Origin of the sequence: Schaalia sp. lx-100 (assembly GCF_021083625.1) — a bacterium.
In the GTDB taxonomy this organism is placed as follows: Bacteria; Actinomycetota; Actinomycetes; order Actinomycetales; family Actinomycetaceae; genus Pauljensenia.
Genome location: NZ_JAJNRP010000007.1, coordinates 1 through 57,671 on the forward strand (window position 1 = coordinate 1; position 57,671 = coordinate 57,671).

Genomic DNA, 57,671 nt, shown 5'->3' on the forward strand with positions numbered 1-57,671 from the left:
CCACCGAATACCGATAAAAAACAGAACCACCCAAATCCTGAGCAGGAGCAGACAAACTCCACCCATGCCCATCCAAAGACACCGACTTCTTCGGAACCAACTCCGCCGGAGGAGTAAAGCGGATGTTCATAGTTGATGCCATAAATCGTTCGGTAGTGTTACCGTCTTCATCTATGTCATTAGTATCTGTAATAGGCCAAGCATTCCAAGTATTGCCCTCTGGCTTCACCAAATCATTGTTATCCCACAACGTGTAATAGGTGATGATATTGGGTCGCGGGTTCATTTCCGCGTACAGTGTCGTATCCAAATCAAAACTAGATTGCACACCTAGAGAACGCCAGTCACCGTTTCCGTAACGTGACTCAACATCACCATAGTTATACACCAGCGCGGTACGACCCGTATTCTTAAAGTTCGGTACAATAGTTGGTTCAATCGGCTTCGGTAAAGGGCGACCATACATCGACGAACCTGTCGTGCGCAGATAATTCACACCCGGAGGCAACACCACAATCTGACGCAGATTTTTGACGGGTTCTTCTAAAGTGCCCCATATACCAGAGACACTCGAATTCACATGAAAATTACGCACACGCCCACAATTTTGCGGCGTAATAGTCGCAACCGTCAGATTCTCGCCACTCGAATCCCTCTTATTCTCACAATTCTCATACACAATCCACGCATTGGAATCTGTGTTGCTATCTGGTGGTCGAGAAATTCTGTTCCGGTTTGATTCAAAACCACTGAACATGGCCACTCTAGGAGTAATCCCGTCGATGTAAACATAGTTATTAGCGCGATCCTGTGGCTTTTCTGCCACCCTAACAACATCGCTATTCACACTACCCAGTGAGGCTTGAGCATCAGCATCATTAATATAGGACTGGCGCCCTTGATAGCCTTCTGCCTTCCATTTTTCCATTTCAGTCGCTACAGGATAGGCAGTCACAACGAAGCCATACGCCTGATTATCCATTTCCAACGGTGTGGCGAAAGCTAAACGCAGGGCTTTATACTGACGCTGCTTGTCATCAATATTGACAGACTGACCTATTTTTAGGTCACGGGCAAGCTCAACCTCAATATTATCATCCTTCACACCATACAAAACATTGCCCATCGCATTAAATTGTGCGATCGCTTGATCTCTGGTGAGGGAATTACCGTTGAAAACAAAACCAGTCTGGTCGTTAATCTTAAAGGTGTTGTAGTACAGCCTAGAGTCAAGCCCGTAATCACGGACCTCACGGAAGTAGCTCTTGATACCTGTACCCGAAATGGGTGTCGCATTGGTATCCGCTCTTTTGTTATTGGTGTTGGAAATATTGAAGACCCAACGAATTATATCTTTTTCTGGATCTGAAGGATCAACAGTAACCTGCTCACCCCTACGATAAAGTTTTTCAGCGTAGTAGATGAAATCTGGCGTGTGCACCCATTTAGCGAGATTCGACTGGCCTTCTGCTAAGACCGGTGGTGGTGGTGGTGGCGGCGTGTACAGAACGGGACGGAATACAACTGAATCGCTGACTTCCGGTAACTCGTGTTCGGTAGCTAAACCAGGATCGACGGTTGCAACCATCTTATTGACATGTTTTAGCTGTTCAGTCTTAGTGGCATCCGTGTACACGGTGGCGTTATTGAACCTCAAATAAATGGTCGCCATGTAACCACCACAGAGCGCGTGATAGTTCACCGGGCCTTCAAACGTGGCACTATGAGTCTCCGGATCATACTTCCACCAAGGGGAGTTAGGAGACAGTGTTGCTTCTGCAGGTAATTTATCGACAAATTTCACTTTTGTCGGCTTAAGGAGTCCCAATCCGGGAGGCGCTCCTGTACCCGTCGGCTTCACGCACATGTCATATCGAAGATCCCTGTTCCAATCCGCAGGTGTGTGCGTATCATCCTGATCGCGAGTGTATCTAAAATCTGCTTGACTAAAAAACACTCCCCTTGGGTTCTCGCGTCGTATATCCCAGCTATATGTGCTAGTTGTTGACGCGATTTTACGCGGCTCGTATTGATCCAATGCTTTCGCGGTGAAAGTGACTGAATCTTCCTTGATGACCTCACCGTCTTCGCCAATCAGCTTCCACGTAGGAGTAACCGTGAAACCAGTGCGGGTGACCTCATTTTTGAAACGGAAAGAAAATGGAACCGCTGTTTTCAAGCCACCCGTGATTTTGTCGAAAGTATAGTCAATACACCATGCATCATCTGTGGTCCGACGGGCTGAACCTTGCGCCTGCGAAGAATCCACATAACCTGGCTCCTCCAAGTAAGATGCGCGCGGTACACACAGTTCAAGTTTGGCATTCGGAATATTCACGCCCGTACCCGAAGCATGAAAGTTCGGGTACACGGAAATTGTTTCGCCCGACCAGTATTCCAGTTTTTTCTCGCGCCCCTGCGCGGAATCAACCGTGTCAAGAACCAGTTTCAGGTTCTGAGTATCTTCGGCATAGGCGACATTCACGCCAGGTAAATTCTGCAGTAAAGGCGGAACCAATACTGCAAAAGTTATAGCAATAGCTACCAAAGATATACGGATACGACGGGCTACTTTATACATAAAAATAAAGGGTACGACTACCCCCCCCCCGCCCTCAACAGTTATAAAAATTTCAAATAATGCTATCCTACAAAAACAGGCGAAACCACAAAGCAAAAAACGGCTGATTTCCAAGCAAAAGAAAAAGTCATCCCCCCCCCCGCCTCAATTTATTTATTGAAAATCACAGCTTATGTCAGGGCATAAACAGCGTATATGAGACACTAAAGAACCCTTTTGAATACCCCGCTCTTACCCGCTCGCACAAAAATAACGCCCCTCATCAGAAAAATTCAGTCCACAAACAGCACGACAGGAAACGGCGCAGGCTACCGTGGCACAGAAGTTTCCCACAGACACCTTGTTTCCCCTCACAACTATGCATATAGTGAATTAACGAACTACGTTCACAATCAAGTACCCAGATAAACACCCTCGCTAGCCGGAAGAAAAACCCAATGCCCATCACACGCAACCTACGCGCGCACGGATGGATCCCCGACCAGCACGGCGCATGGCCTATGGCCTTAATACCCCTGTTCCTTGGAATATACGCAAGCGAAGCACAAAGTATCCACCTGCTACTGAGCGCAGCATGGCTGACAGCTTTCGCTCTCTTTCACGTCACCGAATTATGGGCAAAATCAGCGCCACGACGAAAAAAACGTATCACCCCTGCCCTCATATTCTGGCTCATTGCCACTGGCACACTTGGCACACCGTTACTGTTCCTTGCTCCCACGCTGCTACTGTGGGCGCCACTGTTCCTCCCGCTTGTGTTCACCGCCGCATGGGGGATCTTCAAGAAAAACTCGCGCTCACTCCTTGTGCGCACCACAACTATCATCGCCTCATGCCTTATGAGCCCTGTCGCATACACACTGGGCGGCACATGGCAGCGAACCGAGGACCTCACACACAGCAGCACGCATCTTGCTGCGCAATGGTTCAGCGAACTAGCCGGCACAAAACAAGGAACGTACTCTTGGCTCATCGCTTGTATATGCGCCGGGTATTTCCTGGGAACTGTCCCCTATGTGCGTTCGTTGATACGCGGGCGCGGTAACATCCGCTGGATTATCACTACCGGCCTATGGCACATACTTGTCCTTTGTACGTGGCTATTCCTATGGATGCGACACTATGCGCATTGGAGCCTCGTTATCTTAGGGTGTGCGCTCCTTGCGCGCGGCTGCGTTATTCCTTTGAAAACACAAGGTGGCAAGCCCCTGCGCCCAGCAGTTATTGGCATCAGTGAAATCGTGTTCTCGGCGCTACTGATTGCTGCCCTCATGCTGAGCCACAGCTTGACCTAAGTCGGCCGCCACTCAGCCCAGATCAGACCATAGCTTGCCATTGTTTTTGCAGGCTACCCATCGTCTAAAATCAAGCGAAATATTCGGAGGCCACAGCTAAAAGACGATTGTTTTGCTCGCGCGTCCCCACCGTCACACGCACTCCCTCAGGAAAAGGACGCACAACTAAACCAGCACGTTCACATGCTTCAACAAAGGAAACATCACAGCCCGGCAACCAGTAGAAATTTGCTTGAGTGTCAGGAACCGGCACCCCTAGTCCACGTAAAGTCGTGACGATACGTTCACGTTCAGCCACAACCTCATCAACACGCTCACGCATATCCTGCTGGTGTTCTAAAGCAGCACGCGCCGCAGCTTGAGCGACCGCTGACACCCCGAAAGGCACTGACAGCGCACGCATTGCAGCAATTAAATCCGCGTGGGCAACCGCATAGCCCACACGTAATCCCGCCAAAGCATACGCCTTAGAGAAAGTACGCATCACCAACACGTTCGGATACTGTTCAATCAGCGGGATTGCCGTTCGCACCTGCGGGTCAGTTGCAAAGTCAATGTACGCTTCATCAACGATGACTAGGACATGCGCGGGAACGTGGCGCACAATATTTTCAACCTCAGAGCATGACAGTGCCGGACCTGTGGGGTTATTCGGTGTACACACAATAAGTGCCACTGTGTGAGGTGTGACAGCAGCGATCATTGCTTCTATATCGTGTTCCCCTGTTTCTGTCAGGGGAACGGGAACGGCTTTCCCACCTGAGGCGGGCACAGCAATCGGATACGATTCAAAACTACGCCACGGGAAAATTACTTCCGCATTCGGAATACACACTGCGGATAGTGCTGCTAGAAGCACAGCGGATGAACCTGTTCCCACGCATATGTGCTCAACCCCTACCTTGTGGTGTTCAGCGAGCGCCGCGGTCAGGTCCGTTGCCGCCATATCCGGGTATCGGTTCGGGGAGGCGAGGGCAGCAATCGCCGCGTCAATTACATGAACTGAAGGTGGGTACGGCATTTCGTTGGAAGATATTTTATCTGCGCCTACGATGGAGCGGCCTGGGATGTAGCGGGGAAGCGAAGCAACTTCTGCGCGTAAAGGAACGGTGAAAGGATTATGCATATATCAGTCCTACCGTACTTATTAAGCACTTTCCTGATGTAGACGCACTGTGATATGCATAGGTGCAACGGGCCGGCTTTCCTTTTTCATCGTGGGATGCTCGCCCTAGGTTAAGCGATGCTATGCGACGAATACGAGCCTTTATTCATCACGGCGAGACTAGAAGTAGAGGCAAGAAAGGGTGCGACACACCTAACGCACTCAGCATCCGTAGAACTCTCAAGACACCAAAACGGTCAGCACGCACAGCAGCTCACAGAGCACACCACCGCAGGAAGTGACACACTAGCGTTATGAGACTTATCGTTCGACTTATCGGCACCATGTGCGGTATCTGGGCTTCAGCTTCTTTAATATCAGGTATCCATGTTGGGGATAGTGCAACATTGTCGGGGCATCTTTTACTGCTTGCCTGCATTGCGGTAGTTATGACCTTGGTGAATAGTATTGTGCGGCCTTTAGTAAAAATTCTGGCTTTCCCGTTGTACATCCTCACTTTCGGTTTATTTGCTTTGGTGACAAATGCGGTTGTATTTATTGCTGCCAGCAAAGCCGCAACCTTACTTGGTTTACCTTTCGTTGTGGATACTTTCGGAGCTGCTTTATTAGGCGGTACATTAACTGCGGCGATCACTGCTATCGCAGTTGCGATTCTTGGGAAAGAAAAAGACTGATATACAGGACACGTTCGTTATAGCCCAGCACATGTTATAGGTACATGTTATATTCGACGCTTTCTGTGACCTGGCAGGTTTTAGGACCTGCTATGTTGAGGGTCTGATACGTTGCGTGTCGAATATGTGGGAAATCGTTACCGTGTCATCAGTAAAGTTCAAGTTCTTTTGCCTGGCATCTAACCATTCCTGCACTTCCACAGGAGCGCGTGAGCCATGTGATTCACGTTCACAATGCTCAAGAGCTTCCACGTACACAGATAAGTCATGTGCAAATACTGGTTTCCCGTCCAGCGTTCGCCCATCCAAAGCCTGACCATCAAAATGTAGGGTCGCGGAGCCTTCATTCCAATGATTAGCGGTTCCATCTAAGGATGGGACGATATCGCGCGTGTTTTCTAAAGCAAGCATCCTTACCCCCTCGCCAGGAATAACACCTCCTGTTGGGGAGCCTACCGCCAAAGCAGAAACCACGTGATACCGACGTAAAACATCTGGTTCACTGGCTAACTGTCCCACAATGATTCCGGCTTGTGAATGACCAACAAATTCAACAGGGTCACCGGAGCGAATCCCCGCCATATCCATTGCTGTCAGGACAGCTTGACGTTGATCTGAATTTTGCCCTGCAACTGCTTGTAAATTCGACAGCATATCCTGTGGGTTACTTTCACCGGGCAACCATTTTTGCGTTCCACGAACAATAACACTCCACGACTTTTTACCGGAAAGTCCCCGATGCTCCAGCACTTCAATTTGCCCTGTATCGCTGCCTTCTTTCAATGTGGCTATTCTGCGTAGAGCATCCGTTGCTTGACGAGGCGTTTTCACAGTCACGGGGTCACGTCCAACAGGTCCGGGCTTCCTTAGCTCCACGCTGGCAGGCAGTCCCGCTCCTGAATCAGATGCCCCCGCGATCACCGAAAGCAATGGGAACATTGCGCCCGTTCCCGGAACATAGGTCAAAGCCACAGGGACAGACCCATCCCCCGAACCAACCCATCGTGTCTGACTTGCCTTATTATGCGCGCCTCGTCCTGTACTCACGCGAACACCGTAACTCGGCCCTGAAAATAACGCCCCTAAACCGGCATACCATGAGGCCGCTAGAGCTGCTGCTGAAGCAATCTCACGGTTACCCACATAACTACCCTCATGACGTCCCGGTGGAACAAAATACGCAGTGTCGTAATCAATACGCCGCCCAATGGCTGCCATATCTAATTCTGCTCGTAAACCCACAGACCCATCCCCCACACCGGTAGCAAATTCACTGGCATGGTGAATGAGAGAATTTATTGTGCCCGTACCCCACAGTAATCCGCCAGCCAGCCACATCCTCACGTGGTCAGTACATAGAAAAGGGGAAAAGGGCGAATTTCCCCGCATAGATTGCGCCTGATCTGAACCTATAGGCGCACCTGTGGGAATGTTGTTCTGTCCCGTATGAGGGCTGAAAGTTCCCACATTCCACGTACTCGGCTGCTGGGGGCCAAATTTTTTCCATACACATTCAAAACGGGCTGCATCCCCTTCAGCAGCAATAAAAATTAAAAGAGCACGCAGCAGGTTTCCTTGGAAAACCTCAATATCCCTAGCGCATTGTGTGACATCAAGTATCGCGTTTTCTAAAGCTGTTTCACTGCAATACTCCTCGTAATATCCGCTGTTAAGAGCAGAGATTTTCTCACGTGCGCTTTGGATACTTCCGACGGCGCGAAGCAGTATGTCCTGAGCCTGCCGCATGTCAGAGCACCTGAAAGTTAAATCATCTGTATTGACCTGAGTATGCGCAGAGGTAACAACCACATGGTCAAGAAAAGGGTCGCCTATCGAATCGTCTATCGGGTCACTCATGGGATCACACTCATGGGATCATTCATCTGTGCCGTCATCGTATAGGAACGGTGTACAGGTTACTTAAAGACGCTGCCTCAATACGCTCATACAAAGCGCTTTGTGCATCAAGGTAGCGGTGAATATTCTGTATGCGCGTATTCGTTCGATCAATATGTGCGCACATATCCTGCATAACCATTCGCGCACGGTCGGCTGTACTTCCTTTCCACGTGGGAAAATCATCCCTCGCAATCAATTGCGCAGCCTCATGCAATAAATCAGAACCATGCTGCACATGCTGATAAACGTCCTCAAGACATCCAATAAATGAGTACATCTTTCATCCCTTTCATCCGTACCTATCAAAAGGCACGCAGAACACCCGTAGCATCCTGTATTGCCCTGAAAATCCAGACATTTCACTGATCGCACCGCCTAGGCGCTACCACAGCATCCGACAGCTTAGGCACGCTTTTACGCCGTATCATCCCCGCGCTGGTGACCTGTGGATAACTTCTCCCGCGCTTTTTGATCCTGGGGATATGCGGCATCCCATCTTGGGGATATGAGATATTCGCAGATAGAGGATCCTCACACATCTTGTGGATGGCCCTTCTGTCACATGGTTTTGTCTGGAATGATGGAGTTATGAGCGCAGCGTTAATTTTTTCCCCAGTAGACGGTTACACAGATCTATCAACCATTGGTGAAGCATTATCACCTCTGGATGGGCGTTACCGTCCCGTTGTTCACGCACTATCAAACTATCTGAGCGAAGCGGCTCTGAACCGTGCTCGCATCCACGTGGAAATCGAATGGCTCATCCACCTGCTTGATACACAGGCACTACCGGGCGCTCCCACACTCACTGACGCTGAACGCGACTACCTGCGCGCACTTCCACGTGCTTTTGGGGCAACACATATTCAACGCCTCGCAGAAATCGAAGCCGAAACACGTCATGACGTGAAAGCAGTTGAATACCTCATCGGTGAATACATGCGTGAAGCTACCAAAGTTTTAGGTGACAGCACTCATTTACCGGAATTAACTGAGGTCGTTCATATTTTCTGCACCTCAGAAGACATCAACAACCTTGCATACGCGCTGACCATCCGTTCCGCCGTCACAAATGAATGGTTACCTGCCGCTGCACGACTCACTGACCGTTTAGTTGAACTTGTAGACGCTGGCGCACACACCCCCATGCTGGCGCGCACGCACGGCCAACCCGCTACCCCCGTCACTATTGGTAAAGAAATCGCTGTTATCCACCACAGGCTTACTCGTCAAATTCATCGTATCGAACAGACGGAATACCTGGGCAAAATCAACGGTGCTACAGGCACATGGGCTGCTCATGTGATCTCTGTTCCTGAGGCTAACTGGCCTGCAATCACCCGTAATTTCGTTGAAAAACTTGGTTTAACGTGGAATCCTTTCACCACGCAGATCGAATCCCACGATTGGCAGGCGGAACTGTACTCAGATATTGCCCGTTTTAACCGTATTGCGCATAACCTTGCCACTGATTGCTGGTCGTATATTTCCTTGGGATACTTCCACCAGAATCTTTCAGCGCAAGGCTCCACAGGTTCTTCAACGATGCCTCATAAAGTCAATCCCATTCGTTTTGAAAATGCGGAAGCAAATTTTGAGATCTCGTGTGCGCTCTGTGATTCCCTTGCCGCCACTTTGGTAACCTCACGTTTACAGCGTGACCTGACCGATTCAACCACTCAACGTAACATTGGTGTCGCACTGGGTCATTCCGCCTTGGCAATCGATAATTTAGTTCGCGGTTTACGTGGAATCGACATTGATGCGCAGCGCATGTCAGATGATTTAGATACCCAATGGGCTGTCCTTGGTGAAGCCGTGCAGCAAGCAATGCGGGCGGCAGCGATTGCCGGAGCAACCGGTATGGCTAATCCGTACGAGCGTTTGAAAGAACTCACTCGCGGCCATGAGGTGAGCGCAGAAAGTATGCGTGACTTCATTTCTGGCCTTGGTTTACCTGACGCAGTAGAGGCACGTTTACTGGCCTTGTCACCTCATACATACATTGGTTTATCGGAAACGATTGCTCAGTGGGTGCATGAGGATACGCTCTCGTAAGCCCGTACAGGGACACTAGTGCTTGTGTGGACTTAGCGCGTAACGACTTATCTACTTTCGTAAGCTCGTGCAGGGGCACTTGTTTTATGTCCTCCACACATCGGTTTGAGCTGCCCGCCTGAGGCATCACTGCTTCACTGCACCACTACGTCACTGGTTTGTAACTACCCTACAAATGCTTTGCGGGCACTTAACCCGTACCTAGCGGGATGCCTGACACCTACCTTGGGTGACTTAACGGCTGTTTTGCGAGCACCATGCGGATGCTAGCGGTTACCTTACGGGTGCCACAAACGATCTGAAGCGGGAGCACCAAAAAATTCATACAACTGCGTAGGCTGCACAATACCCGTTTCACACCCTAAATCCGTGCAACTGGCACGTAGCTTGCCGTCGCACTGTTCACGTACACGTAAGCATATGGATACGGGGGCAATTTCTGGATTGTCCCATAAGCTACGTAAAACAACATGAGCGGCGTGGATTTCCTCCTCTGTCAATTCCTCATGCCGGGTCATCCGTTCCTCTGATTGAGGGGTAAGTAATTGAGAGGTAAGGCTGGATCCTCCTGCGCACTCATCCTGTGACACCTGTCCAGTATCAGCGCCAATAGGCACGTTATCAGCATCAATAGGCGCAAGAAGTGAAGGAATACTCCCTGTCTGTTGCTCCTGCGTAGATTTTTCCATTGCAAAGGAATCAGTGGAATCATTCATGCGGCCTTGCCTGTGAATCACAATATCAACACTGATGAGATCGGGTTTACCGAAACCTTCACGCACTTGGAGTGCCAGCACCTCCACAGAAATGCCTTCACCTAATTGCGCTGAGGCAATACTGTTTTCCAAATACGTGCCGATACGTTCTGACCTGCCTGTACGCCGCGAGGAACGTAAAGAAGCAAAGGCGGCTCCTGCGCCTAGGGCAAGTACACTCAGCGTGCCAAGTGTCAGCGGATGAGCAATATGCGGGACACGTTTATGTATATTCATACCGGTGTGCTGGCTCACTCGTGGATACGCCTGACCAGAGGCATGATGCTGTGTGCCGCTAAACCTGAGCGAATGAGCATCACCGGGCACATTAGAGCGAGCGCTACCTGTTTCAAGCGACGGTAAACGTGAGAGGAGTTCTTCTGTGCTTTTCTTCAAAGCACCCCATATGTAGGAATGAGGCTCAGGTGTGGTCATGACGACCTCCTTGTCGTTGCGGGACCAGTGTTTCTTCATAGTCCACAGGGGTAAGTGTGCTGCGTTCAAGACGCAAAAACGTATCCCACCTGCTGTTATGCGCAGGTTCGCGGACCTCTTGCCAAATCTCATGAATTGTTACACGAGTGTATTCGCCCGGTTGCGGTAAGAATTGGCGTAATTTTTCTACAGTTCGCGCGACTTTCCCCCACGGCGCAATATCTACTTTACGTTCCAGTAAACGCACAGTTTGAGCGTAGGTTGTAGATGAGTGCGCGTAATACAAAGGGTTATGACGTGGACGCACCAGTTTACGTCCCACAACGACTCTGTGATCTGGGGCGCGCGCCGGTGTTCCATCCATACTGGGAACAACGTCTTGATCGTGTTCCACCGCAACCATAACGACATCGGGCCGTATACGGAATCGTCGCCCTGGGGTGCCTAATGACAGGATCCCTGTGACATTGACTCCCATTTCTACGGGTTCACGTGAAGCTAAAGCGACCGCAACCATTCCGCCTTGGGAATGTCCGCAAATCAGCACTTTTTCTTTGTGGTATTCGTGTTCTGGGATTCCTGCTTTTTTCATTGCTTCATGCAGGGCGCGCAAGACTCCTGTACGCATTGCGGAAGGTAAGCCAAGGATTTCACGGATATTTGATTCCGTGTCGGCTGGGTTAGGCGTGCTTTCCCAGTCCACGTGGTCTGTTCCCGGCAGCGACATAATCCATCGGCGTGACATTTCGTCGCCTACTTGAGTAATTTTTATGGTTGTGCCCTGAGTGTCAGACCAGTACAGGTCGCTGATGTCATGCGCCAGGTCTGTCAGCGTGTGGGGGGTAAGGTAACGTCCAACGTCAGATCGCACATGTTCTGCGGATGGGTCGTCGTTGTCGGGTTGGGTTGAATCGTAAGTGGTCGCGGTGTGTACGTGCCCGCCGCGTAAAAGTCCGACTGCAGTTCCTGTAGTCAGCATGAATGTCATGAATGAGTCATATCCGCGTCGTGGTAAAAGCGGCAGTGTACGGGCTGCCCGGCCGTCGCGGTCTGTTCCTAAAGTTTTTGTTGTCATCAGCCATGTTCGTATAAGCGTTGTGACGATAGCTGAAGTGCGGCTGATTCCACGGATTAAAAGGGTATCCAGTCCCGGGTCGTCAAAGAAAATACGTTGGGAGTGCTCGCTAATATCGTCGCCTAGCTGTGAAGCCCATGTGCGCAGGGTGGCTCGCAGATTTTCAGGAACAATCGCGTAGTCAGCGATCAGTGTGGTGGCTCCTGCGAGAGCCAGTTGTGGGACCAGTGGCGCTAATTTAAGTCCGGCTGTGCGTGCTGCGACGGCGTGGGGGATACGTCGAGGCGTGTAGAAAGGTGATCGTCGTCTGCGTGTAGCCATACTTGTTCTTCCACAAAGGATAAGGCCGGGCACAGGTAGTGCCTTTGTCTGCTCTTATTTCTGATTATCCGTGAAAGAGTCACGTTTTTCAGGAGCTATATCAGTGGGTGGTGTTTTGCTGGGGTCTGGAATATAGGGGTGTGGATTGTCGAGGAGGATATCTGCGAGGTGCGGGCGGAATCATTACTGTGTGTTTCATAGGTTAAATCTATGAGTCTTTGTGTAAGCACAAGAAGCGTAAACATTGACACATATACCCCCTAGGGGTATTCTACATGGTGAGCACCAACTAAAGGGAACAGCATGAGCGGCTACACGCAATCAACAGACCAATACCTCACCCGTTTACGACGTATTGAAGGTCAAGTGCGCGGACTCCAACGCATGATTTCTGAGGACACCTACTGTATAAATATCCTCACACAAATCTCCGCCGCACAGTCCGCACTCGACTCAGTTGCTATTGCCCTCCTCCAAGACCACCTTGCCCACTGCGTTGTACAAGCAGCAAAAGAATCCGAAGAAGCTGGGCGTGAAAAAGTAGAAGAAGCTACCCAAGCTATTGCCCGCCTCATCAAATCCTGACACAGAAAAGGAAAACACCATGCCTATTGATCGAACCGTCGTCCTCCACGTCACCGGTATGACATGCAGCCACTGCGTTGCTTCTATTACCGAAGAACTTGAAGACGTGACCGGGGTCCTCAACATCGAAGTTATCCTGAACTCCGGTGGCACATCACAGGTCACCGTCGTCACCGATCACGGTGTTGATGACCAAGCCCTGCAAGAAGCAGTCACAGAAGCAGGTTTTGAACTCGTCAGCATCCACAGGGACTTCTAAGGAACTCTCGCGCAGATACTCGCTCGCACGAACCTCCACCGACAGTACGTAAATCTAGGGCACACGGCCCACGAAAGCGCGTCTTTACCTATGCCTTCACCCTCATCGCCGCAAACCCATTCACTCCATACACGCCTATGGGTCACTATCCCCCTTACCCTCATCATTGTCACACTGTCAATGATTCCGGCTTTTCAATTCGACTATTACGAGTGGACCGTGGCATTCCTGTCACTCCCAATCGTGACATGGGCGGCCTGGCCTTTTCACCGCGCGGCATGGCGAGCAGGGCGGCATGGATCAACAACAATGGACACCCTTGTTTCGCTTGGAGTGATCGTTACAACCGTGTGGAGCTGGACCGTACTGCTCCTTGGCACCTCGCATGCACACAGTATGCACATGGGGTGGGCTTCTTTCCTGTCAGCCCCTTCAGACTCCCACTACATTTACATTGAAGCGGCTGCAACCATTGTGTGTTTCCTCCTCATTGGGCGCACATTGGAATCACGTGCAAAACACGAGGCCGGGGATGCTTTACGGGCGCTACTTGATATGGGAGCACACAGCGCCACACGTATCACCATTGATCCCGACAACGGGCAACGCTCTGAAGAAAGTATTCCAATAGCTCAACTGCGTGTCGCAGATACCTTCCTGACACGGCCCGGCGAAAAAATTGCCGCCGACGGTATTGTTATTGACGGATTCTCAGCCATTGATGCCTCCATGCTCACCGGAGAATCATTACCCGTCGATGTTCACCCCGGCAGCAGCGTTACCGGAGCAACAATTAACACGTGGGGGACCCTCCTTGTACGAGCAACTCGGGTAGGTAATGACACTGATGTTGCACGCATGGGGAAAATATTAGCTCAAGCTCAAACAGAAAAAGCCCCCGCACAACGACTTGCTGATCGCGTATCCAGTATTTTTGTTCCCGTGGTCCTACTGATTGCGGCCCTAACGTTCTGCGGCCACCTCCTTGTCGGCCATTCACTGTCATTTTCGCTTGTCACAGCGGTTTCTGTCATCGTTGTCGCCTGCCCGTGCGCCTTGGGACTTGCCACACCTATGGCTTTACTTGTTGGATCTGGACGAGCCTCACATATGGGTATTTTGATTCGCCATCCTGAAGTTCTTGAGCGCACACAGCACGCCGATACCGTCATCCTCGATAAAACTGGGACACTCACAACCGCGCACATGACGGTAGAAAATATTTACCTCAATACGGCAAAGACCACTTCTGAGGGAAACAATCTTCCTGAAGGGAAGCTCCTTTCTGAGGACAACATCCTCGCATTAGCTGCTGGTTTAGAGTCTTTTTCCGAACACCCCATCGCACGCGCTATCGTGGCAGCAGCGAAAGAAAAAAACATCACTCCCACGCCGCTGACAGCTTTCAGTAACCATCCTGGTTTTGGCGTATGCGCTATTCATATTGCCGCCGACAACACTCACACAAGGGCATTTCTTGGTCAGCCTTCATGGTTCACTGAACGTGGCCTACAAATCCCAGAGGAACTTGCTGCGCACGCACAACGCGCACAAGAATCAGGAGCTTCCGCTGTTTTCCTTGCCCATATTGACGGGCAGGCAAACCCCGCCCTCAGGCAGGAAGCCTCCCCTACACACGACGAAAACACAACCACCAGCAGAGCAACGCATACCACCGTTGATATGAGTATTCACGGAATGACCTGTGCTTCTTGTGTTCGACGTGTCGAACGTAAACTCGGAAAACTTGACGGCGTTCACGCACTCGTCAACCTTGCCACAGAATCAGCAACCCTTACTCTGACCCGCCCCTACAGTGATGCCGAACTGGAAAAGGTCGTTGAAAACGCTGGATACCAAGGAAAAGTACAGGCGCGGCACACAAACGAAAACATTGATACCTCCGCTGGGCACACAATAAGCGACCTTACACAAACCCCTTCCCTTTTTTTCCCTGAGGACCTCAGTAATGGGAGTATTCAGGCGCTTTTTATTATTCGTGACACCATCAAAGCTCATGCATATGACACGATTGTTGAACTGAAAAACCTAGGGCTACGCCCCTTACTGGTTACAGGCGATAACGAGGGAGCTGCTCATTATGTTGCTAATCAGGTCGGGATTAGTGACGTGTACGCTCATGCGTTACCTGAAGATAAACGACGTATCGTGCAGCAGCTTGAACAAGATGGGCATGTTGTTGTGATGGTCGGGGATGGTGTGAATGACGCGGCCGCCCTTGCTCAGGCACATCATTGCGGGCTAGGGATAGCGATGGGTTCCGGCACGGATGTAGCAAATAACGCTGCTGACATCACGCTTGTCACATCGGATGTGCGGCGAATACCTACAGCCTTGCGTATTGCCCGCGATACTTTGCGTATTATCCGCGCAAATCTTTTCTGGGCTTTTGCTTACAATGTCGCCATGATCCCTTTGGCTGTTGCTGGAATGTTGAATCCTATGATCGCTTCAGCGGCGATGGCTTTTTCTTCAGTATTTGTTGTTCTCAACAGCTTGCGATTAAAAAAATCACCTCGACAATAACCCTGTATCGTTCGTGTCATCGTGACTGCTCTGGAAAGGGCGCCTCACCTATATCACCTGCGCACCCGGAGCATTTGTATCATCTGCGCCACCTAAATCATGATCGACAGATACGCCAGTTTCTTTATCGCGCATGCAGGCTGGCTGAGGATAGGGCGTACCTACCGCTTGCTCACAGCTAAGTTCTGCGCGAGTTCCTGCAAATAAAGGCCGTCGAGTCAAACAGCGTTTAATAATGGACAGCATTACTTCTAACGGGTTTTTTGAACGCCGCGAATCTCTTTCTGTCCCATCAGGCTCATGATGAACAAAACCGCAAGGCATTTCCACAATAGAAAGTCCCGCGTGCAGCACATCCACATCTAAAGCAAATTCGAGTCCTGCGCCTTTTTCGAAGGGCATTGCAATATTCACAGCTTCACGAGTCAAACAGCGTTCTTGTTTAAGTGGTGAACGTGACTCCCAGCCCGTTAAATAACGAATCATTCGTCGCGCCATGTTGTGTGCGGCAGAATGTTCCGGTGGCGTATCACCGCCCAATGGTGGCGTGCCTATCGCACAATCCGCCATACCTGACATGACAGATTCCACCAGCATTGTTGCTTCGACAGCAGATTCCCCAAGATCCCCTGACAGTATTAAAAGTAAACGTTCAGGCCAGTCAGAGTGATCACGCATAGCTGCAACTTTTACGCCTGTTTCAATAGCTGAAGCGCGACCGCGTTCCACTGTGTGTGATACCACTGCTGCACCTGCATACCGCGCAGCCCGCACAGTGTCATCAGTTGAGGCATCGTCAATCACGATAATGAGGTCCACCCCAGGGATAGCTCGGCATGAACGAACAGTTGAAGCAATCACACGTCCCACATTATGCGCAGGAATAATAGCTGCGACTCGTTGCGGCGCTGCAACATTTTCTCTGTACGCCTGACCTGCTCTATTCACACTCTCATGCTAGAACTTCCACGCCAATCCGGCACATCTGTTTCACTCACCTCGCCATCAGAAATCACCGCTCGAAAGAAAGGCGATTACGATTTGCGATAAGCCCCTGCCATATCCGCAGCACAAATCCTTGTGAGGTGTGGAATATCTTTCCCAGAAACACTGACGGACGGCGACTGAGCGGCAGCACATCCAAAAAGAAAAAACATGAAAAGTAAAGTAATAAGCCGATTCTTCATCATAACTGATTTATTAGGATGGGATGTAGCATATAAGCAACTTTTCTTGCTTTATTCCCCCGAAGCGCTCACAACAAGACATTATTGTATTTATCTCAAAAATTGAACAGAATCACGAAAATAAAGATCACCTACAGACCAAAAAGCTACGGACGTGTAAACGTGTGGGTCCGCTGATAACCAGCGAACCCACAGTCATCTGACAATTATGCAAATCAGCGAATAGTGACCTGCCGTGAAATAAGACCCTGACGCACCCGTCGTTCATCATGAGTCAACGGATCCGTATTCTCCACAGTTTCCGTCAAAGCCTGAGCAAAAACTTTCGCATCTGCCGCAATATCTGCCGCAGTCACGCCATCACCCAATTCAAAAACAGGAATAGCGATACCGCACGCACGGAAAGCCCCAACGAAACGCGAACCTTCACCAAGCCTCGTGCGGCCAGCCAATTGCAAACGTGCAAGCGCAGTAAACAGGCGCGATTCATCAATATCAGTCAGGATACGTACAAAGTGACGATTCATCGCGCACCAGTACATTCCCTCCACCCCAGGAACAGCTTCAGTGGGAATAACTTCTTCACGGTTACGTTCCAAAGCACGCTGAGTATCCGCATCAAGCTGCGCTGACGGATCAAACCAGTACCCATAATCTGCGGTCAGTTCCATCGGACCAAATCCACTGTTATCAACCAATTCTTGCAACCGTGGAGCAGGTTCACGAATATCGGCAGCTACAGTTCCTTCTGCGCCTTGTTCACGTGCAGCAAGAGCAGCGACAAGGGCTGCACCCGCGTCATGCGACAAATCACCGGAGTTATTTCGCGTTTGCAGGCCAATAAGGATTCGACCATCCGCACGAATCATCGCTGGGAATCCCTCAGGCAGAAGCGTCACAATATCAAATTCGACACTGCCGTATTCTGAGGTGGTGCGGGCGGTCATAGTGGCGCACGGAATGATCTCACGCATAGCAACCAATTCTTTTTCTACGGCAAGCCCCTCATAGGGACGTTCCACGAAAGGAATAGGCGCACGAGGCGCGGGACGTTGAGCGCTTGGAATAACTTTTTTACGTCGACTGGCTTTACCCATAGCTTTAAGGGTACCTGCCTGCCGTAAAAAATACGGAATCTGTGAGAATAGCGGGTCACAAATTTACCTGACTTACACTGGCCAGTACCTTCTGCTTAGCCCACTTTCCTGCACTTGTCACTCACACCTGGTTATGCCACTCGCACTTATAAACCTCAGTTCATCGGACCTGCTCAGGAGCAGTCAGCATGACACAATGACAGGCCGCATCACAGAGCAAAGAACAGGTCGCCCTCAAGAATACTGTGCTGCGGTGCGCGTAATAGCTGTCCCACGCATGTAACGACTAAGGTAACTTTCATATGCGTCAGCATCTGCTTCATGCGGCTCAATAACTGTGACATCCTCATCAACAAAAACATCATTATCGAGGTATTCCGGCAAAGTCTGGTTTTCTGCGCGCACAGCCGCGTAACGAGCAAGAACAGCTATCCCCCACGCGCCACCTTCGCCGGCAGTTTCCCCAACGGCAATAGGTGTACGTAAAGCATCTGCGAGAATTTTTTGAGCAACCCCCGCTGTTTTGAAAATACCTCCATGCGCAAGCAGCCTATCAAGCTCCACACCCTCATCTGTTAAAATATTCATTCCCATGCGAATAGGAGCAAATACTGTCATTAATTGCGTGCGCATAAGATCAGCTAATGAAAAATCTGCATCCGGCAGGCGCATCAAGAGTGGCCGTCCCGCATCAACACCAATAACCGGTTCCCCTGATAGCAGATTGTAAGCAAGCAGCCCTCCGCCATCGGGAGCACCGCTCAACGCTCGGGTGTACAGCAGAGTATAAATATCCTCCATTGGCATGTGGATACCCGCATACTCGCTGAATTGCGCAAATACTTTCGCCCACACGTCAAGCTCAGAAGCACCGTTATTGGAATGAACCATTGCCACAGGTGAACCATCAGGTGTCGTCACCGGATCAACTTCCATATGAAGACGAGTCAGTGCCTTTTCAAGGACAATCATCGCAAAAATTGACGTTCCTGCGGATACATTTCCTGTTCGAGGAGCTACTGCGTGGGTAGCGACCATACCGGTCCCCGCGTCGCCTTCTGGCGGACACATCTGGATTCCCGCTTGCAACTGCCCTGTAGGATCCAAAAGCAGTGCGCCAGATTTCGTGAGTTTTCCTGCATCCTGCCCGGCAACAAGGACCTGCGGAAGCAGATCACGTAGTTTCCACGTGTAAGGTTGGTCGGCCATGAGCGTGTCATATGCGTCAAGGCAACGTTCGTCGTAAGTGTATGTGCGTGAATCAATGGGGAACATTCCTGAAGCATCACCGATGCCAAGGACATGCTGGCCTGTGAGGAGTTCGTGAACATATCCAGCAAGAGTGTTGATGGACGCAATACGCGCGACGTGTTCCTCATTATTAAGAACCGCTTGATGCAGGTGAGCAATTGACCAGCGCATCGGTATATTGATGCCGAAAAGCTCACTGAGCTGGGCGGCGGCTGGTCCCGTTGACACGTTACGCCATGTGCGGAATGGTACGAGCTGTTTTTTCTGGGCATCGAAAGCAAGGTATCCGTGCATCATCGCGGAAATACCTATAGACGTGTAGCACGTAGGGGTGAGCCCGTACTTTTCATTAACATCAGCGACCAGCGTGGCGTAGGCGTGTTGCACACCTTCATGCACTTCGGTGAGGGAATACGACCACAAACCATCGACGAGAGTGTTTTCCCACGTGTGTCCACCTGCGGCAAGAACACTATGATCTGGTCCGATAAGTATTGCCTTTATTCGCGTAGACCCACATTCAATACCAAGTGTGGCTTGTCCGTCACGGATCCACTCATACGCATTTTTATCGGCCACGGTGCCTCCTGTACAGGGGTGTTACATGTTATCGGTTTGATCTTACGCGGTCATAACATTCTTACGCGCCTGAAAGCTCATATGTTCCACATCTGCTTCCACATTCCAAAGCCCTCTGCTGCAATCACGCTGGTCACGACCACATGCATCGCGCTAATGTACAAGGGTGAACGTGCGACACAAAAGCGGCGACCCCGGCCATATTGCTTGGGAATGCGCTGGACTTGAATGGCTACGAGAAGCCCAAGGAGCCGCAATCGTTGCGATCCTTGAACACGGGCACGACTGGCTCACAGAACCGTCACTGCGTACCGTGTCCGCCCACCCACAGGCCGCAGAAGATTTTGGGCGCGCACTCGCCCGCACTCACGCGGCAGGGGCATCTCATTTTGGATGTCCACCTCCTCAATGGGAACAAGATAACGGGTGGATGGGGCACGCTCGACTCCCCCTGATTATTTCAGCACGTCACGCGCCAACATCGTGGGGAGAGTTTTACGCCGAATACCGGGTCCTGCCCTACATCACAGACAACGTATTTACATCCACAGAAATCCATACCCTTATGCGTTTGTGCGAACGCCTACGCAACGGTGATTTTGACCATCCACAACCCGCACTTGTCCAAACAGCGGCAGCGCGCACTCACGGTGATTTATGGAATGGGAACATCATGTGGACCGACAGTGGAATCATCCTTATTGACCCCGCTGCTCAAGGCAACCATGCTGAAGAAGACCTCGCTCAACTTACTGTTTTTGGATGCCCGCATCATGAAAAAATCTGGGCCGCCTATAACGAAATTTCACCCCTTGCTGACGGTTGGCGTGAACGAATACCCCTCCACCAACTCCATATGCTGATGGTTCATTGCGCCCTTTTTGGACGCTCATATGTCAGCGAGACACTCAGCATTGCGGGGTACTACACATAATTCAAGCAAGGGCAGGCACGTGATATCCGCTAAGAATCACGGTTCCAAGCACCATCATTTTTGGCCTCACATCAGGCAGCGTCGCACGAAGTTCCTACAGTATTCGCTTCGCATCAGCACTGCCCGCACCGGCGTGGACAATGAAACATCCGCACACAACACGCCCACAGCAAACCCAAGATGAGCTATCCCACGGGCTGTAGATACCGAGCCGCAAACAGCAGCACAAATGCGCTCCCAGCAAAAATGATTGTCTATCTCACCGCACGTATTCTCCTTTGAATAATGTTTTAAGCTGAAGGGAAAGGCACACCGCAATGCCACAATAAAGCCGCCATCACTGCTGCCGCTCCATCATTTTCCACTGCAGCAGTCACATGTTGCGCATGAGAGCGAACCTGAGAATCTGCTCCACCCATTGCCACGCCTAAAGCCGCCCACTCTAACATAGGGACATCATTCGACCCATCCCCTACGGCAATAGTTCCCTGCGGAGGCACACCATACTGCCTCGCTAAATCATCTAAAGCACGCGCTTTCGTACACCCCAAAGGCCCGATATTTGCCCACGACGTCCAGCCAACAAAAACTTCATGAGTTTGACGCACCTGAGAATCATCCAATGCGGCAGAAAACTGCTCAATCGACATCTGCGGAGCACGCACTACCAGATTTGGAGTCTTTTTCTGACGTAACTGCTCAATGGGAAGCACCCAGTGTTCTTCAATCAGCTCCCCCTCTGGGAAAAAATCACTGATAAAAAAACCACCATCTTTTTCCACACCAATAATCGCATCCGGCAGAACAGAAAGCACGCGATCCCAGACCTCATCCACACGAAACTCGCACGTCTGAACGACACGCACCCCGCCCTCACAATGAGGATCCCACTGCGCTATAACCGCACCATTTGAACACACAGACACGCCCGTATCCGTACCCAGTTGAGACACAATAGGTCGCACCGCACCCAAAGTACGCCCCGACGCAATGACCGTATGAATCCCTGCTTCAATGACGGCCCGATACAAACTACGCACACGAGGTGTCGCACCTGTAGGTGTCAGTAACGTCCCATCAATATCAAGCCCAATAAGGAGCTGCTGAGGATCCGTTGGTAAATCCTGCGGCAAACTCTCAATAACATCATCCACTACCTCACGGAAAGGGCGCGGCTTTTCACCTGAGGGAGGCGGCGTCAAGAAAGGGTTTCGTTTCGACATTTACCATCCCTCTCTTTCACACAGATGAGGCACTCACAACTGCACGCATATCATGTCCTCGATTTACCGTACCCTCGCACGTATTTTCGCGGAACAATAACCCTCACAACATTATTAACAGCGTACCTGACCCTCATGGCCACATAATCACAGTTCACGCGGCCACAAAGGAACAGCACATCAGTTCACAGGTTCAAAAACCTCAACATTACCAAGGTAGGGACGCAAAGCCTCAGGAATACGCACAGAACCATCAGCCTGCTGATGATTTTCCAGAATCGCAACAATCCAACGAGTAGTTGCCAAAGTACCATTCAACGTAGCCACCGGATACATTTGACCATCCTCACGGCGTTCACGAATACCTAAACGACGCGACTGGAAAGTTGTGCAATTGGACGTAGAAGTTACTTCCATCCAGCGTTCCTGCGTCGGTAACCATGCTTCACAGTCAAATTTACGTGCAGCGGAAGTACCTAAATCACCCGCAGCAGTATCAATAACACGGTACGGCAATTCAACTTTCGCTAACATTTCTTCTTCCCAATGAAGGAAACGCTGGTGTTCTTCCTGCGCATCTTCAGGACGGCAATAGCTGAACATTTCCACCTTGTTAAATTGATGCACGCGGATAATACCCCGCGTATCTTTACCAGCAGAACCCGCTTCACGTCGGTAGCATGTTGACCACCCAAGGTAGCGTTTCGCACCGGCAGATAAATCTAAAATTTCATCCGCATGGTAACCAGCCAAAGCAACCTCAGATGTGCCCGTCAAATACAAGTCATCTGCCGGCAGATAGTAAATTTCATCGGAATGCTCATTCAGGAATCCTGTCCCACCCATAATCGCTGGCGTCACCAGCGTCGGTGTCATCATTGGGACAAAACCCGCAGCTACCGCCTGATCCATCGCCATTGTCATCAAAGCTAATTCAAGGCGAGCGCCCACACCTGTCAGATAATAGAAACGCGAACCTGAAACTTTAGCTCCGCGTTTCACATCAATAGCACCTAAACGCTCACCGAGGGCTAAATGATCTGCTGGTTCAAAACCTTCCGCAACAAAATCACGTACTTTCGGCCCCTCATGACGCAAAACAACATAATCATCCTCGCCGCCTGTTGGGACACCATCCACAATCAAATTCGGCAGCAGTCGCGCTAAACGGTCAGCTTCAGACGCTGCTTCATTGGAACGTGCTTCGGCGGCTTTCACTTGGTCAGCAAGCTCTTTTGCTTGAGCTAACACGGCTGGACGATCTTCCGGCGACGCTTTACCCACCAGACGTGACACATCTTTTTGTTGGGAACGCAAAGACTCAAATTCTTGCAAAGCAGTGCGGCGTTCCACATCCGCTTCAATAATGCGATCAACAAGGTCAACGTCAGCGCCTCGTGCCCTTTGTGAAGCACGAGCAGGTTCAGGGTTTTCTCGCAAAGCGCGCACATCAATCATGTCTTTATCCTATGTCCTTTTCGGTAAGACCCGTTATTTGCGTTCATCATGACACGCATATCACGCATATGAGGCCACAAACCATCCCGTCACGCCGCCACAAATAATGTCAATGGGACTGTGTGCCGCCTACATGCGGCATCTGCTCGGCATATGCACGTCACTTACATGATGTTTGTGCTATTTTACCAAGAAATATTTCAGCACTTCCGCCCAAAAATCAGAACCTACCATTACCTACTGGGGCTGCAATATCAACGGCAGCGCGTTGAATACGCACATGAATACGTCGCGCACGGCCTACAGCATCACCATCGACTTGCACAATCTGAGCCTGGTCAACACTCACATCAGCTCCGCGTGCCTGACGGAAAACGATACGTCCTAGTGACATCGCAGTATTGACCGGTCGTATGCCTAAACCTTGAGCAAAAATTTTCCCAGCAAGATTAGCCCATCCAACCAGTCCTGCAACCGTATCAACTACTGCCACATCAATAAGCCCATCATCAACACTGGCAGCTGCCGCTAATGTGACAAAAGGCAGTTGGCCACAGTTCGCAAAGAATACGCACCGTGCCATCACATCGACATCTTTATCTGGGCGAATACGTGTTGCAGATTTTTCCTGAAAACCTACATTGTTGACTTGATACATTTGCCCTTGACTTGCAGCTTCCTCATGCGGATCTGCGTTTTCCCATGCTGATGCCCGCGTTTCTTTAGGGGAACAAGGTTCATGTAGTCGCAGTTTCACTTTCATACGAGGCACCGAAAGAGCACCCAAAGCAGCCACCACGTAGGCAATCCATCCGAGCCGTTTTTTCAGCTGAGGATCCGTGTCAGCCATTGTTTTCCCGTCAAAACCAAGACCCGAGATCACAAGGAAAGAAAACTCATCATCCGCGGGCATTTCCTCTGGCTGAGCAGGTGCTCGTGATGTGCCCGCCCACATATTGTAAGCGTGATGAACTAGCTTTCCTTCGGCAGGCAGTAAAGCAGGGGCGTCTTGCGCTTCCATTCGTAACCACCCGAGGTCCACACGACGATGCCCTGCTCCGACCGTAATTTTGAAAGCCTTGGCCACATCATCTAGGGGAATACCGAGGTTACGGGCCATTAAATTCCCTGTCCCCAAGGGCAGGATTCCCATACGCACATTCGTATCAGCCAGACCCGCAGCAACTGCGCGAACAGTTCCATCGCCTCCTGCAGCAATCACTATATTCGCTCCGGCTTGTGCTGCTTCAATAGCTTGCCCTGTTCCTGGGTCCTCTTGCGAGGTCATTAGCCAATGGATATGCGTGACCCCGCAGCTATGCGCAATAGATTCCACCTGCGTGCGTAAGGCTTCAACGCTACGTATTTTCGTGGGGTTGAGAATAACCCACACCGACACGTCTTGACTGTACTGATGGTTAGTTATCGCGGTGGACACACGTGAGATGCACTGATTTTTTTGCACGTTTATTCCGCGGTTTTTCCACCACGTATACGCACAAAAACCACAAAAGAATGAAGCGCTGGCGCAAGCCACGTGTATCCATTTCATGGGCGGATTCTTTCAGCGAATTGGCCAATCAGGTGCATCAGTGGGATCAATATTGAGGCCGTCACCTCCGTGGATAATATTTTTAACCCATGCGCGACCACGGTGAAAATCTTCGTCACGAGTTCCACGTAGAACATCTGCGCGCACCCCGTCAACACGCGGGTACGAACCCATAAAACGCACATCCGGTGAGAATCTATGGAGGCCAACCAATGCTGCCTGCACACGTTCTTCAGCAACATGCCCCACAATGTCGATGCTGAAAGTGTAGTTACCTAAACCGTCACCACTGGGACGTGATTCAATACGTGAAAGATCAACTCCTCGGACACTGAATTGTTCCAACAAAGTAAGAAGCGCGCCTGATTCATTCACAGGTAAGGCCACTTGGATAGTTGTTTTATCCGCACCTGTAGGCGCTGGTAAAGCACCTGGACGCGACACCATGACGAAGCGAGTGACTGCACCTAAATTATCTGCCACGTCACGGTACATTGCTTCTAAGCCGTAGCGTTGCACAGAAGGAGAGTTACACAGGGCTGCGTCGAAAGTTGTATCGTGCGTTGAGAGGAGTTCCGCAGCTGCCGCTGTTGACGTCGTCGGCACGTGGATTACTCCTGGGAAAGTTTTTTCCACCCAATTGTGGCATTGTGCCCACGCATGTGGGTGTGTACCAATACGACGAATCTGATCGGGACATGTCCCCTCACGAACAGCTAACTGGAAATTAATGGGGACCAGCATTTCAGCAACAATGACCAGGGGTGCTCCTTTAGAAAGGGAATCTAAAGTAGCGTTGACGCCTCCCTCAATAGAATTTTCAATGGGTACAACTGCACGGTCAGCTGTTCCTTGTCGTACTGCGTCCATTGCGACAGGTGCTGAAGTCATTGGTATGAGTTCAGCGTTACTGGGCGCTATTTGCCATGCTGCTTGTTCGGTGAAGGTGCCAAATGGACCAAGAAATGCAATACGAAGGTGTTCACCTGTGGATGCAGGTCCGGGCACGTGTGTTGTCAGATTTTGGTCTGTGGTCATTCCTCCACACTAGCGAGGAGGAGTCACGCTGTCTGTTCATGTCCGCACTCCAATAGGAGCGGCATTGGGGCTTGAGTATTGTTTCCGCGTCTGAGAAGCCCTGATTAATTACATGCTGTAATTTTCCACAGTTTAGCTGTGTCACCCTGATCGACCAGTTCAAAGCCATGCGAGGTATCGACATGGTAAAAGCCTGGGTGCCGTTTAGAACGTGTGAAGTTGTAGTAAATCCCGTCAGCTTCCTCATAAAAATGCGTGATTTTTTGTTCTCGAATGGCTTGACATATTTTCGGATTCGTGTGGATTTGATTAAATGATTGCGATAGCAAGTCTTGCGTGTACGTATCGAGGTTCGCCAAACTCAGGTGCGGGAAGAAAGCGTAGCGTTGCCCAATAACTTCTGAATACGCGGCACCAGCGATAGGGTCACCAAAAACACGGGCATCCGGTGGGAGGGTTTGCGGCATGGCTTGTAACATCCTCAGTTCCCCTGCGGTCACCATCCCTGGTTTACCTAAATTGTCAAGATCGTACACGTAGTCCACTGCGCGGAAACGAGCATCCGTAGCGCACAGGCATGTGACAAGTAAAAGACCGCAACCAAGAATAAGTTCCACTCGCCGTGAGCGTACCTGATGCGAGGAGTATTTCTTTCTTGCGACGTGGCGGCCCATTGAAGTGGGGGTCATATATGAACTGATGAAACGGGCTACGATCACCATTCCTGTGGCAGCTAAAGGAACCATCAGTAAGGCATGAATTGCCATAATTCGCCGTGGATCTTTATACCAGGGGCCAAGGAGGAATGTGCGCAGCTCATTGTCAGGCGCATATGACAAGAACGTGAGGAAAGAAAAAAGCAGGAAAGCTCCCAGTATCCACGGGCGCATAATATCCGTGAGTGTGGTGTCTGATCTGTGAGGGCGAGCGCGGACAAAAGGAGGTGCAGCAGCTTGTATGAGCTGCGGCTCAGGTGCGCTGCTACTATGTTCTGCACTGTCGGAACACGTCAGATCAGTGGCGAGTGCCGGAGTGCCGGTACTTACGTAATCAGTTTCGTTCGTTTCTTGAACAGGCTTACCCTGTCCCTCCACACTAAAATGAATGCCCGCATCCGTATGCATTGTGAGGGGCTGAGGAACCTCAGAATTTTCTGCCTGATTTTTTGTGCGCGCCTGAGCTCGTGCGACACTCATTTTCCCGTATAGGTAAAAAATGAGGGCTACAGCGCCGCATAGGGTGAGGATGCCAAAACACGCCACCGTTGCCATAAATCCCCATGTCGTATTAAAAGGCGGGAAAGGCGTGAACATGCGCGAAAAAGCAAAGTCCCATCCTAGACCTGAACGTGGATACGCTGCCATTGCGCGAACGGCCGCCGTGTCCAGCGCCATCAATGGGAGTAGGACAGAAAGCGCAGCAGCAATAACCCAGCAGGCTGACGATAGGAAATACCTATGATCGAAAGCACGATATGCATAGGTGAGCACGTGGTAAAGGAACGGCACTAAAAGGATGAAAACTCCCCCAAAAAGCGCACTGGGGTGCGCTAGGGTGACTCCGATAAGTGAAAAAATGAGTGCCGGAAATACAGCAGTCAGACGGCCCAGCGTTGCAGCAGAAAGGGCCGCCACCGAACCCGTTTTTCCTATCTGCGGCGAATAGTGCGAGATACTTCTGCCTGCCTCAATTCCCAGAACCAATAAGCCTAAAAGTAGCGTCGTCCCCGCAGCATGAGGCCACTGGTTATACATTGTCAATGCGTCAGCAGGCATCAACAAAAGGCCACCGGACATGATCGTGCCAACGACGATAACGGACACGTCTGTTGTTAAGGTACGTAAAAGAGCAGCGGCACCTAAAACCCACAAAAACATGAGCAGGAGCGACGACACATTTGCCGCTTCAATGACCGTTGTTTTTGTTGAAAAAATAAGAACAAACGTGTGCCACAAATTCGGGTAAAACGATGTCGCTCCCCCACGTAAAGCAGCAAGTGAAGTCCACGGCGATATTTCGTTGACATCGAGCATGAGCCACACACCGTTGAGGTGATGAACCGCATCCCATTGTTGAGCGGGATTATGCGGATTTGCTCGCACAAGCATCGGCAGGGCAGCGATAAGCCATCCGCTACACACAGCAAGCAGCAGCGGCCATTGCGATTTGTGACGGGTCAGCGCATTGCGCTCTGATACTTCTGACCTTAAGGCGGGTGCAGCGGATAGGAAATGCGCGGCTTTTTTTCGCCTGCGCCACGCCCACAATACCCACCCGAGCAACGAAATACCGCCTAAAAACGGTAAGAGCGTCAGCCGTGTGAAAGGAATACCGAATGCGCGATAGGCCATACCGACAACGAAAATCAGCCCCCATGTGACAGATGCGCTCACGCCCCAGGCTTGGATCCGGGAGCGGAAAATCATGAACATCCATCCCAGTGCCGGAACAGTCGACACGATGAACATGAGGACGTATAGCGGCAGAAGTTTCGCCCATTCACTCAACATCATGAGTCATTCATATCCATTTCATGAGGCACTCATACTTATGAGGCAACTGTGTCACTTTCGTTTGAAAGGTCAGAGTTTTTGCGGACACGTATCTTATGTAAAACCAGTTCAACGATCATTGGGACAACGGAAATAGCCACGATCAGCAAAATAATCATGGACAGGTGATCGTGAACAAATGCGATTCCTCCAAGCAAAGCACCTGCCATTGTCACACCCACACCCCACAGGGCTGCGCCAAGAGAGTTATATATGAGGAATTGTGAGTACGGGTAGCGTGCAATACCGGCAGCTAAAGGAATAAATGTGCGGACGAAAGGAATAAAACGGCCGATCACTAGGGAACGCCCACCATAAGAAGCAAAGTATTGTTCAGATTTTTCCAGATATTCCGTTTTCAGGAAACGCGCATTATCACGGAAAAGACGACGGCCACCTCGCGCACCAATCCAGTATCCAATTTGCGCTCCACAAAAAGCGGCAACAAAAGTTGAAATCAGTAATACGGGCAGGCCAAGACCTAATTGGACATGTAATAATCCCGCAGCAAAAAGAAGGGAATCCCCTGGCAGAACAGGAAAAAGTACTCCTGATTCAATAAAAACAATCAGCAAAGTCCCCCATAAAACCCATGAGCCCATGCTTATCAGCAGGTCCTCAGGGTTGTGGAACCATCCGATGAATGTGTCAAACCACGAAGGGTCTGTGGTTGTGGCCGTGGCTATGAGATTATGGATCACTCGTGTCCTTCCGCCTTGTCCGATGGACTGCTGTACATACCTCACCTTAACCGGATAAAGCCCTGGCATCACGATGCTACGCGCGAATATCACAGCGACACTGATCGTACAGTACATGCAATCAGCAAGCCTACGCAGGTCTGCAATGCTCACACAATTACTCATCTGCGTATTCTTTTATTCTTTGTCAAGATGTCTACAATTCCTATGAGAATACGCAGGTAGCCTAGTCTTTTCGCTAACACATTCGGTGAAAACATAATATTTAACGGCACTATTGGGCAAGATTTGTCATTATTGAATCAAGGCATCACAGAAAATAGGCGCAGGAGGGAATGTGCACAGTAATGACCGTGCAGAAAATGCGCAGACCTGCCCCTGTGACCATTCCGATCACGTATGCTGCACGGCAGATTCTCTGAACACTCATACGCCTCACGAATCTCACACTGTTATTCCCTGTGCTTTAGGGCCTTCTCATAGCGCTGCTGTATCACCTGAAACGTCCTCATCACGGTTCGTATCACAAGCACACGTGACAGATACAGGCGCGCACAGCGAAAACTCAGATTCGATTACTCAAAAAACTCAGCCCTCAATTATTACGCCCATTATTTTTGCCGATCAAACAGTCAAAAGGACACGTCGCCGCGCAGATCTCGTAGATTTTTTCGGCGCGCTTCTCGGAATTATCCTCGTGTGGACTTTAGGGGCCTACGCGAACTCCACCACACGCGGCGTTACCGAAGATGTCCTTCAGTTCAAAATTATTCGTGATGTTTTGCTTCTCCCTGTGACTTTCCTTGAGGGCCTTGTCATCCTTGTTGCCCCTATTGTCGTTATTACTTCGCTCGTATTACGACGCAGACTGTGGGGAACTGTTGCGACCCTCCTGACCTCTGGTGTTGCGGCGGTGTTGGGCTGGGCATTTTTAGAGGTAACCAATTTCCTTCCCGATCAACTGACTGCTCCTTTACGTGTGTCCACTGGATTGATAAATGAGGAGGGTGTGACCTCAACAACTGTTGCCATTAACATTGTTGTTGTCATTTTGGCTTCATTCTTGACGGCCGCAGGTGAAACAACCACTATGCGCAGTGTGCGCTGGTCCTGGTGGGGTTTATGGGCTATTTCATTTTTGTGGGTTGTACGCCTGTCGCTTACGCTACCCTCCGCCCTCATTTCTTTACTTCTGGGGCGGGCTGTTGGCTCTGCTTCGCGTTGGATTCTGGGATGTGAAGATAGGCGAGCCACTGGACCGCAATTAGTCCACGCTTTGCGTTCGATCGGTATTTCCCCGTTGCGCCTCATTCGTTGCGATGTGGAAACAGATGAGGTTCCCCTGTGCGCGTGGTCAATTGTTCCCGGGAGGAACGGTCAGCTTCGCCAGTTCCCTCTTGATATGCCTGACACCGAGTATGTGGTGCCACGCCAATGGCACCACGATAAGAACCGTCATTATCGTGTGTGGGATGAAAACGGGAATGTATGTGATGTTATTTCATGTGATCCTGGACGTGAATTTACTGGAACTGTGCGGCAAATCTGGGATAATCTTCGGCTGCGTGGTGTCACACGCTGGGTGGCTCCATCCTTAAAAGCTTCTGCGGAACGGTCCATGCTAGCGACCTTAGCGGCCTATCATGCCGGTGTTCGCTTGCCGGAGCCTGTTGGAATAGTGCCGGCGGGCGATTCTGTTCTTCTGATTAACCATGTGTTGCCTGCGACGCTTCCTTTGCGTGAGATGTCCGAGCAGACTATCAGCTCTCATATTCTTGATGAGGCCTGGCGGCAGCTTGCGTGCGCACATCAGGCAGGTATTGCGCACCGTAATGTCAGTGGTGACTCAATCGTTGTGGATGCTGCTGCGCGAGTATGGTTGATCGACTGGGAACAGGGTGAGGCCGGTGCCAGTGATTTAACGATGCGTATTGACGTAGCGCAGTTATTGGTGTCTTTATCGTTGGTTGCCGGGGTGGAATCTGCTTTAGCTTCAGCTCAGCGCGTTATTGGGCCGGATGAATTACGCGCATGTGCGCCTTTTCTTCAACGCGCAGTTTTACCCTCACAGCTTTCAGCTGCAGTTCGTCAGTCCACTATTTTAGAGGATCTGCGTGATGCAATCGTGGCAGATGCGTCCTCTCCTGCTGTAAATGAACTGGCAAATATTCAACGTTTTGCGCCGCGCAGTGTCATCATGGTTGCCGTTATTCTCCTTGCAACTATCGGTATTGTCAGTTCTTTGAATATTGGGGACATTATCGAGATTGTGCGTTCTGCACACCCTCTGTGGATTGGGGTGGCGTGTGCGTGTGCTGTTCTTACGTGGTTTGGAGGCGCTCTCGCTCTTGTTGCCCTTACCGCAGAAAAAGTCCGTATCCGTGATGCTTTCCTCGCGCAGATAGCAGCTTCTTTGGTTACTTTGGTGGCTCCTGCTGGTATTGGGCCTGCCGCTGTTAATATCCGTTATTTAACGAAGCAGAAAGTTCCTGCAGCAGCGGCTATGACCACTGCGACCATGCAGCAGATCGTACAGTTATTAGTTACTGTTGGAATGCTTGTGATTCTCGCGTTTTTCAGTGGGCAACGACTTTCTGTCTCTTTGCCTTATGGTGCAATTATTGCGATTTCAGGAACGATTCTCATTGCGGTGCTGATAATTGTGGCGATTCCAAAATTGCGCCGCTGGGTGTGGCAACATCTTGAACCTAAATGGGTGCAGGTATACCCCCGCTTATTGTGGGTGATGGGACGTCCTCAACGTTTGTTTACCGTTGTTGCGGGAAATCTCCTGACCGTATGCGGATTTATTACATGTTTTATTTCCTGCACACTGGCAATGGGCTGGTCTTTAGATCCTGTGACGGCTTCAATTACGTACTTAGCGTCCAATTCTTTAGGTTCAGTGATTCCTTCCCCCGGTGGTATTGGCCCAGTGGAGGCAGCACTCACCGGTGGTTTACAAGTAACGGGTGTGCCGCTTTCTGCGGCTATTTCTATCGCTTTGCTCTACCGTTTGGTGACTTTTTACGGCCGCGCCCCTATAGGGTGGGTTGCTATGAAGATCATGGAAAAGAAGAATCTTATTTAGTGTCTTTAGCCTGATGTCTTGTATTGCCTTGCTCGGGGTAGTACGTGCTGATCTCTTGCGGTAGTACTTTTTTACCGCTCATCATCAGTACTTTTGCCGTGTAACGACTCTGAATGAATGACGTTGATGCATGTTTGAAGGCAAGGTTATTCTGTGATTTTTTGAGCGACCCACACGAGTGTCATATACGGCAAAGTCACCGGATCGTGTGCGCTATAGCCTAAATGATCGTGAATATACCATCGTAGGTTTTCTTGCATACGTTGGCGGCCTTGTTCATTTTGTTTTAACCATGAAGATCGTGTGCGTCCTAAGGCCATAAGCTGATCGGGAGTTAGCGTATCTGTCCAGTTCACTACATGTAAGTGTGGTGCAGTGAAATTTTGTCCTACGTGCGGCGGCCGGTCTATTCTATGAACATCACCTGAACGCATAATGCGCGTGAGCCTGTGGACCCACGGGTGTGATACATCCATTTGATTAAAAACCACAGCCAATACACCCGATGTTTTAAGTAGACGCGCAGCTTCTTGCGTCGCTGCGCTTTCGTCAAACCAGTGCCACGCTTGAGCGGCAACTACCAGATCTGCACACTGATCGGGCAAACCCGTTTTTTCGGCGCTTCCAGAATGAATACGCACATGCGGGTGGGGGCATATTTGTTCACGCATGGCTTGCGCTGGTTCCACTGCATGTACGCTAAAGCCTCGCTCACACAATAGGTCCGTCATTTTCCCAGTGCCTGCACCTAGGTCAATAGCGACCGGCATATGTGAAGGTGCTGGTCTTAAAAGCGACGTATTCTCCTGTGTTTCCTGCGATGCTTCATGTTCTGTGACTTGTAATTGCTTCACGTTTTGACACAGGTAGTCGATTGCACTGTCAGGGTAGGCGGGACGGACTTTCGCGTACACGCTGTTCGCGCGTGTAAAAGGATTTATTACGTGAGTTTCTGGCGCACTCATACGTTTTATTGTGCAATTAAGAAACTGGCAACGCCCGTGGAAGCAAGAACAGTAATGCACCCCAGTAAAAACACAAGGCCCACAGAAAATGGGGCGGCGCGACGCAAAAGCTCAGGTTCGCATCCTTCATTTTTCACGGAGGTTGCCGCAATTGCAAGGTTTTGTGGGCTCACGATTTTGCCGATACCGCCACCAATTTCATTTACTGCTAACAGGAGCTGTGGGCTTAGACCTGTTTGTTGGGCTGCTGCGACTTGCAGATTCGCAAAGAGTGCCCCTGCTGATGTTGCTGAACCTGTGACGGCTGTCCCTAACCATCCGAGGATTGGTGAAAAGAAAGCGAAAGCAACACCTGTTGTTGCAAGGAGTGTCCCGATAGCAACCGTCTGGCCGGAAAAGTTCATGGTGTAGGCCAAAGCCATTACTGCTGTGATCGTGATAATCGCCATGCGTAAGGACCACAGGGTTGTGCCGAGTGTAGCGATACCTTGACGGAATGTGAATGGGTATTTTCCTGCAGAATCATTCAGTGAGTACACCAGTGTGACGATTAAGCCTGACAGAATCAACATGGTCCCAGGGGATGATAGGGTGCTCAGTCGCAGGACTGTATCTGTTGATATATTGCCGCCAACGGTAGCTAATTGGCCGTCTAAACCTCGCCAGGGGAAAGCAATATCTGTTGTTTTCAACATGGCAGGTACGTTAATGCCGATGCGCCATAATTTTGCCGCAGCAAAGACGAGGACCACGAAACCATAAGGGAAAAGCGCAAAGAAAATACGTGAGGCTGTCAGGTCTGAGGCGACGTCCACACGTGAACGCTGATCTTCGGGGGTGCGTGGTTTCCATACGCGCATCATCAGGGCAACGAGGACGAAAGAAAGCAGCGAAGCTACGACCGCTGTTAGTTCATATGACAGGTACTGTGCTGTCACGATGTGACCGATACTCATTCCAGCCCCCGCAACAAGTCCGAGCGGCCATAGGTCTTTCACTGCGCGTTTGCCGTCTAGCATGGCAAGCATAACCAGGGGTATCCAGATGAAAAAGAGTGGCGTAATTCGTGTTCCTGTGCCTGTCAGTAGTTCTGTTTCTACTCCGCCTAGACGAGCGGTTGTAATCATGGGGATTGCCATTGCACCAAAAGCAACATTAAGGGCATTACCAACCATTGTGACAAGTGCGGCTTTCAGTGGTGGAATACCTAAAGCGAAAAGCATGGAACAAGCAATAGCGACAGGTGCTCCAAAACCTGCTAAACCTTCCATCAGGCCACAGAAGCACACAGCGATTAAGAGTGCTTGAATACGCAAGTCCCCTTTACCTACCATAGAAAAAACTGCCCGGACATCTTCGGCTCGGCCAGATGTTTCCGTTAAGTTATACAGCCATACGGCGGCAACAACGATAAAACAGATCACGAAAATACCAAAAGCCGCGCCTTGAGTGCTTGACAGTAAAGCAAGGGTTGTCGGCATTGCGTAACCAAAGACCGCTACAAGTATGGAAGCGACTAGGGAACTTAAAGCACACCAGTGTGTCGCTACCTTGAATACACCCAGCATGACAAAAAAGACGATAAGGGGGATGAGGCCTAAAAGGGCTGTGGCAGGTAAAGAACCTGCGACCGCTGTTGTTGATGGAGTGAAAATCGTAGAAAACATCAGCGGGGCTCCTGTTCTGGATGTGGGAATGAGCAGCATGTATTGATTTATACGTGCCACTCACGTAGGGGCACGATGATGGCATTTTTATTTCGATGAGGCCATACCATTGAATCTTAATACTTTTTATGTAGCACATGCACACAAAAGAATAAAATATGAAGTTTTTGCATTTATGTGCCCCGTCAAAGACCTCGAAATACCCATGACAGATGTCATGTAAACATCCCTGTCATTGCCCACTGTATATTTGCACCAATGAAAGCAACAATAGTACCCATGACAGACATATCTTTTACACCGGACACTCTCGCTTTACGCGCTGTAGATGTGAAAAAACAATTCGGCCCAGTAAAAGCAGTCGATGGGATTTCATTAGAAATTCCTCGCGGTCACATCGTGGCGCTTCTAGGAAAAAACGGCGCAGGAAAATCTACTTTCATTGATATTGCGCTTGGTTTACAACGCGCAACCTCTGGGCATGTGGAACTTTTCGGAATGAGTCCCCGCGAAGCCATTCAACGTTCACTCGTGGGAGTTGTCCAACAAAGCGGTGCCTTAATGAATAATTACACGGTTGAACAAACTCTGCGTTTATTTAGTGCTCTGCATCCTCAAGCAATGGATTACGAGCGTGTTATGGAAGAAACAGGGCTAAGCGCCCTACGTAAACGCAATGTAGGTAAACTTTCAGGAGGTGAATGTCAGCGTCTCCGTTTAGCTCTTGCGTTAATTCCTCACCCGCATTTACTCATACTTGATGAACCCACAGCAGGTATGGATACCACTGCGCGACGTGAATTCTGGCAGCTCATGCACGCGCAAGCTCATCAAGGTCGCACAATTATTTTTGCTACACATTATTTGGCTGAGGTTGAAGATTTTTCTGAGCGCACAATTATTTTGCGCCAAGGCGTGATTGTTTCTGATACGAGTACACACGATTTACGACGTATCGGGCAAACCCGAACTTTACATGCCCGCGTACCTAAGGAATATAAGGATACTGTGGGGGATATTTTGGCTAGACTTCCTCAGTCTCAGACTTTCACAGTGAGGTGGGATTGCGCAGGCGACATGTGTGATCTCATTGTTCACGCGCCCTCAACAGATGATATTGCACGTCACATTCTCACTGTTCACGGTGTACGCGATCTCGAAATATCTACCCCTTCTTTAGATGATACTTTTGCTCGTTTAACCGCATAAATACTTCATACCTCACCTGTTACCCACCTTTTTACTGGAGCTGATTTTCATGACACCTACGTCACTTTCGACGCACAAGAGTCCTTTTCCTGCCTCTGATGATCGTATTAATGACCTGCGCACACCCCAAAGCGGGTGGTATGGCATAGGCGCCCTCACCTATTTCACGACACGTAAACTGTTACTCAATCCTTTCCTTGTGGGTTTTTCAATTATTTTGCCGCTTTTTATGTACATGCTTTTTGGTGCGGGCCGGGATTACTCTGATATATGGGTAGTTCACACAAATGCTGCGGCCTCCGTTTTAGTGAATATGGGGCTTTACGGGATCATTGTCGCTGCTTCTTCTGTAGCAAGTAATATTGCTTTAGAACGTATTTCTGGCATTTCACGCCTTTTTGCTTTAACCCCTATATCTGGTCATGCTTTCTTTTGTGCCCGTTTGTGCGCCCTCAGTATTCTCAACATCATTACGCTTGCTGTGGTTTACATTATTGGTTACTTTACTGGTGCTCGTATGCACCCTGAAACGTGGCTCTATTCATTCTCTCTTATCATCGCCCTATGTTTACTCCCTGTCACCATTGGATTGGCTTTCGCTTTTCTTCTCCGAAGTGACGGTGTTTTTGCCGTTACAAGCTGCGTTATTGTTCTTAGTTCTTTTGCCTCTGGATTGTTTATTCCACTCAACCAAATGGGTTCCTTCATGCAGTCCGTTGCCCCATGGACCCCTCTTTATGGGATTTTCCAACTCAGTCAGATTCCTGTGTATGGGTGGGATAATTTTCATTGGGGGTACGCCGTTAACTACGCCGTATGGACCGTATTTTTTGGTGTGATTGCTATATGGGCACAGCGTCACGACACCGCACGCTGATACATACTTCACCTGCGGCAATAGAACCGTAACAGGAGGCACATGTGAAAAGTCCTAGCACAGTAGTTCACTCACACTCGTCCCATGGCAATCACAGTGGTGGCGTAACTATTCAAGAAACCGTGACCACGCAGACTCCTTCTCGGACACGACCCTTAGCTTTACTGTGGGCACTACCGTTCCTTATTTTCCTTGCTGCCCCAATACATGGGCTTTTTATCGCAGATATTTCATATTCACAGCGCTTTGTCATAGGGGGTGGAATCTTTGCTCTTACTGCCATTTACGTGGCCGCATGGTTAGTAAATGACACGGCTCCACTTATAGCTACTCGTCAGAATATACAGTCATTTATTCTGACAATTTCCTTACTTTTAGCCGCGCAGATCTACCTGACAGTTACTATTCATGCAATCGGAAATTCCGGTGGACTTTACCTTATGTCATACGTTGCTTCATGCGCTGTCCTATTGGCTCCTAGACATTGGACTGTTCCCACAATATCTGCCATATTCGCTGCTACCCTTGTGGAGATCATCGTTTTTCCTCAAGAAACTTTTTTCTCTTTCTTTACTATCCTTGCCACAAGTATTGTCTCTTCAACTTCTCGCTTTGCCATTACTCACGGACGAGCAAAAGAACACCAATTCACACACGCTTTGCGCCTAGCACAAGAAAAAGAACGCCATCGTATCAGCGCTGACCTTCATGATATTTTGGGCCATACCCTCACTGGAATCACCATAAAAGCCGATCTTGCGGTTCGCCTCATTGACAATGGCTCCACTGATGCAGCACGCGCACATGTGGAGGAACTTTTGGAGCTCTCACGCACAGCACTGACCGATGTGCGCGCTGTCGTAGCATCTGAACGCACCCTCGATGCTGATACAGAAATCGACGAAGCTCGCACTTTACTGTCCACCGCAGGAGTCACCCTCACCGTTAAACGTTCAGGGACACCTCATGCCAGAATCTATTCAACAATGGCTGCTCATGTTATTCGTGAGGGATGTATCAACGCGCTACGACACAGTAAACCGCACCACATTATTGTCGAATTAACCGAACAATCTGTCACCGTTATCAACGATGGCCTACGCAGTTCACGATACGCAGGTGCATTACCTTATCGTTTGGCCGTTTCTGATTCTGATACTGCCCTATTAGGCGGAAGTGGCCTGTCAGGACTCAGTGCGCGCACAGCCCATGTGGGCACGCTATCATGGTGGCAGGAAAAAGACCGATGGTTCCTCCGTCTCGTTTTCTATTCAGAAGACGCTCACGAAAGTCATGGTGAAGCATAGATGCCCATACGAATCGTCATTGTTGACGATCAGACGATGATTCGTGAGGCTTTCGCTTCTCTTTTATCTTTAGAAACAGATATTGAGGTCGTGGGGACTGCCGCTCATGGGCGTGAAACCTTACAGTTGCTGGATTTTTTAAGCCAAAGCACCGGCTTTCCCTCTCCTGCGGACGTGGTACTCATGGATATTGAGATGCCCGTCATGGATGGTATTGCTACCTGTGAGGTATTACGTGCGCGTTTCCCGAATATTCGTGTCTTAATGTTGACAACTTTTGGCCGTCCCGGCTACGTTCAGCGTTCTTTAGATGCGGGAGCTTCCGGTTTTATGGTGAAGGATGCGCCCTCGCAGCAATTAGCTGAAGCTGTGCGTCGTATTGCTTCAGGGGTACGTGTGATAGATCCTGTGTTGGCTGTCAAAACATTGGAATCAGGTACATGTCCTTTAACAGATCGGGAAATTGAAATCCTGCGTCATGTGGCTCAAGGCGGAACGATTGCTGATATTGCCAAGGAATTATCTTTAAGTTCTGGGACTGTGCGTAATCATGTAAGTGCAGCAATGCTGAAAACTCACGCGCGCACTCGTGCAGAAGCAGTGCGTATTGCCACAGAATCTGGCTGGCTGTAGCTGGGATAGTGTTTTCTTCTGTGCTGTCAGTAGGTGACTTAGGGTTAATCCGGTCCTCATTCTTTGTCCATGTAAGCGGGCGTATAAGGCTTTTATGATGCTGTGGGACATTGACTGTGTAAAACATTCGCTATTGCGTCGCGTTCTGCGTTGGTCACAGAAAGTTTCCACGCGTATTTCACTTTGACTTGTCGTTTCACGTAGTCGCAATGAAAATCTTTATTTTTTGGAAGCCATTCGTCAGCGGTTTTCGCGCTTTTTTCTTGGTTAGCTGGCCCGTCAACAGCAAGAAGATTTTCTGGGTCGTTTGCAAATTTTTCACGGGTTGCTTCGTCCCATTCCCATGCTCCTGAGGCCCACGCATTCGCTAGGGGAACGATATGGTCGATTTGGATTTTTTTTGATGTTTCGTTGCCTCGTTCAAAATCAATGAGTTGTCCTGTGTAGGGGTCCTGTAGTTTTCCTGAGAGGACTACGCAGTTTTTTGTTCCTTTTTTGTAGGTAACCTGCGATAAATCACGACTCAAAATATCATTGCGCGTATCGCAGCCATTATGGTCAATGTCAGCCCAGCGAGCGCCGAAAGCTTCACGGTCATAGCGTGGAATTTTTTGACGTGTATTGTCCTCGCGTACAGGTAAGGACATCAGCATTGTTCCCGTATCTGTTGAAGCAATGTCACGGTAGGCGGAATCTAATGTGCGTGATACGGGTGGAGTGTCTGTCGACCACCAGCCTGCCAGGTTAAAAGCAGGTGGCGGGCCAATGAGGATCACAAAAATTACTGTGCACGCGGCCAGAATAATCAGAGGAACGGGGTTTTGCCCGTATTTTTTCCTTTTATCGGCGCGACCAGAGGAAGCCATCACGCATGTTACCTTTCGTTACTTATTGCGTTGACTATCGTAATGGCAGTGCTCATTGCAGCCACATCATGAGGAAATATTCCACAGCCGGTGGGCTTTACCTTCAGGGCATGATGTATGTCCATGAGGTGGTGAGGGCACATAGTTTTGATGGTTTCTTTACTTTTCTGTTTGATGGCTTATGATGCGTTCACGAACAAAGAAGATCATCACGATAACAATTATGAGGCCGCCCATTGATAGCAATTGCGCGCGGCCTGATTCTGTCAGGGCCATCAGCACACCCAATCCTGCAAGCGCAACCAAAACAACCCACGGAAGCCACGGCCAGCCTGGCATGTGGATTGCAAGGCGTTTTTCCTGTACAAGATGCCGGTGGAGGCGCATCTGAGAAATCACAATGAATATCCACACCACCAGCAAAATCATTCCGATAGCGTTAATGAGGATGCCTAATAACGTGTCAGGTAAATACCAGTTCAACACCACCGACGCTAATGCAAGGAGCAACGACACGGATACTGAACGGCGAGGGGTACGCCCATTCGCAATGTCACCAGTGGAGGATTCGCCCGCAACAACTGCTTCCAGTTTGTTTTCTGGATGCTCATATTCTACGTGCGTATTTGAGTTAGCAGAGGCGGCACCTAATAGCCATCGCACTCCCATACCTCGGGCTGATAAAGAATAAGCTAGGCGCGACGAGGAATACACATTCGCTGAAAAAGCGCTAATCAGTGCGATAAAAACAATCATTTCCATGATTCGTCCTACCGCTGGGATACCGGCCATGTATAAAAGTTCCGCGAAAGGATTGTCACGCACAGCCTGAGAATCCCACGGCAGTAAGCAGACAATCAAAACCACGGACCCTACGTAGAAAACAAGGATACGCCAAATAACAGAACGAATTGCGTGAGCCATAGCTGTTCGCGCATCATCAGCTTCAGCAGCAGCGATCGTCACCACTTCGATACCGCCAAATGAGGTGATGATCGCCAGAAGTCCTATCGCAACACCAGACATCCCGTTGGGAATCCACCCGCCATGCCCCAGCATGGTGTCAATGACAGATGCTTCACGACCAGGGATGATACCGGTAACTAGGCCCACTCCGATAACAAGGAAAACAAGGATAGCGGCGACTTTAATACCTGCAAGCCATGCTTCGACTTCACCGAAATGCCCCGCTGCCATGAGGTTAATCCCACCAAGAATGATGACGATAATGAGGGCAACTAGCCATTGCGGAACCGACGGGAACCATCCGATGAAAATTTTCGCGGCCCCTGTGATTTCCATGCCAAGCACCATCATGAGCATGAACCAGTACAACCACCCCACTGTGAAACCGGCAAGGCGTCCAATTCCTATCTGAGCGTATGTGGAAAAAGAGCCTGTCGACGGTAGAGCTGAAGCCAGTTCCGCAAGAGAGTACATCACCGAAACCGCGATAAAGGCCGCAAGCATGTACGAAATCAGCACTGCTGGTCCTGCTACAGCGATGGCTTGACCTGTTCCAAGGAAAAAGCCGCCGCCGATTGCACTGCCTAAAGCCATCATGGATAGGTGTCGTGTTTTGAAACGGCGGGGGGTTGGGGATCCGTTTGACGCGGCTTTCGTGCTCACGGGCTTGTCCTCTGCGGTTCTGAGGCCCACTTCGTGCCAGTGTGCCTTATTTTCGTAAACGGTGGGCAATAGCCGGGTGAGGATCATTCAGGCTCTCACCTACTATTGACAGACCACACTAACATTTCATTTGTTCGTTTATCAGAAAAGACCACAATGAAAATCTGGTTCCTACCCTATCTGGAACGCATGTTCTTTGATGTTTCCTTGCGTATTTTGACCTGTGCGAAAAGGGGTTTTTCTGATTTCACAGGTTATTTTTTCGTTCCTCACGTAGCTGCCGTAAATACGCTGGTGTCAGTTCCCAGTCTGTGTGTTGCGGTAATTGCCAGCGTCGCCAGTGAGCAACACATGTGAAACCTGAGCCAACGATAATTGCGACAAGCATTCCGAGTGTTTCCAATTCATACTGGTAAAACAGCAGCATTACTGCGGAAGATACCAGCGCGGGCGTGGCGTACAGATTATTCCCGCCAAAAACTTGAGGAACTGTGCCCGCAGAGATATCCCGAATCATGCCTCCGCCAATAGCTGTCATGATGCCTAGAAGGAGCGCGGGCATCCAGCCAAAACCTGCATTGACTGTTTTGAGTGCTCCTGTGGCGGCCCAGCATCCAAGAACAGTTCCATCAGCAATAACGAGGGCGATACGCCAGCCGCGTGAGTTCAGTTTCCACAGCATCGCAATACCCGCGCCGATAAGGGCTGTTCCCAAGTAGAACGGATCTGTCAGCGCCACCGGGGGTCCGACTTGCAGAAAAACGTCACGCAGCATCCCCCCTGCTAAGGCTGACATGATTGCTAGAACCGCAAAACCTACGGCGTCAAAACGTTTTGTACGCGCCAGGTGACCACCAAGGATTCCGTTAAGGAGCACACCAAGGAGGTCGATGGCGCGGAAAAGATCCGGAAGCATTTCGTTGAGGACATTCAATGATGAATGGAACACAGCTCATATTGTGGCATTTTTACTGGGAAAAACCGTGTAGACATCCATAATTTCGCACATAGTTCTTTACCTGTGCGGCATCATTTCGTCGTACCTGAGCACATGTGCGTGTGCCTGTCGGATAGGGGTTCCTTCAGACAAAAATTATGCATGTATGCCAGGCGTTCCTGTGCCTTTTATCAGGAGGTTTGAACACCAAAAATCGCACCGAGGACGTATGTCACCAGCGCGGCCGCGTAACCGATAACCAGTTGTCGTAACGCTCTGGGTAGCGGCGCTTGACCTGAGAGCACACCAACGACTCCCCCTGTGAAAAGGAGGGCGATGCCCACGATTGCAGCTGAAAGGATGATGGCAAGTGTTCCTGATGCTCCACAGATATACGGGATCAAAGGGATGAGCGCGCCTGTCGCAAAGAAAATAAACGAGGATGCGGCGGCATGCCACGGTGTCCCGATTTCCTCGGCTGCTCCTTGCGTGCGCTCTCCGCCATCACCTAAAGCAGCCCTGACCGCGATTACGCCGGATTCTGTTGTTGCTGGGGCGTTTGCTTGTCGAAAAACAGCGGCAGCATGGGCTTCGGCTTCTTCTGGGCTTTCACCGCGCGCACGGAAAACGAGGGCTAGTTCATTCGCATCGACATCGAGGTGTGTCACCGATTTGTGCGCCTCAGGGTCAGGTATGGAAGCGTCAAGTAATTCCCTTTGGCTTTGTACACTCACCCATTCGCCGGCGGCCATTGATAAAGCCCCTGCTAGCAGGCCTGCCACACCTGTCATCAGGATTAGTAATGTATCAATTCCAGTGGCCGCTACTCCAAGAACAAGGGCAAGATTTGATACAAGACCATCATTTGCACCAAAAACAGCGGCCCTGAATGTTCCTGCGAGGGTTTGACGTGAACGCGCAGTGAGTCCACGCACAACTTCGCCGTGTATGTGCTCATCGGCGGCCATTTGAGCGGTCGCGTCCATGTCAACGTCATATCGGCTTCGTTGTTCAGCTCGTTGCGCCATTGCGAGAATGAATATGGTACCGAATGCGCGTGCAAGTGCCGCCCCGATACGAGCATGTAATGAGGGGCGTGGTGCAGGTAGTGCGCGTTCCCCGAGGAGACGCAGCCAGTGTTCTTCGTGGCGTCGTTCGGCTTCAGCGAGCGCAAGGAGGACGTCACGTTCTTCACCAACACGTCGTTCAGCGAGCGCACGGTATGTGCGCGCTTCCATGCGTTCTTCTGCGAGGTGGCGTCGCCAGCGACGAATCTGCGCAGGTGTAGGCGTGTGATTTTGTGGTGATGTCATTATGAGGTGTGTGGCTTTGTCGCTGTGTTTTCTTGTGTCTCGTCTTGCGTAGATGAGTGTGTGGGTGGTACAGCGAAAAGGCGTTCTTTCACAGCGTCGGCTACTTTGTCGGTAATACGTTCACCTTGGACGCGCACCACATCGGAAAGCGCTTCCCCTGCTTTGTCCAGAGGTGCTGCGACGATGGGAACGGAACGTAAACGGGAGGCTGCGGCGCGTATTTTTTCGTATTTTTCGCGTCCAGCGCGTGTTCCGAGGACGTATCCGATACCGAATCCGAGAACGATTCCAAACTTCGTACCCATATGTTCCTCTCTGCGACGTGTACTTCTTTGTCTCAGCCTACCGGCTGTCTGACTTTTGTTAAAGGATTCCTTGAAAAAAGAGCGGCGAAAGATGTCACAATGTTGCGTTTAATGAAATACTCTTTTGTTTGCCTCCTTCAGACTATAGGTTGGAAGAATGAGTGACGTTCAGATTGTGACACCTCGTGGGAGTACTCTGTGTGGTACTTTTATCAATCCTGTTGATACGAAGGATGCTGCTGTCGTCTTTTCTCATTCTGTTTTTGAGAACAGAAATTCAGGGGAGTATTTTGATCGTCTGGCAGCGGCGTATCGTGCTGCTGGTTATGCGACGCTTATTTTTGATTATTCAGGTCATGGCGCTTCTGATGATGACATTATTACTCGTGAATTGCAGGTGGAGGATTTACGTGCTGCTTCCGGTTGGGTAAGCGATCAAGGTTTTTCTCGGCAAATCATTCATGGTCATGCCTATGGTGCTCTTGTTGCGTTGTCAGCGCATCCTGTTGCTGCTACGACAATGGTTTTGTTTTCGCCGGTTTTAGGTCCGCGAACGTATCAGTGGGAGTCTATTTTTTCTACTGTTCAGCTGGATGAGTTAGATAAGCATGGTGTAACGACTATACCGGATGATTTGCCTGGGAATCGGCAAAATTTCACGATATCTAAACAGACTTTAGTGGATTTATCAATGGTGGATCAAGATTCGTTGTTCCGCAGAATTGATTACCCTATTCTCATTATTCATGATGGTGAGGATGTTGAGACTGGTCTGACGCAGATCACGCATGATGTTTTCCCTCTGATGGCTGATGGTTCGCGTGTCCACATCATGCAGGACACACATTTCACGCAAGATTCTTGCCCTGATACTTTGGTTGAGCGTGTGATTTCATGGGCGCAGCAGCATGTGCCTGCTCGTCATTACCGGTAGGTGTGCGTCGTATTCCTTGAGCGTGTTGTGTGGGCGGGTCGCTAGAATATTCGAGTGTCTAGTGCAGCTGAAAATTCTTCCTCACCTTTCCCTTCTTCTGGGCGGCGGCGTAAGTCTCATGGGAAAAAATCAGCTGTTTCCTCTGGCGCGTCTCAGCCTTCATCATCTGAGCGTACCTCTGGCGATGCTGCTGGTTCTTTTGTTTCTCACCGTAAAAATTCACGTCAGCAGCGCTCATCTAAAAATTCACGTCGCCGGCAGTTACCTCACGCTCTTTCGCACGCATCTGAACGTGATACTGCACCTGCTTTTCAGCCTTTTACTGCGCAGGAATTAGCTGCACGTGTTGCTGCTTTACCTGTTATTTCTTTCCCTGATCTTCCTGTGTGCGCTCATCGTGATGAGATCGCTCAGGCGATTCGTGACCATCAGGTCGTTATCGTTGCCGGTGAAACGGGTTCAGGTAAAACCACTCAGTTGCCGAAGATTTGTTTAAGTCTTGGCAGGGGTATTACAGGAATGATCGGGCATACGCAGCCTCGCCGTATCGCTGCTCGCTCTGTTGCTGACCGGATCGCTGAGGAACTGGGACAGTCTGTTGGTTCGCTTCCGGGCCAGGTTGTCGGCTATCAGGTACGTTTCACCGATGAGGTGGGTCCGACTACCCTCGTGAAACTGATGACGGACGGTATTTTGCTCGCAGAAATACAGTCAGATCCTCTGTTGCGTCGTTACGACACTCTCATTATTGATGAGGCGCATGAGCGTTCGTTGAATATCGACTTTATTTTGGGGTACATTGCGCGCTTACTACCTGTACGGCCAGACTTAAAAGTAATCATTACTTCTGCAACGATTGATTCTGAACGCTTTGCCGCGCATTTTGGCGTGTGGGAAGGGCCTCGCACTACGGGTGTTCTGCGACAGGCTGCACCTATTATTTCCGTGTCGGGCCGTACTTTCCCTGTGGAAATTCGTTACCGCCCTCTCAGTGTGGATGCTCCTTCGTCGTGGTCAAGTTCCTCATCTTCCATCGGTGATGATTCTGTGAGTGTTTCACCTAAGCAGGGGCCGCATGTCGATCAGCTTGTCCTTGAGGACCCTGACGATGATTTACCGACTTTAGGTTATGGGTTGGGTGAGGATATTGATATTGAACAGGCGATCTGTCATGCCGTTGACGAATTATGCGCTGAAGGGCCGGGCGATATTCTGGTATTTTTGCCGGGTGAACGCGATATACGCGATGTGGAGCAGGCCTTAAAAGAGCATTTGGGTGTGCGGGTGAAATCTTCTGATGATGTCGGTTCAGGTGCTGCTACTTTTCATCCATCAGATATTGAAATTATTCCGTTATTTGCCCGGTTAAGTGCGGCGGAACAGCATCGGGTTTTTGAAGCTCATCAGATTCGTCGAATTGTTTTATCAACGAATGTCGCAGAAACGTCGCTCACTGTCCCTGATATTCGTTACGTTATTGACCCTGGGTTAGCGCGTATTTCACGTTATTCGCACCGAACCAAAGTGCAACGACTTCCCATTGAACCTGTTTCCCAAGCTAGTGCAAATCAACGGGCTGGGCGTTGTGGGCGTGTCGCTGATGGTGTAGCTATCCGCCTGTATTCACAGCATGATTACGAGTCGCGTCCAGCCTACACAGAGCCAGAAATCCTTCGTACTTCGCTTGCAAGCGTCATTTTGCATATGACGGCTTTAGGTTTGGGTTCTGTTGCAGATTTTCCTTTCCTTGATGCGCCTGATGCTCGTGCTGTACGTGATGGTATTCATTTGCTTGTTGAAATTGGTGCTCTTGCTGTTGATGATTCTGATACGTCTGGGACACATCGTTTAACACCTATTGGTCGGGATTTATCGCGCCTGCCTGTTGATCCTCGTTTAGGTCGTATGTTGCTTGAAGCTGAAGCAAACGGGTGTTCATCTGATGTTCTTGTCATTGTTGCTGCTCTTTCTATTCAGGATGTTCGTGAGCGGCCTTTGGATCATCAGCAAGCGGCTGATACTGCACATGCGCGTTTTGTGGATCCTGACTCAGATTTCATCACTTATTTGAATTTGTGGCGTTATCTGCATGTGCAGCAACGTGAATTATCTGGTTCTGCTTTCCGTCGTATGTGTCGTTCAGAGTTTTTGCACTATCTGCGTTTCCGTGAGTGGCGTGATGTGGTAACGCAGCTTCGTCAGATGGCTCGTCCTTTAGGTATTGGTGCGGAACGTCTGGCTTTGCCTTCTCTTGCTCAGGTGCGTCAGGAAGCTGAGGAACGTGGGATTGTGGATGCGGCTGCTCGTGCAAGTGTCGCATTCACTGCTTCTGCTCATAGTGTTGATGCCGACCAGATTCACCGGTCTTTACTGGTGGGCCTTTTGTCGAATATCGGAGCTTGGGATCCTGCAAAACGTGAGTATGCGGGGGCACGTGGTACTCGTTTTTCTTTGTGGCCGGGTTCTGGTCTTGCACATTCGCATCCTGAATGGGTGATGACCGCTGAGCTTGTGGAAACTTCACGTCTTTTTGCTCGCACGGTGGCTCGTATTCAGCCTGAATGGATTGAATCTGCGGCCGGGCCGCTTCTGAAACGTATGTACGGTGAACCGTACTGGTCATCTGCACGAGGGGCTGCTCTGGTTACGGAAAAAGTCTTATTGTACGGTGTTCCTTTGGCCGCTGATCGCCCTGTTTTGCTGGGTCGTTTAGGTGATATGCCTTTAGGTGTTGATACGGCTTCTCGTAGTTTTTCGCTGCCTCGTCTTGGATCTCTTCATGCGCAGGCACGTGGTTTAGTAGCGGCATCCAACGCGCAAAATACTCACTCTCAGGCAGATGAGGCCATTCGCCGACAGGAAATTCTCGCTGTCTTTGCGCAGGCTGACCCGTCTTTCCCTGTGCATATTCATGGTGCGGATTTTCTTGCTGATGCGACCTCTGCCTTACAAAATCAGGTGAATGATGGGGTATCTTCCTACCGTTCGGTGACAGGTGATGTCGTTTCTGCAGGTGAACAAAAGACAGTATTGCCTGATTGTGATGGTTCGACCACAGCCGTTCCCACAGTGAATCCGGTTTGTACAGCAGATGCTGAGGAGGTTTGTTTAACTGCGCGTCAGGTGGCACGTTCTTTACTTATTCGTCATGGGTTAGTGCGTGGCCAGTGGCGGGAACGTCACAACTTTTTGACACGGAATTCTCAGCTCATAAGTGAGGCTCGGGAGGTAGAGAAACGTTCGCGTACTCATGGGCTTGTAGCAGATGAAGATGCTTTAGTTGCTTTTTTTGATGATCTGATTCCTGAGCGTATTATCAGTGCCGCTCATTTTTCTTCGTGGTGGAAAAAGGTTCGCCGTCATAATCCTGATCTGCTTATTTATCCGCGTTCTGTATTGTTACCGCGGAATGTAAATACTGATTCTGGTGTTTTTCCCGATCATTGGATTTGCGATGATATGGATTTGCCGCTGCGTTACGAATTTTCACCAGGTTCTCAGCGTGACGGTGTCACTATGGTGATTCCTGTTGAGGTCTTGCCGCGTGTACGTGAACAAGGAACTGACTGGTTGGTATCGGGATTATTCACTGAACTGGTCATTGAATCTATTCGGGCTTTGCCGAAAGCAAAACGTCGTTTATTGACTCCTGCCCCGGATGTGGGGGCCACCTTCGCACAGTGGATGCGCGAGTATGTTCATGGGGGGCCTGGCACACAAACAGACTCACTTTCCCAGTTTTCTGGTCAAAACATTTCAGGCACTCATTCCCTTGACCGCCCCACTGTTACCGCGCACACACATAGTGCCCACGCTCATCCTTTAGCGTCTCCCCTTTCGCCTAGTAAAGATCCTTCGTCTTTATCTGCGGCAATGGATCGCCTTGCCGCGTGGGGTCAGCGCACGGGTCACACGCGGGCCTCACAACGGTCAGTCACCTCGCCGCCAGTTTCACCTGCTCCTAAAAAACATACGGCTACAGATTCACCTGTTTCTTCTGTAAAGGATTCACAATTACCTGCTGAATCACATGTGTCATCACGGGATTTTTCATCGTCAGATATTGACCATGCGAAAGCTATTCAGCCATGCGATTATCCACCTTTTAGCGAAGTTTTTGTTCGGGCTGCGCGAGTTCTTCGAGGGGTGGCTTTAGATAGTGCTGATCTTGCTCACATGTCTGAGCGCCTGCCTCAGTATCTGCGTATGACTTTTGTGGTGATTGATCGGTCTGGACGTGAATTGGATTCAGGAAAAGATCTTGTGTACCTACAAAAATCGTTAGAACAAAAATCTCATGAGGCTGTTCGTGTGGCTGTACGCACAGCAGTTTCTGATGCTTTGTATGATGCGGCTCGTCGTGTGCGCGCGCATGATTCACGTGCTCACAAGGATTCGCAGGACTCACATATTCACGCGACGTCAACGCCTGTAAGTCATACTTCTTTTCCGCTTTCAGAAAGTTCTGCCGCTACACGCATTTCAGATAGTACCGGCGAAGCTGTGTCTGGGAGTATGCCGGCGGATTTACAAATTATTGTTACTCAAGATGGTCTTACTGATTTTCCTGAGGCTGTTGTGCCAGATGTCATTGACCATGAGCATCAGGGGATGTCGCTGCGTGCTTTTCCGGCGTTAGTTGCTCAAGGAACTGCAATGGAACCGTGCGCAGGGGTGCGTCTGATGGCTTCACGATCTGTTGCTGATCGTTGTCATCGGGAGGGTCTTGCGCGATTGCTTCTTGCGCGTCTTGCTTTGGCAACGAAACGTGTGACGACCCGTTGGAGCGGGCGTGAGGCTTTGATGTTGGCGGCTACTTCTTATGGTGATACTGCGCTTTTGGTGGCTGAAGCGCAGTTGGCGAGCGCTGTGTCTTTGGTTGATGAGCTGTGTGGTGAGCGCGGTCCGTCTTGCGTTCGTGAGGCTGAGTCTTTTGAACTGCTTGTTCGTCGCGCTCGTGATCTGCATGAAGATCGGGTGTATCAGATTCTTGGTGACGTGGCGCGTGCTATGGAGGCTCACAGTGAATACCTTGATGTGCGAGCTTCATGTCTTTCTGCTTCTCTTGGTGATGTCATTCGGGATACTGATACTGTGGTTAATGGTCTTTTGGGGAAAGGTTTTGTGGTTTCGACTCCGATCACACAGTTACCTCATATTGCTCGATATGTACGTGGGTGTGCTGTGCGGCTGCGACGTGTGAGTGCTTCTGCGAATGTTTTGGCGCGGGATCTGCGCGATATGTCTGTGTTACATGATTTGGAGGCGGAGCTGACCCAGTATCAAAGTGCTGCTCGTCAGCGCCCGTATGACCCTGTTCGTCATGCTGGTCTTGTTGAGGCGTATTGGATGATTCAGGAGCTTCGGGTGTCGTTATTTGCTCAGCAGCTGGGGACTGCTGTTAAAGTGTCTGCGAAACGTATTATTCATATTCTTACTCGCGCGCATGAGGGTATGTGACCTGCATGGATCTTGATGCAGCTCGCAGGTTGGCGCGTTCTGTTATGGATGCGCATGGGTTAAGTGAGTGGGATTTTTCTTTTGATCGTGCTAGGCGCAGGGCTGGGGCGTGTCATCATCAGCGGAAAAAAATTACCTTGTCGCGTGTTTTGACCTTGTTGTATGAGCCTGCCACGGTCCGTGAGGTGGTGTTACATGAGGTTGCTCATGCTTTAGTGGGGGCGCATCATGGGCACGATCAGGTGTGGCGTGATGTTGCTCGTCGGATTGGAGCGCCACCGAAAGCGAGCTTACCTGCTTATTTGCCTGCTCCTGAGCCTTCGTGGGTGGGAACGTGTCCTCGGTGTGGGATGCAGAAGTTTTTGTATCGTAGTCCTCAGCGTGTTGCTTCGTGTGGTGCGTGTTCGCCGGGTTCTTTTTCTTCTGATGTGATTTTGGAGTGGACTTTTCGTGGCCTGCCGCGTCAACCTGGGCGTGCGTATCTGAATGAAATGCGTCGTTTGCGCAGGTGGGGGCTTATTCGTTGATGAGGTGCGTGTAGGCCCGTAGGCTGTGGTTACTGGAGGAGTCCTTGAGCGTTGGGGGACTGATTGAACGGTCGTTTTTGAGCGTTGCGAGGTTTCTTTCCTGTATGTGAAAGCTATCTGATAAAACTCTCAGGAAAATCTCAGGTTTATTCAGGGGGTTTGCTCAGGTTGGGCGCGTAACTTATGTGGTATCAAGCGGAGCCGAGATGTTCCATAGGGGACATTCTTTGAAGCTTTTGGGCTGGAAAGGTGATGGATCGGGAAAACTTGCACTGTGTTGATGGGATGCCGCGAAGGGTCAGCGTGATGCTGGCCCTTCGTGGTTTTTCCGTACATGAGGCTGGTATTAGGGTTATTGCTCAACAGAAATGAGTAAATAGTTTCTATTTTGTATTAGGCGCGGTCCCGTTAGGCTTATCTCATGTTGCGTGACACAAGATTTTTCTTCCCTGTGATCGGCGCTTTGCTTATTGGCGTGGTTTTCGTGTGTGGGTATATTGTGAATCCTACAACTGGTGTTGATACTGCTGTTATGCAGATTTTTGTGAGTATGCGTCATGAGCTCTTATCACCTTTTATTTTGGGTTTGACGTGGTTTTTTGATCCGTTACGCGCAATCATTCTTACGCTTTTTATGAGTGGAATTTTTTATGCTGTAACAAAGAAATGGCAGTATCCGCTTTTTATTGTTTTCTGCGTCGGCGTATCTGCATTGGTGATGACACTTATAAAACTCTTTCATGAACGGCCGCGCCCACCGGAGGTTTTGCGTTTAGCTGTTGAACATTCTTTTTCTTTTCCTTCCGGGCATACTGCTGCGGCGAGTGCATTTTTTGTTTCTCTTGCATGTGTTTTGAGCGTGACAGGCATGGTATCGCGCCGTTTTTCTTGTATCGTCTTGTGGATACTCACATGTGGTGCTGTTACTTGTATTGCGATGACTCGCCTGTATTTGGCTGTTCATTGGCTAACTGATGTGTGTGCGGGCGCTTGTGTGGGCTGTGCTTGTGTTTTCGTTTTCTTGCCACTTGTGCTGCGGTCACAGCAGGCTGTAAGCCCTGCAAGAAAAATCGCCTAAGAAAATCGGTGCCCTAGTTTCTGGTTTCATGAAATTCACCGGAGGAATGCGTAAGGGGCATTATCATGAGCGCGTAGTTCCACGCCCGGCCCATCGAGTTTAAAGATCTCAAAGAAGCATTGAAGTGAAAATAAAATAGGAAGTGCGAACCTACGCTCGAAAGCGAGAGTTCACACTTCCCCCTGGAGTGGAGCTAACGGGACTCGAACCCGTAACCCCCTGCTTGCAAAGCAGGTGCGCTACCAATTGCGCCATAGCCCCTTTTCTTACCTGTTAAGGCAGAGCAGGTTCGTCCGTAACGGACTTCCATAAATTAGCATTATCTGAAAGATCCTGCATGATTTGACGGATCACAAGACCAGCAACAAGAACGCCACTGACCACCGTTAAGGTTGTGATCCATTTCCTCATCGGAACCTCCGATCTGTGCTCCTTTATGGAGAGTGGGCCTAGGTGGGCTCGAACCACCGACCTCAGTCTTATCAGGACTGCGCTCTAACCTACTGAGCTATAGGCCCCTAACCTCGAAAGGTCAGATCTGCACCCTTTGAAGGGCGCCAGATAATGTTACATGCCCTTACCCCTCAGAGCAAAACCGAAGAAAGTGAACTCGGGCACCCTGCGAAGTAAATCCGCTGTAATGGTATTTATTCGTCCATTAATGAAACCCGCACACCGCCAACAAGTGAAGCAATAACGTTGTATAGCAAGGCACCTAAAGTTGCGATTGATGTAAGGAGCACCACATTAATAACTGAAATGATTGTGGCATATGACATGACTTTAGGTAGGCGCACGTAATCCAGCAGAGCTTTGAAACTTTCTGCACCCATACTTGTCAGGAAATTTTCAATTTCTGCGAATACATGCATACTGTCAACGACAAACCACAGGATGATCGAAGTGAAAACTCCCGCAATCCCTAATGCCACACTCAGCAGGAAGCTGATTTTCAGCACAGACCAAGGATCAACACGTGCAAGTGTCAGCTCGACACGTCTGGGAGCATCAAGTGCAGCGGCACTGTAATTGTCATTGTGCGTAGTCATGGCTCAGCCTTCCTGTGTTTCGTCCTGCTTAGACGTTACAGGGTTTTGGTCCTGCGTGTCCTCAGGTTCGTTAACAGTTTCGGTATTGTCCCCCATTGTGTCATCAATATCGCGTTCAGGGTTGGGCGTGATAGCGATAATTCTGTCATCCGCATCAGGTCGAGCAAAAATAACACCCATTGTGTTGCGTGATGTTGGGCGTACATCGGATGCATTGACTTGGACGAGTTTGCCGGATTCGGTAATCACCATGACATCCTCATCAGGGTTCACGATAAGCGCGCCAACTAGTCCCCCACGTTCTTCGACCAACTTACCGACGCGCACACCTAGGGTTCCACGGCCTTTCGTTGGATATTCTTCAACGGGTGTTCGCTTGGCGTATCCTGATTCGGTGACGATCAGGAGGTCAGCGCCTTCACGCGGTACTTCCATGGTAAGTAATTCGTCGTCATCACGGAAACGCATTCCGCGCACACCGGATGTGGAGCGTCCCATAGGTCGTAGTTGTTCATCTGTTGCAGAAAAACGGGCAGCTTGGCCGTCACGAGATACCAGTAACAGATCGTCTGTCGCATTCACAATCTGTGCTGATACTAGTTCATCTGGTTGGCCTTGTTCGTCCTCGCGTAAGTTAATGGCAATAATGCCGCCTGTGCGAGCGCTGCGATAGTCCTCTAGCCGGGTCTTTTTCACCAGACCAGATTTTGTTGCTAATACGAGGTATTCCGCTTGGTCGTAGTCTTGGATTGCGAGGACTTGCGCGATATGTTCTTCCGGTTGGAATGCGAGAAGGTTGGCGACGTGCTGTCCTTTAGCATCACGACCACCTTCAGGGATTTCGTAGGCTTTGGCGCGGTAGACACGGCCAAGGTTTGTGAAGAACAGTAGCCAGTGATGTGTGGTGGTGACAAAGAAGTGTTCAACTACATCATCGCCGCGTAGTTGAGTTCCGCGCACACCTTTTCCGCCGCGCTTTTGTGAACGATAGTTGTCAGTGCGTGTGCGTTTAGCGAAACCGTCACGAGTGATGGTGACAACAACGTCATCACATGGGATGAGGTCTTCCATTGACATTTCACCGTCGAAAGGAACGATGGTGGTACGTCGTTCGTCGCCGTATTTGTCAACGATTTCACCGAGTTCTTCGGAGACGATGGAGCGTTGACGTTCTGGGCGATCAAGGATGTCTTGCAAATCAATAACACGTTCACGTAACTGAGTGTGTTCGTCTAGGATTTTTTGACGTTCCAAAGCTGCGAGGCGACGTAATTGCAAAGCCAGAATCGCGTCTGCTTGTATTTCGTCGATATCCAACAGTGTTTGTAAACCTGTGCGGGCTTCGTCAACTGTGGGACTGCGACGGATAAGTGCGATTACTTCATCTAATGCGTCAAGCGCTTTGAGGTAGCCTTCGAGAATATGCAGACGTTCTTTGGCTTTGCTTAAACGGTACTGTGTGCGCCGCACAATGACACTGAGTTGGTGTTTGACCCAGTGTCGCACAAATCCATCAATAGAAAGTGTACGTGGGACACCGTCAACTAAGGCCAGCATGTTGGCCGAGAAGTTTTCTTGCAAAGAAGTGCGTTTGTATAGGTTATTGAGCACGACTTTCGCAATTGCGTCACGTTTCAAAATAATGACAAGTCGCTGACCGGTTCGCCCTGAGGTTTCGTCACGAATGTCAGCGATACCTTGGATTTGTCCGTCTCGGACAAGCTGCGCAATCTTGTCAGCTAAATTGTCTGGGTTTACCTGGTAGGGCAGTTCTGTGACGACGAGGCATTGGCGGCCCTGTATTTCTTCAACATTGACGACTGCACGCTGTGTAATGGAACCGCGCCCTGTGCGGTAGGCATCTTCAATTCCTTTTCTGCCCATAATTGTTGCTCCCGTGGGGAAATCTGGGCCGGGAATTATTTTCAGGAGGGCTTCGAGGAGTTCTTCGCGTGTGGCTTCAGGGTTTTCCAAGTACCATTGCACGCCTTTAGCTACTTCACGTAGGTTGTGCGGTGGTATTCGTGTGGCCATACCAACAGCAATACCTTCTGAGCCGTTAACGAGAAGGTTAGGGAAACGTGCCGGTAGAATGGTGGGTTCTTGGTCGCGTCCATCGTAGTTGTCTTGGAAATCGACGGTGTCCTCGTCAATGTCACGGACCATTTCCATGGCTAGGGGTGCCATTTTACATTCGGTGTATCGCGGAGCAGCTGGTCCAAGGTTACCGGGAGTACCAAAGTTTCCTTGACCTGCGACAAGGGGGGCGCGTAACGACCACCATTGGACGAGGCGAGCAAGGGCGTCATAGATAGCTGCGTCACCGTGTGGGTGGTATGTGCCCATGACGTCGCCAACGATACGTGAAGACTTTGAAAAAGATGAGGTTGGTCGGTATCCGCCATCGTACATTGCGTACAGGATTCGACGGTGGACAGGTTTAAGACCATCGCGTACATCAGGTAAGGCTCGTCCGACAATCACGCTCATTGCGTAATCGAGGTACGAACGCTGCATTTCCATTTGCAGGTCAACTTGTTGAATACGATCGTAGTCAACGTGTTCTTCGGTGCCTGTGGTTTTTTCGTCGCTCACGTGGTTCCTTTGTTGTCACTTTCCGAGGTTTATGGTGGTTGGCCTCGGTGAGGGTTTATATGTCCAGGAAGCGCACGTCTGTGGCGTTGCGCTGGATGAATGACCGGCGTCGGTCAACGTCGTCACCCATGAGGATTGTGAATATTTCGTCAGCATCTGCTGCTTCGTCTAATGTTACTTGTTTAAGTATTCGACGCGAAGGATCCATTGTGGTTTCCCATAATTCGTGGTCATTCATTTCGCCTAGACCCTTGTAGCGTTGAATACCGCCTTCTTTGGGTAGTCGGTGTCCTTTTTCAGAACCTGCTGTCAAAAGTTCATCACGTTCTTTGTCAGAGTAAGCGAATTGATGTTCCGCGTTAGACCATTTCAATCTGTATAGCGGCGGCATTGCGATAAAAACATGCCCATATTCAACTAGGGGACGCATGTATCGGAAAAGTAATGTCAAAAGCAGTGTGGCAATGTGTTGACCGTCAACGTCAGCATCAGCCATGATGACGATTTTTCCGTAGCGAAGCTTTTCTAGATTGAATTCTTCACCAATACCGGTGCCGAATGCTGTGATGAGAGATCGGATGGTATCTGAAGATAAGGCTTTATCTAAACGGGCTTTTTCAACATTGAGGATTTTTCCTCGGATAGGCAAGATCGCCTGATGTTCAGGATCACGGCCACCAACAGCGGAACCGCCAGCCGAGTCACCCTCAACAATGAAGATTTCGCAATCTTCAGCTTTACGTGAGGAGCAGTCACGTAATTTTCCGGGCATTGATGCTGATTCAAGGACGCCTTTACGTCGTGTTGCTTCGCGTGCTTTACGAGCGGCAACACGGGCCATTTGAGCTTGCTGACCTTTTGCTACAATTGCTTTTGCGTCAGCTGGGTGTGCATCTAACCAGTCTGTCAGCAGTTGGTTCACTGTTTTTTGTACAAAAGTACGTGCTTCAGTGTTCCCGAGCTTAGTTTTTGTTTGACCTTCAAATTGTGGTTCTGTAAGTTTCACAGAGATCACAGCGGTCAAGCCTTCACGTACATCTTCACCTGTTAAATTGTCGTCTTTATCTTTCAACAATCCTTTGTCGCGGGCATAACGGTTAATCACTGAGGTTAACGCTGTACGGAAGCCTTCTTCATGCATACCACCTTCAGTGGTGTTAATTGTATTTGCGTATGTATGAACGGACGACGAATATGCACTTGTCCATTGCATTGCGATTTCAAGTGACATAGTGCCTTCGTCATTTTCACATTCAAAATCAATGATTTCAGCGTTAATTACTTCTGTTTTCTTTGTTGAGTCCAGATATTCCACGTAGTCACGTAAACCGTGTTCATACATATAGGACACATGACGGTGCGCAGGTGCACTGTCAGAATCTTCAGGTGTATTACCTGTAATTTCGTCACCTTCGACTGCGGCCCATGGCCGTTCATCTGTCAGTGATATGCGTAAACCTTTATTGAGGAAAGCCATTTGCTGGAATCGTGTGCGCAATGTTTCAAAGCTGAATTCCACGGTTTCAAAGATTGCGGCATCAGGGTAAAAGGTTTGAACTGTTCCTGTTTCTTCTGTTTCTTCACCTTTTTCAAGAGGAGTGATGGGGGTACCACCATTAGCGAAAGACATTCGCCATACATGACCTTGCCGGCGAACTTCCGTATCGACACGTGTGGATAAAGCATTGACAACAGAAATGCCTACACCATGTAAGCCGCCAGAAACAGCGTATCCGCCGCCACCAAATTTGCCGCCAGCATGAAGAATTGTCATAACAACTTCAACGGTTGGCTTGTGTTCTGTTGGGTGAATATCTACAGGAATACCGCGTCCATTATCAGCAACACGAACACCGCCATCAGCCAAGATCGTTACATCAATATGATCGGCGTAACCTGCTAAGGCTTCATCAACCGAGTTATCCACCACTTCATAAACTAAGTGGTGTAATCCGCGTTCACCCGTAGAACCAATGTACATACCGGGCCGTTTGCGGACGGCTTCCAGACCCTCAAGAACGGTAATATCTGACGCGCCATAACTTTG

At 49.9% G+C, this 57,671-nt stretch carries 42 protein-coding genes and 2 tRNA genes (1 of these 44 running past the window's edge); 16 read left to right on the forward strand and 28 right to left on the reverse strand.

The features are described from left to right. The coding region (locus LRP54_RS05935; protein ID WP_231235363.1) for a hypothetical protein at positions 1-2,581 on the reverse strand (2,581 nt) is incomplete at its 3' end. Between the two features lie 437 nt (positions 2,582-3,018). Here LRP54_RS05935 and LRP54_RS05940 point away from each other — a divergent pair. Continuing rightward, positions 3,019-3,876 carry a YwiC-like family protein gene (locus LRP54_RS05940; RefSeq protein ID WP_231235364.1) on the forward strand — a complete coding sequence of 286 codons (858 nt, stop codon included), beginning with the start codon at positions 3,019-3,021 and terminating at the stop codon, positions 3,874-3,876. A 70-nt stretch (positions 3,877-3,946) separates the two neighbouring features. On the opposite strand, the gene hisC is transcribed toward LRP54_RS05940, so the two are convergent. After that, complete coding sequence (gene hisC / locus LRP54_RS05945) at positions 3,947-5,002, reverse strand: histidinol-phosphate transaminase (RefSeq protein ID WP_231235365.1); 1,056 nt, start codon at positions 5,000-5,002, stop codon at positions 3,947-3,949. A gap of 293 nt (positions 5,003-5,295) precedes the next feature. On the opposite strand from hisC, the gene LRP54_RS05950 reads away from it, so the two are divergent. Further along, entirely contained in the window at positions 5,296-5,676 is a 381-nt protein-coding gene (locus LRP54_RS05950; protein ID WP_231235366.1) for a phage holin family protein, read from the forward strand. A gap of 90 nt (positions 5,677-5,766) precedes the next feature. Here the strand turns inward: LRP54_RS05950 and LRP54_RS05955 are convergent, their stop codons facing one another. Together LRP54_RS05955 and LRP54_RS05960 are read right to left on the reverse strand one after the other, a co-directional pair. Then, a complete protein-coding gene (locus tag LRP54_RS05955; protein WP_231235367.1) occupies positions 5,767-7,533 on the reverse strand; it encodes a hypothetical protein in 1,767 nt (588 codons plus the stop codon). Positions 7,534-7,567: 34 nt separating this feature from the next. Continuing rightward, the gene (locus LRP54_RS05960; RefSeq protein WP_231235368.1) at positions 7,568-7,852 is read right to left on the reverse strand and encodes a hypothetical protein; all 285 of its coding nucleotides are present in this window, start codon (positions 7,850-7,852) and stop codon (positions 7,568-7,570) included. A 311-nt stretch (positions 7,853-8,163) separates the two neighbouring features. On the opposite strand from LRP54_RS05960, the gene purB reads away from it, so the two are divergent. Next, positions 8,164-9,633 carry an adenylosuccinate lyase gene (gene purB, locus LRP54_RS05965; protein WP_231235451.1) on the forward strand — a complete coding sequence of 490 codons (1,470 nt, stop codon included), beginning with the start codon at positions 8,164-8,166 and terminating at the stop codon, positions 9,631-9,633. Positions 9,634-9,911: 278 nt separating this feature from the next. On the opposite strand, the gene LRP54_RS05970 is transcribed toward purB, so the two are convergent. Beyond that, on the reverse strand, positions 9,912-10,823 hold the full coding sequence (locus LRP54_RS05970) for a hypothetical protein (protein WP_231235369.1): 912 nt from the start codon (positions 10,821-10,823) through the stop codon (positions 9,912-9,914). After that, on the reverse strand, positions 10,810-12,219 hold the full coding sequence (locus LRP54_RS05975; protein WP_231235370.1) for an alpha/beta hydrolase: 1,410 nt from the start codon (positions 12,217-12,219) through the stop codon (positions 10,810-10,812). Before LRP54_RS05975 ends, LRP54_RS05970 begins: the two co-directional genes overlap by 14 nt. 303 nt (positions 12,220-12,522) lie before the next feature. Between LRP54_RS05975 and LRP54_RS05980 the strand changes: the two genes are divergently transcribed. From LRP54_RS05980 to LRP54_RS05990, 3 genes are all read left to right on the forward strand, one after another. Beyond that, positions 12,523-12,804 (forward strand): metal-sensitive transcriptional regulator, encoded by a 282-nt coding sequence (locus tag LRP54_RS05980; protein ID WP_231205774.1) that lies wholly within the window; start codon positions 12,523-12,525, stop codon positions 12,802-12,804. A gap of 19 nt (positions 12,805-12,823) precedes the next feature. Continuing rightward, positions 12,824-13,063, forward strand: coding sequence for a heavy-metal-associated domain-containing protein (locus LRP54_RS05985; RefSeq protein ID WP_231205773.1), 240 nt, complete (start codon positions 12,824-12,826; stop codon positions 13,061-13,063). Positions 13,064-13,153: 90 nt separating this feature from the next. Then, a complete protein-coding gene (locus LRP54_RS05990; RefSeq protein WP_269212781.1) occupies positions 13,154-15,610 on the forward strand; it encodes an HAD-IC family P-type ATPase in 2,457 nt (818 codons plus the stop codon). A gap of 48 nt (positions 15,611-15,658) precedes the next feature. On the opposite strand, the gene LRP54_RS05995 is transcribed toward LRP54_RS05990, so the two are convergent. From LRP54_RS05995 to LRP54_RS06005, 3 genes are all read right to left on the reverse strand, one after another. Further along, positions 15,659-16,558, reverse strand: coding sequence for a glycosyltransferase family 2 protein (locus LRP54_RS05995; protein WP_231235371.1), 900 nt, complete (start codon positions 16,556-16,558; stop codon positions 15,659-15,661). Between the two features lie 454 nt (positions 16,559-17,012). Next, positions 17,013-17,894 (reverse strand): DUF5926 family protein, encoded by an 882-nt coding sequence (locus tag LRP54_RS06000; protein WP_231205771.1) that lies wholly within the window; start codon positions 17,892-17,894, stop codon positions 17,013-17,015. A gap of 234 nt (positions 17,895-18,128) precedes the next feature. Next, positions 18,129-19,724 carry a xylulokinase gene (locus LRP54_RS06005; RefSeq protein ID WP_231235372.1) on the reverse strand — a complete coding sequence of 532 codons (1,596 nt, stop codon included), beginning with the start codon at positions 19,722-19,724 and terminating at the stop codon, positions 18,129-18,131. 172 nt (positions 19,725-19,896) lie between these two features. Here LRP54_RS06005 and LRP54_RS06010 point away from each other — a divergent pair, with 172 nt between their 5' ends. Then, entirely contained in the window at positions 19,897-20,658 is a 762-nt protein-coding gene (locus LRP54_RS06010; RefSeq protein WP_231235373.1) for a fructosamine kinase family protein, read from the forward strand. Positions 20,659-20,948: 290 nt separating this feature from the next. Here the strand turns inward: LRP54_RS06010 and LRP54_RS06015 are convergent, their stop codons facing one another. The 6 genes from LRP54_RS06015 to LRP54_RS06040 form a co-directional block, all read right to left on the reverse strand. Then, positions 20,949-21,881: an HAD family hydrolase gene (locus tag LRP54_RS06015; RefSeq protein ID WP_231235374.1), complete on the reverse strand. Its 933-nt coding sequence runs from the start codon at positions 21,879-21,881 to the stop codon at positions 20,949-20,951. Positions 21,882-22,061: 180 nt separating this feature from the next. Continuing rightward, positions 22,062-23,339 (reverse strand): serine--tRNA ligase, encoded by a 1,278-nt coding sequence (gene serS / locus LRP54_RS06020; protein WP_231235375.1) that lies wholly within the window; start codon positions 23,337-23,339, stop codon positions 22,062-22,064. Between the two features lie 220 nt (positions 23,340-23,559). Beyond that, positions 23,560-24,738, reverse strand: a complete 1,179-nt coding sequence (locus LRP54_RS06025) for a diacylglycerol/lipid kinase family protein (protein ID WP_231235376.1) — start codon at positions 24,736-24,738, stop codon at positions 23,560-23,562. Between the two features lie 165 nt (positions 24,739-24,903). Then, positions 24,904-25,911, reverse strand: coding sequence for a prephenate dehydratase (gene pheA, locus LRP54_RS06030; protein WP_231235453.1), 1,008 nt, complete (start codon positions 25,909-25,911; stop codon positions 24,904-24,906). Between the two features lie 122 nt (positions 25,912-26,033). After that, complete coding sequence (locus LRP54_RS06035; protein WP_231235377.1) at positions 26,034-28,442, reverse strand: DUF6541 family protein; 2,409 nt, start codon at positions 28,440-28,442, stop codon at positions 26,034-26,036. 35 nt (positions 28,443-28,477) lie between these two features. Then, entirely contained in the window at positions 28,478-29,083 is a 606-nt protein-coding gene (locus LRP54_RS06040) for a DedA family protein (protein ID WP_331274808.1), read from the reverse strand. A 436-nt stretch (positions 29,084-29,519) separates the two neighbouring features. Between LRP54_RS06040 and LRP54_RS08480 the strand changes: the two genes are divergently transcribed. Next, positions 29,520-32,273, forward strand: a complete 2,754-nt coding sequence (locus tag LRP54_RS08480; RefSeq protein ID WP_231235378.1) for a lysylphosphatidylglycerol synthase transmembrane domain-containing protein — start codon at positions 29,520-29,522, stop codon at positions 32,271-32,273. A gap of 146 nt (positions 32,274-32,419) precedes the next feature. On the opposite strand, the gene LRP54_RS06050 is transcribed toward LRP54_RS08480, so the two are convergent. Both LRP54_RS06050 and LRP54_RS06055 read right to left on the reverse strand, forming a co-directional pair. Beyond that, on the reverse strand, positions 32,420-33,238 hold the full coding sequence (locus LRP54_RS06050) for a class I SAM-dependent methyltransferase (protein WP_231235379.1): 819 nt from the start codon (positions 33,236-33,238) through the stop codon (positions 32,420-32,422). Between the two features lie 5 nt (positions 33,239-33,243). Further along, the gene (locus tag LRP54_RS06055) at positions 33,244-34,905 is read right to left on the reverse strand and encodes an L-lactate permease (protein WP_231235380.1); all 1,662 of its coding nucleotides are present in this window, start codon (positions 34,903-34,905) and stop codon (positions 33,244-33,246) included. Positions 34,906-35,184: 279 nt separating this feature from the next. Between LRP54_RS06055 and LRP54_RS06060 the strand changes: the two genes are divergently transcribed. Genes LRP54_RS06060 through LRP54_RS06075 form a run of 4 tightly spaced genes read left to right on the forward strand, consistent with a single transcriptional unit; the run spans position 35,185 to position 38,931 of the window. Next, positions 35,185-36,114: an ABC transporter ATP-binding protein gene (locus LRP54_RS06060; RefSeq protein WP_231235381.1), complete on the forward strand. Its 930-nt coding sequence runs from the start codon at positions 35,185-35,187 to the stop codon at positions 36,112-36,114. 49 nt (positions 36,115-36,163) lie between these two features. After that, positions 36,164-36,991: an ABC transporter permease gene (locus LRP54_RS06065; protein WP_231235382.1), complete on the forward strand. Its 828-nt coding sequence runs from the start codon at positions 36,164-36,166 to the stop codon at positions 36,989-36,991. A 44-nt stretch (positions 36,992-37,035) separates the two neighbouring features. Further along, positions 37,036-38,298 carry a sensor histidine kinase gene (locus LRP54_RS06070; RefSeq protein ID WP_231235383.1) on the forward strand — a complete coding sequence of 421 codons (1,263 nt, stop codon included), beginning with the start codon at positions 37,036-37,038 and terminating at the stop codon, positions 38,296-38,298. Beyond that, complete coding sequence (locus tag LRP54_RS06075; protein WP_231235384.1) at positions 38,299-38,931, forward strand: response regulator transcription factor; 633 nt, start codon at positions 38,299-38,301, stop codon at positions 38,929-38,931. A 92-nt stretch (positions 38,932-39,023) separates the two neighbouring features. Here LRP54_RS06075 and LRP54_RS06080 read toward each other — a convergent pair whose 3' ends face one another. The 5 genes from LRP54_RS06080 to LRP54_RS06100 all read right to left on the reverse strand — a co-directional run bounded on the left by LRP54_RS06080 (position 39,024) and on the right by LRP54_RS06100 (position 43,981). After that, positions 39,024-39,797, reverse strand: coding sequence for an HNH endonuclease family protein (locus tag LRP54_RS06080; protein WP_231205805.1), 774 nt, complete (start codon positions 39,795-39,797; stop codon positions 39,024-39,026). Between the two features lie 159 nt (positions 39,798-39,956). After that, on the reverse strand, positions 39,957-41,360 hold the full coding sequence (locus LRP54_RS06085; RefSeq protein ID WP_231235455.1) for an amino acid permease: 1,404 nt from the start codon (positions 41,358-41,360) through the stop codon (positions 39,957-39,959). 313 nt (positions 41,361-41,673) lie between these two features. After that, complete coding sequence (locus LRP54_RS06090) at positions 41,674-42,342, reverse strand: trimeric intracellular cation channel family protein (RefSeq protein ID WP_231205803.1); 669 nt, start codon at positions 42,340-42,342, stop codon at positions 41,674-41,676. A gap of 212 nt (positions 42,343-42,554) precedes the next feature. Further along, a complete protein-coding gene (locus LRP54_RS06095) occupies positions 42,555-43,676 on the reverse strand; it encodes a VIT1/CCC1 transporter family protein (RefSeq protein WP_231205757.1) in 1,122 nt (373 codons plus the stop codon). Then, positions 43,676-43,981: a YtxH domain-containing protein gene (locus LRP54_RS06100; RefSeq protein WP_231235385.1), complete on the reverse strand. Its 306-nt coding sequence runs from the start codon at positions 43,979-43,981 to the stop codon at positions 43,676-43,678. The genes LRP54_RS06095 and LRP54_RS06100 overlap by 1 nt, the downstream gene beginning before the upstream one ends. A 157-nt stretch (positions 43,982-44,138) precedes the next feature. Here LRP54_RS06100 and LRP54_RS06105 point away from each other — a divergent pair, with 157 nt between their 5' ends. From LRP54_RS06105 to LRP54_RS06120, 4 genes are all read left to right on the forward strand, one after another. Then, on the forward strand, positions 44,139-44,915 hold the full coding sequence (locus LRP54_RS06105) for an alpha/beta hydrolase (protein WP_231235386.1): 777 nt from the start codon (positions 44,139-44,141) through the stop codon (positions 44,913-44,915). A 54-nt stretch (positions 44,916-44,969) separates the two neighbouring features. Beyond that, positions 44,970-50,375, forward strand: coding sequence for a DUF3418 domain-containing protein (locus LRP54_RS06110; protein WP_331274806.1), 5,406 nt, complete (start codon positions 44,970-44,972; stop codon positions 50,373-50,375). 5 nt (positions 50,376-50,380) lie between these two features. Further along, positions 50,381-50,902, forward strand: coding sequence for a SprT-like domain-containing protein (locus tag LRP54_RS06115; protein ID WP_231235457.1), 522 nt, complete (start codon positions 50,381-50,383; stop codon positions 50,900-50,902). Between the two features lie 421 nt (positions 50,903-51,323). Next, on the forward strand, positions 51,324-51,980 hold the full coding sequence (locus tag LRP54_RS06120) for a phosphatase PAP2 family protein (protein ID WP_231235387.1): 657 nt from the start codon (positions 51,324-51,326) through the stop codon (positions 51,978-51,980). Between the two features lie 188 nt (positions 51,981-52,168). Here the strand turns inward: LRP54_RS06120 and LRP54_RS06125 are convergent. From LRP54_RS06125 to gyrB, 6 genes are all read right to left on the reverse strand, one after another. Continuing rightward, positions 52,169-52,241 (reverse strand) — tRNA-Ala (locus LRP54_RS06125). Between the two features lie 12 nt (positions 52,242-52,253). Then, the gene (locus LRP54_RS06130; RefSeq protein ID WP_231205753.1) at positions 52,254-52,391 is read right to left on the reverse strand and encodes a DLW-39 family protein; all 138 of its coding nucleotides are present in this window, start codon (positions 52,389-52,391) and stop codon (positions 52,254-52,256) included. A gap of 33 nt (positions 52,392-52,424) precedes the next feature. After that, positions 52,425-52,498: transfer RNA gene (locus tag LRP54_RS06135), tRNA-Ile, on the reverse strand. Between the two features lie 129 nt (positions 52,499-52,627). After that, complete coding sequence (locus tag LRP54_RS06140) at positions 52,628-53,029, reverse strand: DUF3566 domain-containing protein (protein WP_231205752.1); 402 nt, start codon at positions 53,027-53,029, stop codon at positions 52,628-52,630. A gap of 3 nt (positions 53,030-53,032) precedes the next feature. Continuing rightward, positions 53,033-55,624 carry a DNA gyrase subunit A gene (gyrA, locus tag LRP54_RS06145; RefSeq protein WP_231235388.1) on the reverse strand — a complete coding sequence of 864 codons (2,592 nt, stop codon included), beginning with the start codon at positions 55,622-55,624 and terminating at the stop codon, positions 53,033-53,035. 55 nt (positions 55,625-55,679) lie between these two features. After that, a protein-coding gene (gyrB, locus tag LRP54_RS06150) for a DNA topoisomerase (ATP-hydrolyzing) subunit B (protein WP_231235389.1) crosses the window boundary here: on the reverse strand, positions 55,680-57,671 show its 3' portion. It continues 27 nt past the right edge of the window; only the last 1,992 of its 2,019 coding nucleotides appear in the window; its start codon lies off the right edge, out of view; its stop codon occupies positions 55,680-55,682.

Excerpts from the sequence above, each read along its gene's own strand:
- LRP54_RS05940 (WP_231235364.1), top strand. The coding sequence starts at position 3,019 with ATGCCCATCACACGCAACCTACGCGCGCACGGATGGATCCCCGACCAG.
- hisC (WP_231235365.1), bottom strand. The coding sequence starts at position 5,002 with ATGCATAATCCTTTCACCGTTCCTTTACGCGCAGAAGTTGCTTCGCTT.
- LRP54_RS05950 (WP_231235366.1), top strand. The coding sequence starts at position 5,296 with ATGAGACTTATCGTTCGACTTATCGGCACCATGTGCGGTATCTGGGCT.
- LRP54_RS05955 (WP_231235367.1), bottom strand. The coding sequence starts at position 7,533 with ATGAGTGACCCGATAGACGATTCGATAGGCGACCCTTTTCTTGACCAT.
- LRP54_RS05960 (WP_231235368.1), bottom strand. The coding sequence starts at position 7,852 with ATGTACTCATTTATTGGATGTCTTGAGGACGTTTATCAGCATGTGCAG.
- purB (WP_231235451.1), top strand. The coding sequence starts at position 8,164 with ATGAGCGCAGCGTTAATTTTTTCCCCAGTAGACGGTTACACAGATCTA.
- LRP54_RS05970 (WP_231235369.1), bottom strand. The coding sequence starts at position 10,823 with ATGACCACACCTGAGCCTCATTCCTACATATGGGGTGCTTTGAAGAAA.
- LRP54_RS05975 (WP_231235370.1), bottom strand. The coding sequence starts at position 12,219 with ATGGCTACACGCAGACGACGATCACCTTTCTACACGCCTCGACGTATC.
- LRP54_RS05980 (WP_231205774.1), top strand. The coding sequence starts at position 12,523 with ATGAGCGGCTACACGCAATCAACAGACCAATACCTCACCCGTTTACGA.
- LRP54_RS05985 (WP_231205773.1), top strand. The coding sequence starts at position 12,824 with ATGCCTATTGATCGAACCGTCGTCCTCCACGTCACCGGTATGACATGC.
- LRP54_RS05990 (WP_269212781.1), top strand. The coding sequence starts at position 13,154 with ATGCCTTCACCCTCATCGCCGCAAACCCATTCACTCCATACACGCCTA.
- LRP54_RS06000 (WP_231205771.1), bottom strand. The coding sequence starts at position 17,894 with ATGGGTAAAGCCAGTCGACGTAAAAAAGTTATTCCAAGCGCTCAACGT.
- LRP54_RS06015 (WP_231235374.1), bottom strand. The coding sequence starts at position 21,881 with ATGTCGAAACGAAACCCTTTCTTGACGCCGCCTCCCTCAGGTGAAAAG.
- serS (WP_231235375.1), bottom strand. The coding sequence starts at position 23,339 with ATGATTGATGTGCGCGCTTTGCGAGAAAACCCTGAACCTGCTCGTGCT.
- LRP54_RS06035 (WP_231235377.1), bottom strand. The coding sequence starts at position 28,442 with ATGATGTTGAGTGAATGGGCGAAACTTCTGCCGCTATACGTCCTCATG.
- LRP54_RS06040 (WP_331274808.1), bottom strand. The coding sequence starts at position 29,083 with ATGGGCTCATGGGTTTTATGGGGGACTTTGCTGATTGTTTTTATTGAA.
- LRP54_RS06050 (WP_231235379.1), bottom strand. The coding sequence starts at position 33,238 with ATGAGTGCGCCAGAAACTCACGTAATAAATCCTTTTACACGCGCGAAC.
- LRP54_RS06055 (WP_231235380.1), bottom strand. The coding sequence starts at position 34,905 with ATGTTTTCTACGATTTTCACTCCATCAACAACAGCGGTCGCAGGTTCT.
- LRP54_RS06060 (WP_231235381.1), top strand. The coding sequence starts at position 35,185 with ATGACAGACATATCTTTTACACCGGACACTCTCGCTTTACGCGCTGTA.
- LRP54_RS06065 (WP_231235382.1), top strand. The coding sequence starts at position 36,164 with ATGACACCTACGTCACTTTCGACGCACAAGAGTCCTTTTCCTGCCTCT.
- LRP54_RS06075 (WP_231235384.1), top strand. The coding sequence starts at position 38,299 with ATGCCCATACGAATCGTCATTGTTGACGATCAGACGATGATTCGTGAG.
- LRP54_RS06080 (WP_231205805.1), bottom strand. The coding sequence starts at position 39,797 with ATGGCTTCCTCTGGTCGCGCCGATAAAAGGAAAAAATACGGGCAAAAC.
- LRP54_RS06085 (WP_231235455.1), bottom strand. The coding sequence starts at position 41,360 with ATGATGGCTTTAGGCAGTGCAATCGGCGGCGGCTTTTTCCTTGGAACA.
- LRP54_RS06090 (WP_231205803.1), bottom strand. The coding sequence starts at position 42,342 with ATGCTTCCGGATCTTTTCCGCGCCATCGACCTCCTTGGTGTGCTCCTT.
- LRP54_RS06095 (WP_231205757.1), bottom strand. The coding sequence starts at position 43,676 with ATGACATCACCACAAAATCACACGCCTACACCTGCGCAGATTCGTCGC.
- LRP54_RS06100 (WP_231235385.1), bottom strand. The coding sequence starts at position 43,981 with ATGGGTACGAAGTTTGGAATCGTTCTCGGATTCGGTATCGGATACGTC.
- LRP54_RS06105 (WP_231235386.1), top strand. The coding sequence starts at position 44,139 with ATGAGTGACGTTCAGATTGTGACACCTCGTGGGAGTACTCTGTGTGGT.
- LRP54_RS06115 (WP_231235457.1), top strand. The coding sequence starts at position 50,381 with ATGGATCTTGATGCAGCTCGCAGGTTGGCGCGTTCTGTTATGGATGCG.
- LRP54_RS06120 (WP_231235387.1), top strand. The coding sequence starts at position 51,324 with ATGTTGCGTGACACAAGATTTTTCTTCCCTGTGATCGGCGCTTTGCTT.
- LRP54_RS06130 (WP_231205753.1), bottom strand. The coding sequence starts at position 52,391 with ATGAGGAAATGGATCACAACCTTAACGGTGGTCAGTGGCGTTCTTGTT.
- LRP54_RS06140 (WP_231205752.1), bottom strand. The coding sequence starts at position 53,029 with ATGACTACGCACAATGACAATTACAGTGCCGCTGCACTTGATGCTCCC.